The 55,639-nt window shown below is 66.2% G+C and carries 53 protein-coding genes, 3 tRNA genes and 1 other RNA gene (2 of these 57 only partly in view); 45 read left to right on the plus strand and 12 right to left on the minus strand.

The features are described from left to right. The 11 genes from C8261_RS04415 to C8261_RS04465 form a co-directional block, all read left to right on the plus strand. Positions 1–976: the 3' portion of a potassium/proton antiporter gene (locus tag C8261_RS04415; protein WP_107492465.1), read on the plus strand. The gene continues 770 nt to the left of window position 1, outside the view; 976 of the gene's 1,746 nt are visible here — the last part of the coding sequence; the start codon falls outside the window, past its left edge; it ends in the stop codon at positions 974–976. Between the two features lie 99 nt (positions 977–1,075). Next, entirely contained in the window at positions 1,076–2,941 is a 1,866-nt protein-coding gene (locus tag C8261_RS04420; RefSeq protein WP_107492466.1) for a thiamine pyrophosphate-dependent enzyme, read from the plus strand. A gap of 14 nt (positions 2,942–2,955) precedes the next feature. Next, complete coding sequence (locus C8261_RS04425) at positions 2,956–3,573, plus strand: indolepyruvate oxidoreductase subunit beta (protein ID WP_107492467.1); 618 nt, start codon at positions 2,956–2,958, stop codon at positions 3,571–3,573. Between the two features lie 203 nt (positions 3,574–3,776). Then, positions 3,777–4,652, plus strand: coding sequence for a bifunctional methylenetetrahydrofolate dehydrogenase/methenyltetrahydrofolate cyclohydrolase FolD (gene folD / locus C8261_RS04430; protein ID WP_107492468.1), 876 nt, complete (start codon positions 3,777–3,779; stop codon positions 4,650–4,652). A 14-nt stretch (positions 4,653–4,666) separates the two neighbouring features. Beyond that, positions 4,667–5,155, plus strand: coding sequence for a 5-(carboxyamino)imidazole ribonucleotide mutase (gene purE, locus C8261_RS04435; protein WP_107492469.1), 489 nt, complete (start codon positions 4,667–4,669; stop codon positions 5,153–5,155). Positions 5,156–5,165: 10 nt separating this feature from the next. Beyond that, positions 5,166–6,332, plus strand: coding sequence for a 5-(carboxyamino)imidazole ribonucleotide synthase (locus C8261_RS04440; protein WP_107492470.1), 1,167 nt, complete (start codon positions 5,166–5,168; stop codon positions 6,330–6,332). Between the two features lie 2 nt (positions 6,333–6,334). Continuing rightward, positions 6,335–7,369: an L-threonylcarbamoyladenylate synthase gene (locus C8261_RS04445; RefSeq protein ID WP_408003208.1), complete on the plus strand. Its 1,035-nt coding sequence runs from the start codon at positions 6,335–6,337 to the stop codon at positions 7,367–7,369. A 60-nt stretch (positions 7,370–7,429) separates the two neighbouring features. Beyond that, positions 7,430–7,505 (plus strand) — tRNA-Ala (locus tag C8261_RS04450). A gap of 322 nt (positions 7,506–7,827) precedes the next feature. After that, the gene (locus tag C8261_RS04455; protein ID WP_107492472.1) at positions 7,828–8,976 is read left to right on the plus strand and encodes a Fic family protein; all 1,149 of its coding nucleotides are present in this window, start codon (positions 7,828–7,830) and stop codon (positions 8,974–8,976) included. A 322-nt stretch (positions 8,977–9,298) separates the two neighbouring features. Continuing rightward, complete coding sequence (locus C8261_RS04460; RefSeq protein ID WP_107492473.1) at positions 9,299–10,195, plus strand: sulfurtransferase; 897 nt, start codon at positions 9,299–9,301, stop codon at positions 10,193–10,195. Between the two features lie 15 nt (positions 10,196–10,210). Continuing rightward, positions 10,211–12,619, plus strand: a complete 2,409-nt coding sequence (locus C8261_RS04465) for a putative bifunctional diguanylate cyclase/phosphodiesterase (protein WP_107492474.1) — start codon at positions 10,211–10,213, stop codon at positions 12,617–12,619. A gap of 14 nt (positions 12,620–12,633) precedes the next feature. Here C8261_RS04465 and C8261_RS04470 read toward each other — a convergent pair whose 3' ends face one another. Both C8261_RS04470 and C8261_RS04475 read right to left on the minus strand, forming a co-directional pair. Then, the gene (locus tag C8261_RS04470; RefSeq protein ID WP_107492475.1) at positions 12,634–12,849 is read right to left on the minus strand and encodes a hypothetical protein; all 216 of its coding nucleotides are present in this window, start codon (positions 12,847–12,849) and stop codon (positions 12,634–12,636) included. A gap of 13 nt (positions 12,850–12,862) precedes the next feature. Further along, the gene (locus tag C8261_RS04475) at positions 12,863–14,314 is read right to left on the minus strand and encodes a putative nucleotidyltransferase substrate binding domain-containing protein (RefSeq protein WP_235864836.1); all 1,452 of its coding nucleotides are present in this window, start codon (positions 14,312–14,314) and stop codon (positions 12,863–12,865) included. A gap of 82 nt (positions 14,315–14,396) precedes the next feature. Between C8261_RS04475 and C8261_RS04480 the strand changes: the two genes are divergently transcribed. Beyond that, the gene (locus C8261_RS04480; RefSeq protein ID WP_107492476.1) at positions 14,397–14,891 is read left to right on the plus strand and encodes a methylated-DNA--[protein]-cysteine S-methyltransferase; all 495 of its coding nucleotides are present in this window, start codon (positions 14,397–14,399) and stop codon (positions 14,889–14,891) included. Here the strand turns inward: C8261_RS04480 and C8261_RS04485 are convergent. The 3 genes from C8261_RS04485 to C8261_RS04495 form a co-directional block, all read right to left on the minus strand. Further along, the gene (locus tag C8261_RS04485; protein WP_146161642.1) at positions 14,885–15,328 is read right to left on the minus strand and encodes a roadblock/LC7 domain-containing protein; all 444 of its coding nucleotides are present in this window, start codon (positions 15,326–15,328) and stop codon (positions 14,885–14,887) included. The two genes, C8261_RS04480 and C8261_RS04485, sit on opposite strands and share 7 nt — an antisense overlap. A gap of 5 nt (positions 15,329–15,333) precedes the next feature. Next, complete coding sequence (locus tag C8261_RS04490) at positions 15,334–15,660, minus strand: roadblock/LC7 domain-containing protein (protein WP_107492478.1); 327 nt, start codon at positions 15,658–15,660, stop codon at positions 15,334–15,336. 205 nt (positions 15,661–15,865) lie between these two features. Next, positions 15,866–17,161 (minus strand): N-acyl amino acid synthase FeeM domain-containing protein, encoded by a 1,296-nt coding sequence (locus C8261_RS04495; RefSeq protein WP_107492479.1) that lies wholly within the window; start codon positions 17,159–17,161, stop codon positions 15,866–15,868. Between the two features lie 207 nt (positions 17,162–17,368). On the opposite strand from C8261_RS04495, the gene C8261_RS04500 reads away from it, so the two are divergent. Next, the gene (locus tag C8261_RS04500; RefSeq protein ID WP_107492480.1) at positions 17,369–20,071 is read left to right on the plus strand and encodes an HAD-IC family P-type ATPase; all 2,703 of its coding nucleotides are present in this window, start codon (positions 17,369–17,371) and stop codon (positions 20,069–20,071) included. 26 nt (positions 20,072–20,097) lie between these two features. On the opposite strand, the gene C8261_RS04505 is transcribed toward C8261_RS04500, so the two are convergent. Both C8261_RS04505 and C8261_RS04510 read right to left on the minus strand, forming a co-directional pair. Beyond that, the gene (locus tag C8261_RS04505) at positions 20,098–20,352 is read right to left on the minus strand and encodes a hypothetical protein (protein WP_107492481.1); all 255 of its coding nucleotides are present in this window, start codon (positions 20,350–20,352) and stop codon (positions 20,098–20,100) included. Further along, complete coding sequence (locus tag C8261_RS04510; RefSeq protein ID WP_107492482.1) at positions 20,349–22,181, minus strand: Na/Pi cotransporter family protein; 1,833 nt, start codon at positions 22,179–22,181, stop codon at positions 20,349–20,351. The genes C8261_RS04505 and C8261_RS04510 overlap by 4 nt, the downstream gene beginning before the upstream one ends. Before the next feature lie 51 nt (positions 22,182–22,232). On the opposite strand from C8261_RS04510, the gene C8261_RS04515 reads away from it, so the two are divergent. From C8261_RS04515 to C8261_RS04530, 4 genes are all read left to right on the plus strand, one after another. Next, complete coding sequence (locus tag C8261_RS04515) at positions 22,233–22,718, plus strand: type II toxin-antitoxin system YhaV family toxin (protein ID WP_219905141.1); 486 nt, start codon at positions 22,233–22,235, stop codon at positions 22,716–22,718. Between the two features lie 174 nt (positions 22,719–22,892). Next, on the plus strand, positions 22,893–24,029 hold the full coding sequence (locus C8261_RS04520; protein ID WP_107492483.1) for a Fic family protein: 1,137 nt from the start codon (positions 22,893–22,895) through the stop codon (positions 24,027–24,029). Further along, positions 24,026–24,226, plus strand: coding sequence for a type II toxin-antitoxin system PrlF family antitoxin (locus tag C8261_RS04525; protein ID WP_107492484.1), 201 nt, complete (start codon positions 24,026–24,028; stop codon positions 24,224–24,226). Before C8261_RS04520 ends, C8261_RS04525 begins: the two co-directional genes overlap by 4 nt. Before the next feature lie 85 nt (positions 24,227–24,311). Beyond that, positions 24,312–24,512 (plus strand): helix-turn-helix transcriptional regulator, encoded by a 201-nt coding sequence (locus C8261_RS04530; protein ID WP_107492669.1) that lies wholly within the window; start codon positions 24,312–24,314, stop codon positions 24,510–24,512. A gap of 197 nt (positions 24,513–24,709) precedes the next feature. On the opposite strand, the gene C8261_RS04535 is transcribed toward C8261_RS04530, so the two are convergent. The 5 genes from C8261_RS04535 to C8261_RS04555 form a co-directional block, all read right to left on the minus strand. After that, entirely contained in the window at positions 24,710–25,093 is a 384-nt protein-coding gene (locus C8261_RS04535) for a helix-turn-helix domain-containing protein (protein WP_107492485.1), read from the minus strand. A 152-nt stretch (positions 25,094–25,245) separates the two neighbouring features. After that, positions 25,246–25,623: a transfer-messenger RNA gene (gene ssrA, locus C8261_RS04540) on the minus strand. A gap of 79 nt (positions 25,624–25,702) precedes the next feature. Then, complete coding sequence (ubiG, locus tag C8261_RS04545) at positions 25,703–26,404, minus strand: bifunctional 2-polyprenyl-6-hydroxyphenol methylase/3-demethylubiquinol 3-O-methyltransferase UbiG (protein ID WP_107492486.1); 702 nt, start codon at positions 26,402–26,404, stop codon at positions 25,703–25,705. Between the two features lie 118 nt (positions 26,405–26,522). Next, positions 26,523–27,227 carry an OmpA family protein gene (locus C8261_RS04550; protein ID WP_107492487.1) on the minus strand — a complete coding sequence of 235 codons (705 nt, stop codon included), beginning with the start codon at positions 27,225–27,227 and terminating at the stop codon, positions 26,523–26,525. 112 nt (positions 27,228–27,339) lie between these two features. Then, on the minus strand, positions 27,340–28,659 hold the full coding sequence (locus tag C8261_RS04555; protein ID WP_107492488.1) for a TRZ/ATZ family hydrolase: 1,320 nt from the start codon (positions 28,657–28,659) through the stop codon (positions 27,340–27,342). Between the two features lie 194 nt (positions 28,660–28,853). Between C8261_RS04555 and gyrA the strand changes: the two genes are divergently transcribed. From gyrA to C8261_RS04695, 28 genes are all read left to right on the plus strand, one after another. After that, positions 28,854–31,454, plus strand: coding sequence for a DNA gyrase subunit A (gyrA, locus tag C8261_RS04560; RefSeq protein ID WP_107492489.1), 2,601 nt, complete (start codon positions 28,854–28,856; stop codon positions 31,452–31,454). Continuing rightward, the gene (serC, locus tag C8261_RS04565) at positions 31,451–32,548 is read left to right on the plus strand and encodes a 3-phosphoserine/phosphohydroxythreonine transaminase (protein ID WP_107492490.1); all 1,098 of its coding nucleotides are present in this window, start codon (positions 31,451–31,453) and stop codon (positions 32,546–32,548) included. Before gyrA ends, serC begins: the two co-directional genes overlap by 4 nt. Before the next feature lie 32 nt (positions 32,549–32,580). Next, positions 32,581–33,645, plus strand: a complete 1,065-nt coding sequence (gene pheA / locus C8261_RS04570; RefSeq protein WP_107492491.1) for a prephenate dehydratase — start codon at positions 32,581–32,583, stop codon at positions 33,643–33,645. A gap of 48 nt (positions 33,646–33,693) precedes the next feature. Then, positions 33,694–34,791: a histidinol-phosphate transaminase gene (hisC, locus tag C8261_RS04575; RefSeq protein WP_107492492.1), complete on the plus strand. Its 1,098-nt coding sequence runs from the start codon at positions 33,694–33,696 to the stop codon at positions 34,789–34,791. 19 nt (positions 34,792–34,810) lie between these two features. Next, the gene (locus C8261_RS04580) at positions 34,811–35,698 is read left to right on the plus strand and encodes a prephenate dehydrogenase (protein ID WP_107492493.1); all 888 of its coding nucleotides are present in this window, start codon (positions 34,811–34,813) and stop codon (positions 35,696–35,698) included. Between the two features lie 4 nt (positions 35,699–35,702). Further along, positions 35,703–37,640 (plus strand): bifunctional 3-phosphoshikimate 1-carboxyvinyltransferase/cytidylate kinase, encoded by a 1,938-nt coding sequence (locus C8261_RS04585; protein WP_107492494.1) that lies wholly within the window; start codon positions 35,703–35,705, stop codon positions 37,638–37,640. A 119-nt stretch (positions 37,641–37,759) separates the two neighbouring features. Beyond that, on the plus strand, positions 37,760–39,466 hold the full coding sequence (gene rpsA / locus C8261_RS04590) for a 30S ribosomal protein S1 (protein WP_107492495.1): 1,707 nt from the start codon (positions 37,760–37,762) through the stop codon (positions 39,464–39,466). 11 nt (positions 39,467–39,477) lie between these two features. Continuing rightward, a complete protein-coding gene (locus C8261_RS04595; protein ID WP_107492496.1) occupies positions 39,478–39,762 on the plus strand; it encodes an integration host factor subunit beta in 285 nt (94 codons plus the stop codon). 87 nt (positions 39,763–39,849) lie between these two features. Beyond that, positions 39,850–40,146, plus strand: coding sequence for a LapA family protein (locus tag C8261_RS04600; protein WP_107492497.1), 297 nt, complete (start codon positions 39,850–39,852; stop codon positions 40,144–40,146). Positions 40,147–40,151: 5 nt separating this feature from the next. Beyond that, positions 40,152–41,327, plus strand: coding sequence for a lipopolysaccharide assembly protein LapB (gene lapB, locus C8261_RS04605; protein ID WP_107492498.1), 1,176 nt, complete (start codon positions 40,152–40,154; stop codon positions 41,325–41,327). A 72-nt stretch (positions 41,328–41,399) separates the two neighbouring features. Then, positions 41,400–42,290: a cysteine synthase CysM gene (gene cysM / locus C8261_RS04610; RefSeq protein WP_107492499.1), complete on the plus strand. Its 891-nt coding sequence runs from the start codon at positions 41,400–41,402 to the stop codon at positions 42,288–42,290. Positions 42,291–42,306: 16 nt separating this feature from the next. Next, the gene (locus tag C8261_RS04615) at positions 42,307–44,268 is read left to right on the plus strand and encodes a hypothetical protein (RefSeq protein WP_235864837.1); all 1,962 of its coding nucleotides are present in this window, start codon (positions 42,307–42,309) and stop codon (positions 44,266–44,268) included. A 42-nt stretch (positions 44,269–44,310) separates the two neighbouring features. Continuing rightward, entirely contained in the window at positions 44,311–44,493 is a 183-nt protein-coding gene (locus C8261_RS04620; RefSeq protein WP_107492500.1) for a hypothetical protein, read from the plus strand. Next, positions 44,490–44,912 (plus strand): DUF1318 domain-containing protein, encoded by a 423-nt coding sequence (locus tag C8261_RS04625; protein WP_107492501.1) that lies wholly within the window; start codon positions 44,490–44,492, stop codon positions 44,910–44,912. The genes C8261_RS04620 and C8261_RS04625 overlap by 4 nt, the downstream gene beginning before the upstream one ends. Continuing rightward, positions 44,909–45,709 (plus strand): 3'-5' exonuclease, encoded by an 801-nt coding sequence (locus C8261_RS04630; protein WP_107492502.1) that lies wholly within the window; start codon positions 44,909–44,911, stop codon positions 45,707–45,709. The genes C8261_RS04625 and C8261_RS04630 overlap by 4 nt, the downstream gene beginning before the upstream one ends. A gap of 50 nt (positions 45,710–45,759) precedes the next feature. Further along, a tRNA-Val gene (locus tag C8261_RS04635) sits at positions 45,760–45,836 on the plus strand. A gap of 164 nt (positions 45,837–46,000) precedes the next feature. Further along, on the plus strand, positions 46,001–47,920 hold the full coding sequence (thrS, locus tag C8261_RS04640; RefSeq protein WP_107492503.1) for a threonine--tRNA ligase: 1,920 nt from the start codon (positions 46,001–46,003) through the stop codon (positions 47,918–47,920). Positions 47,921–47,947: 27 nt separating this feature from the next. Beyond that, complete coding sequence (infC, locus tag C8261_RS04645) at positions 47,948–48,469, plus strand: translation initiation factor IF-3 (protein WP_107492504.1); 522 nt, start codon at positions 47,948–47,950, stop codon at positions 48,467–48,469. A gap of 134 nt (positions 48,470–48,603) precedes the next feature. Further along, entirely contained in the window at positions 48,604–48,801 is a 198-nt protein-coding gene (gene rpmI, locus C8261_RS04650) for a 50S ribosomal protein L35 (RefSeq protein ID WP_076602261.1), read from the plus strand. Positions 48,802–48,813: 12 nt separating this feature from the next. Next, entirely contained in the window at positions 48,814–49,173 is a 360-nt protein-coding gene (rplT, locus tag C8261_RS04655; RefSeq protein WP_011764816.1) for a 50S ribosomal protein L20, read from the plus strand. Positions 49,174–49,239: 66 nt separating this feature from the next. Next, positions 49,240–50,271: a phenylalanine--tRNA ligase subunit alpha gene (gene pheS / locus C8261_RS04660; RefSeq protein ID WP_107492505.1), complete on the plus strand. Its 1,032-nt coding sequence runs from the start codon at positions 49,240–49,242 to the stop codon at positions 50,269–50,271. 7 nt (positions 50,272–50,278) lie between these two features. Beyond that, positions 50,279–52,660, plus strand: a complete 2,382-nt coding sequence (pheT, locus tag C8261_RS04665) for a phenylalanine--tRNA ligase subunit beta (RefSeq protein WP_107492506.1) — start codon at positions 50,279–50,281, stop codon at positions 52,658–52,660. Between the two features lie 10 nt (positions 52,661–52,670). After that, positions 52,671–52,979, plus strand: coding sequence for an integration host factor subunit alpha (locus tag C8261_RS04670; protein ID WP_107492507.1), 309 nt, complete (start codon positions 52,671–52,673; stop codon positions 52,977–52,979). Further along, positions 52,957–53,337 (plus strand): MerR family transcriptional regulator, encoded by a 381-nt coding sequence (locus C8261_RS04675; RefSeq protein ID WP_107492508.1) that lies wholly within the window; start codon positions 52,957–52,959, stop codon positions 53,335–53,337. The genes C8261_RS04670 and C8261_RS04675 overlap by 23 nt, the downstream gene beginning before the upstream one ends. 64 nt (positions 53,338–53,401) lie before the next feature. Further along, positions 53,402–53,478, plus strand: a tRNA-Pro gene (locus C8261_RS04680). A gap of 72 nt (positions 53,479–53,550) precedes the next feature. After that, positions 53,551–54,162, plus strand: a complete 612-nt coding sequence (locus tag C8261_RS04685) for a hypothetical protein (protein ID WP_107492509.1) — start codon at positions 53,551–53,553, stop codon at positions 54,160–54,162. Between the two features lie 108 nt (positions 54,163–54,270). After that, complete coding sequence (surE, locus tag C8261_RS04690) at positions 54,271–55,017, plus strand: 5'/3'-nucleotidase SurE (RefSeq protein ID WP_107492671.1); 747 nt, start codon at positions 54,271–54,273, stop codon at positions 55,015–55,017. Then, on the plus strand, positions 55,014–55,639 hold the 5' portion of the coding sequence (locus tag C8261_RS04695) for a protein-L-isoaspartate(D-aspartate) O-methyltransferase (protein ID WP_107492510.1). The gene runs 31 nt beyond the window's last position; the window shows 626 of its 657 coding nt (coding positions 1–626); the start codon lies at positions 55,014–55,016; its stop codon lies off the right edge, out of view. The genes surE and C8261_RS04695 overlap by 4 nt, the downstream gene beginning before the upstream one ends.

Here is a 55,639-nt window from a genome sequence, read left to right on the forward strand (position 1 = left end):
CAACAAGCGTTGCCATGCTACCGAGCACGTGCTGCGGGTGATGGACGGGCTGGCCTGGCTGGCACAGGCCGGCATGTTCCTCATCCTCGGGCTGCTGGTCACCCCTTCGCACCTGCTCGAACATGCCTGGTACGCGCTGGCGATGGCCTGCTTCCTGATGCTGGTGGCGCGTCCGCTGGCAGTGTGGCTGGGATTGCTGCCCTTTCACTTCGCCCGCAACGAGGTGCTCTACATCTCCTGGGTGGGCCTGCGCGGTGCGGTGCCCATCGTGCTGGCCATCTATCCCTTGATGATGGGGGTGCCCAACTCCCTGCTGCTCTTTGACGTGGCCTTTGCGGTGGTGATCGTCTCGCTGCTGGTGCAGGGCGCCACGGTGCCTACCGCGGCGCGCTGGCTGGGGGTGGTGGTGCCGCCGCGCGACGAACCGGTGGACCGCATGGAGGTGTGGGTGGGGCACAGCGCTGCGCTCGACCTGATGGAATACCGTGTCGCCGCCGGCGCGCGTGCCGAAGGCCGCCACCCCGACGAGCTGGTCGCCGATGAGGCAGGGGACAAGGCGCGCTGCGTGGCGGTGGTGCGCCACGGCAACCTGCTCCGCACCTCGGCGGCGACGCGCCTGGAAGTCGGCGATTCGGTGTGGCTGGCCGCCCCCGACGAGCTTGCCGAGCCGCTGGCGCGGGCCTTTGCCGGAGGTGCCGGCAACGAGCTGATCGCCCACGCCGGCTTCTTCGGCGAGTTTGTCGTCGATCCGCAGTGCCCGGCCGGCGAGCTCGCTGCGGCCTATGGCTTCGAGCTCGATCCGGATGAAAACGCGCTGGCGCTGGCGACGATGTTCCGCCGCCGCCTCGGGCGCCCGCCGGTGGAGGGCGACAAGCTCAGCATCGGCAGCTTCGTGCTGACCGTGCGTGCCATGGATCACGCCGGGCACATCACCCAGATGGGTCTCAAGTGCCCGACCCTGCCGCGCTTGCTGTGACTCCTGCCACTGGTTGCTGGTTGACCTCGATCAAACGGACATCATTGACCGACCGGTAAGTTAACGCTCTTTTTGTCCGACGACACCGGGAGTCCGTCCATGGGAGCACCTCTGCCTGCACCGGCCGCCAGCCGCCTGTTCCTTTCGGGTAATGACGCGGTTGCACGCGCGGTATGGGAGGCTGGCTGCAAGGTCGCTGCCGCCTATCCGGGGACGCCGTCCACCGAGATCCTCGAAGAGCTCGCGCACTACCCCGATCTCTACACCGAGTGGTCGGTCAACGAGAAAGTCTCGCTGGAGGTCGCGCTGGGCGCCTCGATGATGGGCGCGCGGGCCTTCTGTGCAATGAAGCATGTCGGCCTCAACGTCGCCTCCGACGCCCTGATGACCATGACCGTTACCGGTACCGAAGGCGGGCTGGTGATCGCCGTGGCCGACGACGTCGGCATGTCCTCGTCACAGAACGAGCAGGATTCGCGCTACTGGGGGCGCTTCGCCCACCTGCCGGTGCTGGAACCGGCCGACGCGCAGGAAGCCTATGCGATGACCAAGGCGGCCTTCGAGCTCTCCGAACGCCACCGCTGCCCGGTGATCGTGCGCATGACCACGCGCATCTGCCACGTCAAGGGCCGTGTCGAGGTCGGCGAACGCATGGCGGTGGAGCCCACCGGTTTCACCAAGGACCCACGTCGCTGGGTGATGGTGCCGGGCAATGCCAAACCGCGCCTGCCGCTGATGTTCGAGCGCGAGGCGGCGCTGGCGGTGGAAGCCGAGGTGTCCGCACTCAACCCGCTGGCGGACGGCAGCGATCTCACCGTCGGCTTCGTCGCCTCCGGGCCCGCCTTCATGCATGTGCGCGAAGCCTTCCCGGATGCGCCAGTGCTCAAGCTCGGCCTCTCCTGTCCGCTGCCGCTGCACAGGATCCGCGCGCTCGCCGCGCGGGTACGGCATCTGGTGGTGGTGGAAGAGACCGAACCGCTGGTGGAAACCGAGCTCAAGGCCGCCGGTGTCGCCTGCCACGGCAAGGACATCCTGCCGCGCCTCGGCGAACTGGCGCCGGACGTGCTGCGCCCGGCCATCGCCCGGCTGCTCGGCGGCGAGCCCGCAGTGGTCGCACACGTGCCGCAGCAGCAGGTCTTTCCCCGTCCGCCGACGATGTGCGTGGCCTGTCCGCACCTGGGCGTCTATTACACCCTGGCGCAGATGCGCAACGTCATCATCTCCGGCGACATCGGCTGCTACACGCTGGGCGCCGGCCATCCGTGGAACGCGCTCGATACCTGCATCTCCATGGGGGCCTCGATGGGCATGGCGCTGGGCATGGACAAGGGCAGGGGGGCGGCCGACGCCGGCAAGAAGGTTGTTGCGGTGATCGGCGATTCCACCTTCCTGCACATGGGCATGCAGGGTCTGCTCGACATCACCTACAACCGCGGCAACGTCACCATCCTGCTGCTCGACAATCGCACTGTCGGCATGACCGGCGGGCAGGACAACCCCGGCACCGGGCGCGACATCCACGGCGAAGAAGCACCGCGGGTGGATTTCGCCAAGCTCTGTGAAGCCCTGGGGGTGAAACGCGAGCGTATCCGCCCGGTGGATCCCTACCAGTTGCCGGTGCTGTTCAAGGCGCTGCGCGAGGAAACCAGGATCGACGAACCGTCGGTGATCATCACCGACCGCCCCTGCGTGCTGATCGACGACTACCGCCCGACCCAGCCCTATCAGGTCGTCGAAGAGCGCTGCACCGGTTGTGGCAACTGCGTCGATGTCGGCTGCCCGGCCATCCACGTCACCCGGCGGGCCACCGAGGTGAAGGCTTCGGGCAAGGAAGTGGAGCTGTCCTTCGTGCGCATCGAGACCGCCGCCTGCACCGGCTGCGGGCTGTGTGTACAGCCCTGCGCGCCCGAGGCCATCGTCCATGCCGAGGCGCTGCGCCCGGCCCACGTCATGCACAAGCACTGAAAGCGGGAGCAGCCATGAGTGCAAGCAACAAGACCACCAACATCCTCGTCTGCGGTACCGGCGGCCAGGGCGTCATGACCGCCACCGAGATCCTCGCCGAAGCCGCGCTGTCGCTCGGCTTCGACGCCAAGAAGACCGAGGTTGCCGGTATGAGCCAGCGCGGCGGCGTGGTGACCTCGCATCTGCGCTTCGGCGCGCAGGTCCTGTCGCCGCAGATTGTTGCCGGCGAGGCTGACCTGCTGGTCGGCTTCGAGGCCGCCGAGGCGCTGCGTTGGGTGCACATGCTGCGCCCCGGTGCGGCGGTGCTGATGAACGTCGGCCGTCTGGTGCCGCCGGTGGTGAACATCGGCCTGTTCGCCTACCCCGAGGACCCGGTCGCCCAGATCCGCGCGCTCGGGCTGGAAGTGCACGCCTTTGATGCCAGCGCGCTGGCCCAGCAACTGGGCAACATCCGTCTCGGCAACACCGTGATGCTGGGTGCCATGGCCGACCGTCTGCCCTTCCCCGCGGAAGTGCTGCGCGAAGCGGTGCTGGCACGCTTCGCCAGCCGCAAGCCGCAGTTGGTGGACGTGAACCGTCAGGCTTTCGAGCTGGGCCGGCGCGCGGTGGCGGAGGAAGCGCTGGCGGCGTGAGTGGCACGGGGCAGGGTGTCCTGCCTCCTCCCCCTTGAAGGGGGAGGAGCGCTCGGATCACGAGTGTGCCGGTCTCATTGCCCGTCGGTTCCTTCTCGCGTATCGCAGTGAGTGATCGCGGTCACTTAGATTCAGGGGGCGCCCCGTTCGCACAAGCCCCTGATACTGCGATAAAATCGCCGGTTTTTCCAAAGGCCATTCCCATGACGGCACGCATCATCGACGGCAAGGCCCTGGCGGAACAGGTGCGCGGCGAGATCGCCACCCGCGCGGCTGCGCTTGCGGCACGCGGCGAGCAGCCCTGTCTCGCGGTCCTGCTGATCGGCGCGGACCCCGCTTCCGCGGTCTATGTGCGCAACAAGGTGGCCGGCTGCGAGAAGGCCGGCATCCGTTCGCTGCGCTTCGACTATTCCGCCGACGTTGCCCCGGACGTGGTGATGGCCAAGCTCGCCGAGCTCAATGCCGACCCGGCGGTGCATGGCATCCTGGTGCAACTGCCGCTGCCGCCGCAGTTCGACGAAGCGGCGGTGCTGGAGGCGATCAGCGTGGAGAAGGACGTTGACGGCTTCCACGCCGAGAACGTCGGCCGCCTGTCGCAGAACCAGGAAGCCTTCATCCCCTGCACCCCGCACGGGGTGATGAAGATGCTCGAATCCACCGGCGTGCCGCTGGCCGGCGCGGAGGCGGTGGTGATCGGCCGTTCCAACATCGTCGGCAAGCCGATGGCGATGCTGCTCACCAACGCCGGCGCCACCGTCACCGTGTGCCACTCCAAGACCCGCGACCTGGCCTTCCATACCCGCCGCGCGGACATTCTGGTGGCGGCGGTGGGCAAGCCGCGCTTCGTCACCGGCGCGATGATCAAGCCGGGCGCGGTGGTCATCGACGTGGGCATCAATCGTCTCACCGACGGGCCGGACGCCGGCAAGCTGTGCGGCGACGTGGATTTCGATTCCGCTGCGCAGGTGGCCGGCGCCATCACCCCGGTGCCGGGCGGTGTGGGGCCGATGACCATCACCATGCTGCTGGAAAACACCGTGATTTCCGCCGAGCGCGCCGCGCGCCGGAGCGGACGGTGAGTGAGGACTTTGAAATGAGCGCTACCCCCATCGTCGGCATCATCATGGGCTCCAACTCCGACTGGCCCACGATGAAGGCGGCCGCCAAGGTGCTGGAAGAGTTCGGCGTGCCCTTCGAGGCGCGCGTGGTCTCCGCCCACCGCACCCCCGACCTGATGTTCGAATACGCCGAAAGCGCGCGCTCCCGCGGCCTGCAGGCCATCATCGCCGGTGCCGGCGGCGCGGCCCACCTGCCGGGCATGGTCGCCGCCAAGACCACCGTGCCGGTGCTCGGCGTGCCGGTGCAGTCGAAGGCGCTGTCCGGCCAGGATTCGCTGCTCTCCATCGTGCAGATGCCCAAGGGCATCCCGGTCGCCACCTTCGCCATCGGCGAGGCGGGTGCCGCCAATGCCGGCCTGTTCGCGGTGGCGCTGCTCGCCAACGCCGATGCGGCGCTGGCCGACAAGCTCGAAGCCTTCCGTGCCCGCCAGACCCAGGCGGTGCTGGACATGACCCTGGATTGATGGACGCGCAATGATCCTGCCCCCCGCCACCCTCGGCATGCTCGGAGGCGGCCAGCTTGGCCGCTTCTTCGTTTCCGCCGCCCACGAGATGGGCTACAAGGTCTGGGTGCTGGACCCGGACCCGCACAGCCCGGCCGGCCAGATCGCCGACCGCCATCTGGTGGCGGCCTACGAGGACTTCGCCGCGCTCGACCAGCTGGCCGCCGAATGTGCCGCGGTGACTACCGAATTCGAGAACGTGCCGGCCGGCACGCTGGACTATCTCGCCAAGTTCATCCCGGTGCACCCCTCGGCGTCTGCAGTCGGGGTGTGCCAGAACCGCATCGCCGAGAAGAGCTTCCTCGCCGACAACGGCCTGCCGCACGGTCCCTTCGCCGCGATCCGCAGCGACGAGGACATCGCCGAGGCCAACGCCGGCCTGTTTCCGGGCGTGCTCAAGGTGGCGCGCTTCGGCTACGACGGCAAGGGCCAGGCGCGCGTGGCCAGCCGCGAGGAAGCGCTCGCCGCCTTCCACGGCTTCAACCGCGAAGCCTGCGTGCTGGAGAAGCTGCTGCCGCTCGACTACGAAGTTTCCGTGGTGCTCGCGCGCAGTGCCGCCGGCGAGGTGCGCGCCTTTCCGAGCGGGGAGAACAGCCACCGCCACGGCATCCTGGATGTGACCATCGCCCCGGCGCGTGCTTCCGCCTGCCTGGCGGACACGGCACAACAAGTCGCCGAGCAGATCGCCGCCAGGCTCGGCTATGTCGGCACCCTGGGGGTGGAGTTCTTCGTCACCCGCGGCGAACTGGTGGTCAATGAAATGGCCCCGCGCCCGCACAACAGCGGCCACCACACCATCGACGCCTGCGTCACCAGCCAGTACGACCAGCAGGTTAGGGCGCTCTGCGGCCTGCCGCTGGGCGAACCGCGCCAGCACTCGGCCGCAGTGATGGTGAACCTGCTCGGCGAGCTGTGGTACGAGGGCGGCGCGCATGACGGCACTCAGTTGGGTAAATACCGCGAGCCCGACTGGTCCGCGCTGCACGCGGTGCCCGGCCTGCGCCTGCATCTGTACGGCAAGCACCACGCCCGCCCGGGCCGCAAGATGGGCCACTTCACGGTGATCGGCGACGATCCGGCGACCGTGCTGGAGCGCGCCATGGCCGCACGCGCGGCCATCGGCATCCGCGACGAATGAGCATGACCGGCCAGCCGGGCCGCATCGCCGTGCCCACGGCGGAGAACATTGCCCGCGCCGCGACCTTGCTGCGCGCCGGCAAGCTGGTCGCCCTGCCCACCGAAACGGTCTATGGCCTCGGTGCCGATGCGCTCGACCCGCAGGCCACGGCCGCCATCTTCGCCGCCAAGGGCCGTCCGGCCGACCACCCGCTGATCGTCCATCTGCCCTCGGCGGAGCACCTGCCGCGCTGGGCGCGCCGCATTCCCAAGGAAGCCATCGCGCTCGCGCGCGCCTTCTGGCCCGGCCCGCTCACCCTGATCCTCCCGCGCGATGCGGACGTGCCCGACGCGGTCACCGGCGGGCAGGACACCGTCGGCCTGCGCGTGCCGAATCATCCGGTGGCACTCGCGTTGCTGACCGCCTTCGATTCCGGCATCGCCGCGCCCAGCGCCAACCGCTTCGGCCGCATCAGCCCGACCACCGCCGCGCATGTCGAGCACGAGCTCGGTGAGCGCGTAGACCTGATTCTGGACGGCGGCCCCTGCCAGGTCGGCATCGAATCGACCATCCTGGATCTTTCGCGCGACGCGCCAGAAATCCTGCGCCCCGGCGCGATCACCGCCGAGGACATCGCCCGCGTCATCGGCCGCCGGCCGAAGGTGCGCGGCGAGGCTGCGGCGCCGGTCGAGGAGACCGTCGACACCCCGCGCGTCTCCGGTTCGCTCGCCGCCCACTACGCTCCGTCCACCCCGCTGCGCCTGCTGCCCGCCGAAATGCTGGTCGAGGAGGCCGCCGAACTCGCCGGCGAAGGCAGTCGCGTCGCGGTGCTTGCCCACGGCTGCGCGGATCCTGGCGACAGCCGCTTCACCTGGATTGCCGCCGGCGCCGATGCGGCCGTCTATGCCCACGACCTCTACGCCCACCTGCGCGCGCTCGACGCCCTGGGCGCCGACTTCATCCTCGTAGAAACCCCGCCCGTCCATCCCGCCTGGTCCGCCATCGCCGACCGCCTCGGCCGCGCCGCGGTGGGTTCAGGTGCCCGTGAGGCACCCTGAAGAACGCGCCGGGAGGTCTTCTCAAGGGGCGGGAGCAGAGCTATAATCCGCGCCTTGCATGGGCCGATAGCTCAGCTGGGAGAGCGCCGCGTTCGCAATGCGGAGGTCGGGAGTTCGATCCTCCTTCGGTCCACCATACACAAGGGCCCGGATAATCTCCGGGCCCTTTTTATTGCCCGAAATCCCCGCGCCGCGTGGGGTTCCGGCCACTTGCGCTGCGGGTGGCGACCTGCCGAAACGCCCGGTTTTCAGCGTTTCTGGCTCCAGTATTGGACCGGCGCCAACAGCCTGGTGATGTAGCGCCAAGCAAACTCACTGAGTCCATGCTTTCGGCAGAGGCACTTGCCCTAAAACGGGCGAAGTGATTCGCCGTGAGGCAATGAAAGCAGCCTTTAATCGTTGCTATTCACACTAAAGAAAGCTTTAATTTGATGGCGCTCTACTAAAGACAGCTTTCAATGACACGCACCACTGGGACCTACTCAATTTCCACGACACTGGGAGAGTCGGTGCGTGCCTTCGTGCCCCACGCCTTGCCGCCAGCTGAGCCAGCCCTGTCACCCGAGGTGTTCAATGACCTCAATCGGCAGGCAGAACTGGCGCTTGCGCGTTTAGCGGGTGTGTCAGGCTTGGTGCCGTCGGTAGATTGGTTGCTGTACAGCGCTATCCGCAAGGAAGCCTTGCTCACGTCACAGATCGAGGGCACGCAGGCCACGCTGACCGATCTATTCGACGAAGAAGCAGGATTCAAGGTCAACAATACCGACGACGTGGAGGAAGTGACCAACTACCTGCGTGCCTTCCGCTGGACACAGGAGCAACTACGCGATCCCAGAGGGCTGCCCATCAGTGTGCGGCTGTTGTGCGAGGCACATCGACGCCTGTTGGATGGGGCTCGCGGCGCAGGCAAACAGCCGGGCGAGTTGCGTCGGTCGCAAAACTGGATCGGTGGCACACGGCCCGGCAATGCGGTTTTCGTACCACCACCGCCGGAGCAAGTTTCAACCCTGCTGGCCGACATGGAGCGCTTCATCCACGACGAAGCGACGGACCTGCCAGCGATGGTCAAGGTGGCGCTCATCCACGCGCAGTTTGAAACCATCCATCCGTTTCTTGACGGCAACGGGCGCATTGGCCGCCTCCTGATCGCGGCGCTGTTTGAACACTGGGGGCTGCTGTCCGAACCTTTGATGTACCTCAGCGGCTACCTAAAGCAACACCAGACGGAGTATTACCGTCGCCTGTCGGCTATCCGCACAGATGGGGATTGGGAGTCTTGGGTGATCTTCTTTCTAGAAGGTGTCGCTACAGCCGCTGGTGATGCGGAAAGAAACATCATCGAGGTCGCCAGTCTGGTGGCTACAGATCGCAGGCGCTTGCTGCAATCCGCCAAGGCAGGCCAGGCCAGCTACCGGCTGTTCGAGATGTTGCCGATGATGCCGCGCTTCACCATTGAACGCGTGAGGCAGCAACTCGATACCAGCTTCCCTACGGCGACGGCGGCGGTCAAGGTGCTGGAAGAGTTGGGCATCGTGACGGAAATGACCGGGCAGAAAAAGAACCGGAGTTACAGCTACCAGGCCTATGTTGAACTGCTCTCTCAGTGAGAAACACCCGCAGGCCCGCAGCAACCCGCACCAGTGCTCATCAGCTCGGGAGTCGAGTCGGCACATGGTCAACCACCCGCCACCAAAATTCAGTGCCCAACTGTTCTCAGTTGGGCGTTTTCATTTGCTCGCCGATCCCGTCCGAGCCTGTGCTTGCACAGGTCGTCATGCCTTCGGGGTCGTGCAGGAATGTCAGCGTATTTCTTACTTCGCTGTTCCGCAGGTGGTTTTAAAGGGGTAAGCTAACGCCTTTATCCTTCTCTGCGTTTGGTGGTAGTGCTCCGGCGACCTGCCGGTGTGCGGCTGCCTCCTGGAGTGCAAGATGCTGATCGGCAGGACGGTGCGGCGGTGGTGTGCGGGCTTGGGCCTGTTCTGGGCGCTGAGCATTGCTGGCTGGAGTTCGGCGCATGCTGTCGAGCTGCCTGGAGCGATCGTCGGCGCCGACTGGCTGGCGCGCAACCTGGGGGCGCCGGGGCTGGTGGTGGTCGACGCCCGGCTTGCCGAGGACTATGAGCTTGGGCATATCGCCGGAGCGGTCAACATTCCCTACTCGAAGCTCTTCGCCGACGGCTACCTTATTCCCGGGCTGGGCGAGATCCGCGAACTGATCAGCGCCGCGGGCATCGGCAACCACAGCAAGGTGGTGGTCTATGACGATGGCGAGTTCATCTGGGCGGCGCGGGCCTATTGGCTGCTGGAGACCTTCGGGGTCGAGGACGTGGCCCTGCTCGACGTGGGCTTCGGCAACTGGGCGGCAGGCGTGTTGCCGGAGAGTTTCGATGCACCGGTGGTGAAGCGCAGCAGCTTCGTTCCGAGCATCGATCACCGCCGCCTGCAGACCAAGCTTGGCACCCTGGTGGCGATCGACGATCCGCGCCGGGTGATCATCGACGGCCGTTCGGCCGCCGAGTACCGCGGCGAGGAATCGCTTGCCAGCCGCTACGGGCACGTTCCGTCGGCGGTGCATTATTCGTGGAGCAACAATTACGTGCGCACGCCCAGCGGCAATCGCATGCGGCCGCTGAACGAGCTGGCGCCACTGTACGGCGCGCTGGAGCGCGACAAGCCGGTGATCGTGTACTGCAACGGCGGGGCCCATTCGGCACTCAATTACATCGTCCTGCAGGCGCTCGGTTATCAGGTCTCGGTGTACGACGGCTCATGGTTCGAGTGGGGCAACGACGGCACCTTGCCGATCGTCAATCCCTCGGCGCGCTGAGGCCACGCACAGGACATGGACCAGCCGCTCGCGGCACCTCCCCCGACACGCTTCGGGCGTTCCATCCGCGCCCGTCTGCTGCTGATGATGCTTGCCGTGGTCGCCACCGCGGCGCTGAGCGGCTATTCCGGCTTCGCCTACTGGCAGCTTGCCGCGCAGAAGGAGCGCCTGCTGGGTTTTGCCCATTCCCTGGCCGAGGTCCTCGGGCAGGAGTTCGTGCGCATTGCGCTGCTCAACGATCCGGCGGTGGGGGCAGACGCCTCGGCGCGCCTGAGCGCGTTTCCGCTGGTGCGCCATGTCGTCCTCTACGACAGTAACGGCACCGCGGTGTATCAGTACCGCCGGCACGCGCTGGCGGCCATCGAGGTGCCGCTGCCGCAGCCTGGCGCAGGGCCGCGCGATGACGGCGATGCGCTCCATCTGTTTCTCCCCGCAGCCTACAGCGGGGTCGATTTCGGCACCATCTACGTGCAGCTGGAGAGCGAGACGCTGTGGACCCTGCTGCGCCGCGACCTGGTGGTGCTGGGGCTGATCGGCATCCTGTCGCTGAGCCTGGCCTTGCTTCTGGCCGCACGCTTCGAGGCCCATTTCAATCGTCCGATCCGGCGCCTGGTGGGTTTTCTCGAACGCATCGGCCTCAGCCAGCAGCTCGACCAGCGCATCGCGGTCGATGGCAGCGACGAGTTCGCCCGCCTGTTCCATGAGGTGAACACCATGCTCGACCGCATCCAGTCCTCGCGCGATGCCTTGCGCGTGGCGGCGGTGGCTTTCGAGACTCCGGACGGCATGCTGATCGCCGATGCCGCGCAGCACATCCTGCAGGTCAACCAGGCGTTTACCCGCATCACCGGCTACAGCGCTGCCGAGGTCGTCGGCAAGACCCCGGCGCTGCTCCAGTCCGGACGTCATGGGCGCGAGTTCTTCGAAGCCATGTGGCGGGCCTTGCGCGAAGTGGGGCGCTGGGAAGGGGAGATCTGGAATCGCCGCAAGAATGGTGAGGTTTATCCCGAGCGGCTGACCATCCAGGCCGTCCATGACGAGAGCGGGGTGCTCAAGTACTACGTCGGCGCTTTTGTGGACATCTCCGTGCAGAAGGCCGCCGAAGCCCATATCGAGTATCTCGGCCACTATGATCCGCTTACCGGGCTGGCCAATCGCCGCCTCCTCGTCGATCGCCTTGGCGCCAGTCTGCAGCGCACCCGCCAGTCACGTGGACACGGCGCCGTGCTGTGCTTCGACGTCGACAATTTCAAGATGGTCAACGACAGCCTCGGCCACGCTGCCGGTGACCAGCTGCTGGTCGAGGTCGCCCGCCGCCTGCGTGAGGTCCTCGGCAGCGGTTCGCTGATCGCCCGCCTGGGCGCGGACGAGTTCATCGCCGTGCGCGAGATGCGCGACGGCGACCGCAATCAGGCCACCCTGCAGGTCAAGGAGCTGGTGGAGAGCGTGCTCGACGAGCTTGACCGTCCCTACCAGATCAACGGCAGCGAGGTGCGCTGTGCGAGCTGTGCGGGGGTGAGCATGTACCCCGGTGCCGGGGTGAGCGCCGAAGACCTGGTCAAGCAGGCCGATCTGGCCCTGCATCAGGCCAAGAGCGCAGCAGGACGCCGGCGCGTGCGCTTCTTCGAACCCCAGGCCCAGGAGGTGGTGCGGCGCTACCTCAACCTGCATGCCGACCTCCTGCGTGCGCTCGAACGCGGAGAGTTCGTCCTCCACTACCAGCCGCAGGTGGACGGCAGCGGCCGCGTGCGTGGTGCCGAGGCGCTGATCCGCTGGCAGCATCCGGAAGAGGGCCTGGTCGGTCCGGCAGAGTTCATCCCGGTGGCCGAGCGCAGCGGGCTCATCATCGGCGTCGGCGAGTGGGTGCTCGACAGCGCCTGCCGCCAGCTCGCACAGTGGGCGGCACTGCCGACCTCATGCGACTGGGTGGTGGCCCTCAATGTCAGTGCCCGCCAGTTTGCCCAGGCGGACTTCGTCGATCAGGTGCGCAATGCGCTGCTGCGCAGCGGCGCGCCGGCACGGCAACTGAAGCTTGAGCTCACCGAGGGCTTGCTGGTCGATGATATCGACGACGCGGTACTGCGCATGAATGCACTGCGCCAGATGGGCGTGGGGCTGGCACTCGACGACTTCGGCACCGGCTACTCCTCGCTGCGCTATCTCAAGCGCCTGCCGCTGTCGCAGGTGAAGATCGACCAGTCCTTCGTGCGCGACATGCTGAACAATGGCAACGACGTTGCCATCATCCGCAGCATTCTCTCGCTGGGCGAGAGCTTCGGTCTGGAAGTGATCGCCGAAGGAGTGGAAACCGCCGATCAGCACGCCTTCCTGCAGGAACTCGGCTGCGCGGCCTTCCAGGGTTATCTGTTCGGCCGCCCGCAGCCCGCGGCGGGGCTTACTTCGCTCAGCCCGAACGGTATTTGATTGCCGGTTAGTAGCTAGAAGTACAGCTTGCGCCGTGGCGGCGTGGCCTTGCCGGTGCGTGAGGTGGCGGGCGGGGTCGCCTTTACCGGTTTGCGTACCTGATTGAGCGCCTCATTGGCGAAGCGCACCTTGCCTTCCAGCACGCAGCCGCGCATGCCGGGTTCGCAGCGCGCGCCGTTGATGCGCTGGCAGACGCCGTCAAGATCGTGGGGACAGCTCCAGGCGGTCATTGCGGGGTTCTCCTCAACTGCCCATCTGGCTGAGCTGGAAGCGGCTGCGCAGGAAGCCCTGGAAGGTCTTGACCTCTTCCAGGGCGAGCTTCAGGCGGCCCTTCTCGATGCGGTTGAGATGGTCCAGGGGCAGGTAGTTGGTCGGGGTGCGGCCCTGCTCAAGGGCCAGCAGCTGCGCCTTGAGGCGCAGCGAGACGAGAAAGTCGAAGGCCGCGGCGACGTCCTCGGCCTGCTGCTGGCGCAGGATGCCGGCGGCGGCGAGGCCGAGGATGCGGTCGCGGGTGCCGCCATCGACGATTCCGGCTTCCAGCGCCATCGCCTTTACGCCTTCGGTGATGGCGAAGATGCCGGCTTTCTTCAGTTCGATGCAGCCACCGTGCTCGCCCTTGCGCTCGGCGACGATCTGCCCGAAGAAGCCCAGTGGCGGCTTGAAGCCGACGACGTTGGCGGCGCTGCGGGCGAGGAAGATCTTGTTGGCGCGCAGGCGCTCGGTGATGTGGCCTTTGAGCTCACGCTCGAAGGAGGGGTCGCCGTACAGGGTGCGCAGGTCGAAGAACATGCTGCCGGACAGGATGTTGTCCGGCGTCGGCGTGGTCAGCCACTTGTCGAGGACCTTCTTCCAGTCGCCGAGGCTGCGCCGCCAGATGTCGTTCTTGGCCATGATGCCACCCGAGCAGGGCGGCACGCCAATGCCGATGAGGGTGTCGATGAGGTCGATGCTGAAGGCTTTCAGACCCTCCAGCTCGCCGGCATCGAGGTCATCGGCGTGGATGATCGCATTGTCCTGGTCGGTGACCAGGGTCTGCTCCTGGCGCCCCTCGCTGCCGAGCACGACGAAGGCGAAACGCCCGGTGAGCCCGGGGTGGCGCGCGGCGCGCACGAGGTCGATGAGGCGGGCAACGATGCGGTCGTTGAGATGGGCGACGGTCTGCACCAGATCGCGGGTGGCCACGCCAGTGCCGACCAGATGCACGACGAGTTCCTCGACCTTGCGGTGCAGCGCCTTGAGCTCGTCGGCGCTGGCGGCCTCCTCGATCTCCTTCATCAACTGCTGTGGCGAGCGGCTCTGCAGGCGCAGTACGTCGGAGTCGGTGATGATGCCGCACAGCCGGCCATGGCCATCGACCACGCAGAGGCGGTGGATGCGCAGGCGGCTCATGCGGAACAGGGCCTCGAAGAGGTATTCGTCCTCGCCGATGGTGACCAGCGGCGCGTTCATGATGGCACCCACCTGCAGGCTGCCGGGATCCAGCCCGCCGGCGACGACCTTGTTGCGCAGGTCGCGGTCGGTGACGATGCCCACGGGTTCCTCGCCTTGGCACACGATGATGCTGGAGATGTTGCGTGTGCGCATCACTCCGGCGACTTCGACCAGGGGGCGGTCGGCGGTGCAGGTGACGACCTGACGCTGGCAGAGTTCGCGGACGGGGACGAAGAAGACGTTATCGACGGACATCGCGCGCATTCCCCGCTTGCTGTTATGGTCAAGCGCGACTATAGCGCACTGACGGAGCTTTTCGGCGCCTGCCGCAGAGGAGGAGGACGAGATGGTTGGTGAGATGTGCTGGTGTGCCTATGACAGCCCTCTGGGGCGCATGGTGGCGGTCAGTCGTGGCGGGTGCCTGGCGGGCCTGTACTTTGACGACCAGCGGGATCTGCCCGCCCTCGCAGCGTCTGCCGAGATGCCGGCAAACGGTCTGCTGGGCGAGGTCGGCGAGCAGCTGACGGACTACTTCGGCGGTCGCCGGCGGCGCTTCGAGCTGCCCTTGCTGGCGGCGCCGACGGCCTTTCAGCAACGTGTGCGCGAGGCCCTGCTGCAGGTCGGCGCGGGCGATACCTGCAGCTACGCCGCACTGGCTGCGGCTATCGGACAGCCCCGCGCGGCGCGCGCGGTGGCGCGTGCGCTGGCGGCCAATCCGCTGGTAGTGGTGGTGCCCTGCCACCGTGTGGTGACCAGCGCCGGAGGGCTGGGCGGATTTTCTGCCGGGCTGCCACGCAAGCGCGCGCTGCTGGCGCTTGAAGGCGGCGGCGCGGTTCAGTAGGCCTGCCCGCGATACATGCGCTGCGGCCGCGGGGCGGCGCCCGCTGCCGCAGTGGAGGGCGCGGTGGCTGCGCGCGGGGCATCCTCGAGGGTCGCCAGGGTGGCGGCGTCGAGGTGGCGCAGGGCGATGTTGGTGACCATCCGTGCCGATGCCTGGCTGGCGTCGTGGCGGGCAAGCAGCACCAGCACGAAGCCCGGGCCGCGGCGCAGCATCAGCCAGTGCTCTTCGTAGCGCAGCAGGATGTCGTCGCCACCGGGCAGTACGCTGTCCGCCTCGCCATACAGCGCGGCGAGGGTGATGCTGGCGGAGGCGAGGAGTTCGTCATCGAGGTAGGCGGGGAGACGGTTCAGATACAGTCGGCCGTCCTCGCCGATCAGGCACAGGCCTTCGATGCCGGGGAGTTCGAGAATGTTGTCGATCAGCTTGGCAATGTTCATCGGCATCACTCTCCGTCCATCGCCCGGCGCACGGTGAGCGCCACCTCAGCGAGGCGTGCGCGCGAATCGAGCACCACACCAAGGGCTCCGCCCTGCCAGGGCAGGCACAGCACGGTCAGCGGTTTGCCGTGGATCTGCGCCTCATGGAAGCTGTCGAGGCCAAAGCGCTGGCCGAACTGCCCGGCGACGCGGGTGAAGTGCACCAGCACCCCGGTCAGGGCGTCGGTCTCGCGGCCGTCGCGGGCCACCACCTGACCGTCGGCGCCGCACAGCACGTAGCCGAGGACGTTGGGGGTGTGCAGCACTTGCTGCAGGGCGTGTTGTGCGCTCATGGGGCTCTCCGTTGGGGTCTTATGCCGGGGAGCTATGCAGCAACCGTGCCAGCTGGCGGAACGCCGCTAACCCGCACTCTCACACTGGCACCCGCAGTAGGGACGGTGTGAGGAATGCGGGTCAATGGCGGGATGCGGGCAGGGTGCCTGCACCACGGGCGGGCATCGCTGCGTTGCCGTGCCGCGCAAGGGTGCATGGCGCTGCTCAGACGAAGCGGGTGGCCTCGTCCAGTTCGCTGTGGGTGCGCGCCTTGCCCAGGGCGCTGACGAACTTGCGCCAGGCCAGATCGGCCTGATCGATGCGCAGCAGGGCGATGTGGCGGTCCTGTGAGCCCAGGCGCAGCACGGTGACCTTCACCACACTGCGGTCGGCGTCGCCCAGTTCGATGGTGGCGGTGCCGGTGCTGTTGGTCGGCAGGGCGGTGGTGGTGCGCGCGCGGAAGCCCGACGCCGAACACTCGAAAACCGTCAGCGGGTAGTTGCGTGGCAGGCCCATGATGCGCATCGACAGCGTTGCCGGGCAGTTCACCGAGAAGCGGCGGTGGGTGCGCCGGCGCATCTCGGAGCGCGGGGCGTCGTCGGGCACCGGCGGCAGCACGCTCTTGAATTCCGCCAGATCGTAGATCGAATGCAGCAGCATCAGCTCGCGCAGGCGCAGGCGGGCAAAGGCCTGGGTGCGGTGGTTGAAGAAGTGATCGATGAGCGCGGGGGTCATCACCGGGTCGGTGGTGGTGTAGAAGCGCTTGTGGGGCAGCTGGATGTTGGGCAGATGGACGGCGGTGAAATAGCGGTAGAGATTCTTCTCCGGCGGCAGGCCGTCGTAGCGGCGGCGGAAGACGTTGAGGGCTTCGCCGAGATCGAGGTGGGCGCCGACCGCGGGAGCGCCATTGACGAAGTCGTAGTGGGCGACAGTGCGCTGGGTGAGGCGGCGAAAGCACAGGATGCTCTCGTAGAAGCCGATGTGCCGGGGGTTGACGCAGATCACCAGGTGGCGGGTGTCGAACAGCCGTGTGGCGTAGTCGTACATGAACTTCAGCAGCGGCAGCAGGATGCGCCCGCTGGCCGAGCGGAAGCGGGGGTCGATGGCCAGCGCGGAGACCTCGGCAACGTTGCCGCCGGCCTCGCGCACGCTGGCGAGGTCGAAGATGCGCTGCATGGGAAAGCCCATCGCGCTTTCGCGGATCAGCGATACCGTGCCGACGACGCGGTCGCCATAGCGGCACAGCAGCGTCGAGGTGGTGGGCAGGGCGTGATACACGGTGACCCGCAGCCCGGAAGGGTCGGGCTGCATGAAGCCCGCATCGACATAGGCGTCGTGGAGGAGGCGGAAGCAGGCGTCGAGCTCCTCGCGGGTTTCGGCGAGCTTGAAGACGAGCTTCTCCGACAGCCGCGATTCACAGCGGATGGCGCGGCTGTAGGCAGCAAAGCGCCAGCGTGCGGGGAGCAGGCTGAACAGGGGACGGAGTGCCGAGCGGCTCAGGCGTTGCAGCGTCTTCTTCATCGGGCGGCACGGCCGCAGGCGGTCGCACAATCAGCGGTAATGAATCATTGTATGACTCGGTGATGGCTTCGGATAGGCACTATGTCGCGGCCGCTCTTGAACGAGTGGCGCTTCATCCTGTCTTCAGCACAGTGAGGTATGCTGCAATGCGACATGTACCCGTCGCGGGGTGCAGTGCAAGGGAACCACCTGGAAAAAGCAATCAAAATGAGCAACGACGCCGACCGCAACCCTTACGACATCGTTCATCCCCATGCCCGCACGGCCGACGAAGTGCTCGCTGCGCTGCGCAGCAGCGCCGCCGGCCTGTCCGCCGAGGAGGCCGCTGCGCGACTCGCCGCGGTCGGGCCGAACCGCCTCCCGGAACCCCCGCGTGATGGCTTGTTGAAGCGCTTCTTCAAGCATTTCAATGACATCCTGATCTACATCCTCATCGCCGCAGCGGCCATCACCGCCGTGCTCGGACACTGGATCGACACCGGGGTGATCCTCGGCGTGGTGGTGATCAACGCCATCATCGGCTTCATCCAGGAGGGCAAGGCCGAAGAGGCCCTGGAGGGTATCCGCAAGATGCTCTCGCTGCATGCCCATGTGCGCCGTGGTGGTGAATGGAGCGAGGTGGACGCCGACAAACTGGTGCCGGGGGACGTCGTCCGTCTGCGCTCCGGTGACCGCGTACCGGCCGATCTGCGCCTGATCGAGGCGACCAACCTGCGCATCGAGGAGTCCGCGCTCACCGGCGAATCCGTGCCTGCCGACAAGCACTGCGCCGCGGTGGCCGCCGATGCCGGTGTCGGCGACCGTTTCGGCATGGCCTATTCGGGCACCATGGTGGCCGCCGGGCGCGGCGTCGGCGTGGTCACCGCCACCGGCGCGGCCACCGAGATCGGCCGCATCAACCGCATGATTGCCGAAGTGCAGACCCTGCAGACCCCGCTGACGCGCCAGATGGCCGAGTTCAGCAAGATCCTCTCGGTGGTCATCGTCGGCCTCGCCGTGCTGATGGTCGTGGTGGGCACCTTACTGCACGACTTTCCCCTCGGCGAGGTCTTCCTTGCCGCCATCGGCTTTGCGGTGGCCGCGATTCCCGAAGGGCTGCCGGCCATCCTCACCATCACCCTGGCGCTCGGCGTGCAGCGCATGGCCGCGCGCAACGCCATCACCCGCAAGCTCACCGCGGTGGAGACCCTGGGTTCGGTGACGGTGATCTGCTCCGACAAGACCGGTACCCTGACCCGCAACGAGATGACCGCCCGCCACGTCGTCACCCGTGGTGGAGAGTACGAGGTGACCGGCACCGGTTATCAGCCCGAAGGACACATTACCCTGCTTGGCGAGCGCATCGTCATGCACGAGCATGCCCACCTGCAGGCCCTCATCGAGGTGGTGGCAGTGGCCAACGACACCCATGTGGCCCACGAGGACGGCCAGTGGAAGGTCACCGGCGAACCCACCGAAGGTGCCCTGCGCACGCTGGCGGGCAAGGCCGGCTTTGACGCCGCGGCCCACGAACGCCATGCCGCCATTCCCTTCGAATCGGCCAACAAGTTCATGGCCACGCTCAACACTGCCCCCGGCGGCACCCGCCGCATCCTGCTCAAGGGCGCCCCGGACCGCCTGCTTGACCGCTGTGCGGAGGAGTTGGGTGAGGATGGCAGTGCGGTACCGCTCGATCGCGCCTACTGGGAAGAACAGATCGAGCGCCTCAGTAGTGAGGGCCTGCGCGTGCTGGCGGCTGCGGCACGCGACGTTGGCGATGACAAGCACGAGCTGGAGATTGCCGATCTTGATCAGGGCATGGTCTTCCTCGGCGTCATCGGCATCATTGACCCGCCGCGCCCGGAGGCAATCGAGGCTATCCGCTCCTGCCACCAGGCCGGCATCCGCGTAAAGATGATTACCGGCGACCATGCCGGCACCGCGCGCGCCATTGGCATCGAGATGGGGCTGGGCAGCGCCGAGAGCCTGAAGGTGATCAGTGGCCACGATATCGAAGCGGCCAGCGACGAGGAACTGCAGGCCATCGCCCAGGACTGCGACATCTTTGCGCGCACCAGCCCGGAGCACAAGCTGCGCCTGGTTAAGGCCCTGCAGGCGCGCGGCGAGGTGGTGGCGATGACCGGCGATGGCGTCAATGACGCCCCCGCGCTGAAGCGCGCCGATGTCGGCGTGGCAATGGGCATCAAGGGTACCGAAGCGACCAAGGAAGCCGCCGAGATCGTGCTCGCCGACGACAACTTCTCCTCCATCGAGCGTGCGGTGGAGGAAGGGCGCACCATCTACGACAACCTGCGCAAGGCCATCCTCTTCATCCTCCCCACCAACGGCGCGCAGGGCCTGGTGATGCTGGCGGCGGTGGTGTTCGGCCTCACCCTGCCGCTGACCCCGGTGCAGATCCTCTGGGTGAACATGGTGGTGGCGGTCACCCTGGCGCTGGCGCTGGCCTTCGAGCCGGCCGAACCCGGGGTCATGCAGCGCCCGCCGCGCAAGCCCGGTACGCCCATCCTTGGACGCATCTTCCTGTGGCGGGTGGCACTGGTGTCGGTGCTTATCGGTGGCGCCACCATCGTCATGTTCGAGATCGAGCTGTACCTCGGCATGCCCCTCGACGTTGCCCGCAGCATGGCGGTCAATACCCTGGTGGTGGCGCAGGCCTTCTACCTCTTCAACAGCCGCTTTCTGGAAGCCTCCAGCCTGCGTGCCGGCCTGCTGTTCGGCAATCGTGCGGCCTGGATCGCGGTGGGCGTGCTGGTGCTGCTGCAACTGGCCTTCATCTACCTGCCGGTGATGAACCTGTGGTTCGGTACCGCCGCGCTCGAACTGCGCCACTGGCTGGCGCCGCTGCTCATCGGCGGCGGAGTGTTTCTCGCCATCGAGGCCGAGAAGGCCTGGCTGCGCCGCCGGCGCTGAACTGGGGCGGGGCTTAGCGGTCCAGCTCAGCGCTCGCCGTTCTTGAGCGCCTTGCGCAAGGCCACGCCCTTGCGGCGCTGTTCGGTGAGAATCTGCAGGCGCAGGGTGAGATTGTCGCGGGTCAGGGCGTCGTCGCAGGCCTTGATGCGTGCGGCGAGCTCGCGCTGTTCGGCCTTCATCTTGCGCAACAGGGCCTTGAGCTGCTTCTTCTTGGCCTCCTGCTTGCGCCGTCTGGCCGACAGCAGGGTGGCCAGGCGGCCGATCATGCGGATGAGTTTCATGGCGACGGACGCTCCTGCGCGGCGGTGTCCTGCGCTTGCGCGCTGACGATGGCGGTGAGCTCCTGCTTGTCCAGCTGCAGGGCGCTGTCGATTTCATGGTGGACCGCCTCGAAGGGCTGGAACACCGCCTGCGCCATTGCCAGCAGGTTGCGCGAGATGTTGTAGGTATAGGCGCTGTCGTTCATCAGCGAAGTGGCTACTTCGGGGCTGATGCGGCGTTCGCGGATGAGGCGGTCGAGGGTGCCGTTGCCGACGATGTCGTGGGCCTCCGTGGCCGCACGGAGCACATCCAGCACCAGGGTGACATTGGCCTCGGGGTCGCTGGCGAGCTGTTGCAGCTCGTGCAGCAGCAGCGCCAGATGCTGGCGGATGTTCACATACTCCTGGCGCAGGTAGGGGTTGGGTGAGGCCAGGTAACGCACCAGGTTCTTCTGCAGGTGCTTGAGATCCTTCAGCGCCTCGATCAGCTGCTGGGTGGAGGCCCGCAGCACGAAAGCCTGACGCGACTGAGTGCCGCGGGTGGGCAGGCGGGCGATGAAGTCGAGGATGTCGCCATGCAGCGGTTTCACCCGCCGCAGGTAATAGTCGTCGACATCGATCGCGTGCACGCGCTCCGGCGCATTGGCCAGCAAGTCCAGGGATTCGCCCTTGCGCAGGCGGATGGGATCGGTGTGCAGGACCAGCGCCATGATGTCGAAGACGTTGCCGAAGAGGTGGATGACCTCCTGGCGCACAGCGCCCAGCGCGGCGTCCGGCATCTCGATCATGGTGTCGTTGATGAACTTCGGGCTGCTCACTGTACGCGGCTGGGGTTTCAGCCAGGTTTCAAGCGCGCGCACGAGCTGGCCGAGCAGGGGCAGCATCAGCACGATGCCGGTGAGGTTGAAAAGCGAGTGGAACAGCGCCAGCTTGAGGGTGTGGTTGTCGGCGGCGATGCCCAGCCAGACGCTGCCGGTCTCCACCGCGCTGACGAAGCCGCCGATGAAGATCAGTGCCACCGCGCCGGTGACCATGTTGAACACCAGATGCGCCACCGCCAGCCGGCGCCCTTCGATGTTGGCGCTGATCGAGCCGATGATGGCGGTGATGGTGGTGCCGACGTTGGCACCGATCGACAGCGCCAGTGCGTTCTCGTAGGTGATCTGGCCAGCGCCCAGCGCAGTGATGATCAGCACCAGGGTGGCATGGCTGGACTGCATCACCACGGTGGCAACGATGCCCAGCAGGGTGAACAGCAGCAGGCCGGCAAGGCCGGGCACGGCGTACTCGGCCAGGTCGATGCTCTGACCGACGGTCTCGAAGCCCGTCTTCATGAAATGGATGCCGAGGAAAAGGAAGCCCAGCCCGGTCAGCACATGCCCCAGTCCCTTCAGCGTACGTGAGCGGTTGAAGCTCAGCACCACGCCGAACACCAGCATCGGCATGGCGTAGGCGGCAATGTCCACCTTCAGACCGAAGCCGGCGATCAGCCACGCCCCGGTAGTGGTGCCAAGGTTGGCGCCGAAGATGATCCCCACCCCCTGCGCCAGTCCCAGCAGGCCGGCACTCAGGAAGGAGATGGTGAGCACCGACACCAGCGAACTCGACTGCGTCACAGTGGTGGCCACCAGCCCGAACAGCAGGCTCTTCCACAGCCGGTCGGTGGTCCGCTGCAGCAGCTTCTCCAGCGTGCCGCCGGTGAATACCTTGAAGCCCTCTTCGAGCGCGATCATGCCGAGCAGGAAGATCGCCACCCCGGCGGCGATCTCGGAGAACGCTGCACTGACCCACAGCGCATAGCCCAGCACGGCGAATACGGAGCCCAGCAGAAGGTGGCGCGATGCCGGCATCGAAGTTGTCTCCCTTGTTGTACCCCGGCGGGTCGGTGAAATGCCCGCTGCGTGTCATCCTGCCACAGTCGCCGGAGAGGGCAAAGCGAGGCGGGGGGGGGGGAGCCCGCGGCGCCCGCACCTGAGCGGGTTTTCACTGGGTCAATACAGAAGGACCCAGTTGGGTACGTAAAAAAGAACGCCAGCAAACGGCTGGTCGCGATCACCAAACTGGCATTCGATGTCATCCCGCAAGATCCGACGCGACCGGAGTACCGCCAGGGTGCGACGCTCGGTGAAGATCACAAGCACTGGTTTCGGGCCAAGTTCTTCCAGCAGTACCGACTATTCTTCCGCTACCACGCCCCAAGCAAAGTGATCGTCTACGCCTGGGTGAACGACGAAGACACAAAACGTGCTTATGAAAGCAGCGACGACGCCTACCGGGTGTTCCGCAAGATGCTGGAAAGCGGGCATCCGCCTGATGACTGGGATCAGCTCCTGGCTGAGGCGCGGAAAGAATCACAGCGGATGCAGGAATCATTGAAAGGGCGGTAGCAGCGCAGTGATTGGCGCCGCTTGCGTCTACTCATACCCCACCTTGAGCGATTGGCCCATTTACACCCATGCCGGCACCAGGCAGCCCGTCGTGCGGCGAATACCGCTCTCCATCACCGCACAATCTGCGGTGAATAACTTGCGCATGCGGAGATTGCGGCCCATAATCTCCGCATGAAAAGCGGCGATTACAAGTACATCTGGCAGGCCAGCGACTGGCCGAACTGGCACTTCGACCTCGCAGGGCTGGCCGGCCCCATGGCCGAAGTCAGTCGTGCCCAGGGGCTGTTGATGGGCCGTCTGGCCGACGTCGGCATGGCGCTGCGCGATCAGGCGAGCCTTGCAGCGCTGACTGAGGACGTAGTCAAGACCAGCGAGATCGAGGGCGAGCAACTCAACGTCGAATCCGTGCGCTCGTCCATCGCCCGCAGGCTGGGCGTGGACATCGGCGCACTTGCGCCGGTCGACCGCCATGTCGAGGGCGTGGTCGATATGGTGCTGGATGCCACGGCCAACTGCCAGGCACCGGTAACGCGGGAGCGTCTGTTCGGCTGGCATGCCGCACTGTTTCCCACCGGCTACTCCGGCCTTTCCAGGATCAAGGTCGGCGGCTGGCGTGACGATACCATCGGGCCGATGCAGGTGGTGTCCGGACCCATCGGCCGCCAGCGTGTGCATTTCGAGGCGCCCTCGGCTGACCGTCTGGAGGATGAAAACAGGCGCTTCCTTGACTGGCTCAATGGCGCATCAAACGAGCCGCCACTGATCAAAGCCGGTCTCGGCCACCTATGGTTCGTCACGTTGCACCCGTTCGACGACGGCAATGGCCGTATTGCGCGGGCCATCGGCGATCTGCTCCTGGCACGCGCCGATGGCAGTCCACAGCGGTTTTACAGTATGTCGGCGCAGATCCAGCGCGAACGCAAAGCCTATTACGACATCCTGGAGCGGACCCAGAAGCGGTCGATGGACGTCACCGAGTGGCTTGCCTGGTTCCTCGACACGCTCCATCGCGCCGTCGATCAGGCGCAGCACACACTCGACGCCGTGCTGACCAAGGCGCGATTTTGGCAGCGCTGGGCAACCACGCCACTGAACGAGCGGCAGGTGAAGTTGCTGAACAAGCTGCTCGACGGCTTCGAAGGCAAGCTCACCAGCAGCAAGTGGGCGGCCATTGCCAAGTGCTCGCCGGACACCGCCCTGCGTGACATCAACGATCTGCTTGCGCGTGGCGCCCTGCGGAAATCGGATGCGGGTGGGCGCAGTACAAGCTATGTACTGGATCATGCGCCAACGGGGGAGCGTGCATGAAGAAAGATGGAGACGACGCGGAAACTGCCATCATCAGTTCATCCGAGAAGGTCATTTTGGATTTGCTTGAGCGGGACATCGCCGTGCACCCGGAACGGTTGCAGCCTGTCACTGCCGATCAGGTGCGACGCGTTCAATCGCTGCTTGGAGACGTCTCGGTAGAGTTCGACACTCCACTGCCGCCAGGCGACGCATAACTCAGATCCGCAGAAGAATCGCTTGGCTCGTCGGCCGAACAGCGCCTTCATGGACTCCTGCCAACTCATTCGGACGGAGACCAAGATGGACGTCGTACACCTCAATCAAAAACAACTGGCCGCCTGCTGGAGCATCAGCGAGGCCACCCTGGAGCGCTGGCGCAGCGTCGGGATCGGACCAAAATTCCTGAAGCTATCTGGGCGGGTGGCTGACCGCCAAGTCGACATCGAAGCCTACGAAGAATCGTGCTTGCAGATATGGACGTATCGAGGTTTCGGCCGCTGAACCCGCGTAGCGAATCAGCGGCCTTTGTTTTTTTCTGTGCTTCCATCACGGGCTGCCTCTTGGCAAGCGATGGCACGCCACTGGACTGCACTGGGTTCGGCCTTGTGGCTATCGACCATGCCGCACCTGCGGTGATCGATACAAGGCGTTGATTTATTAGGTCTGCGCTGGCGTATCGCCCATTTTCTATCGCCCGGCTATTGCCGATAGGGCGCAGTTTGTCCGATAGCCCATTCATGACACCGCCCAGTAGCGCGCCGCCAGCGCTTGTCGCCCTCAAAGCGCACCTCGCCCTTGTCGACCAGGCCATCCAGTGCACGTTTGACCTGCCTGGGGGGGATCTCGCTGCCGATGCGCTGGCGGATATCGCCGATCGCCGATTCGGGGTAGCGCTTGAGGTCTTCCAGAATCAGGGCAGCGAGCCGGTGCGGCTCGATCCGTTTGAGGGTCGTTTCCCCGGCAAAATCGAGATGGCGCAGCAGCCCCGGGTCGACGAAATAGCGCGTGGATTTCTCATCCGGCAGCTTGCGGGCCTTGTCGCCCGGCTTGGCCTGGCGGACGGCGGTATCGGTAAGGGGCATGACGGGTATACCTCGCGTCGGGTGTCGGTATACCGTCAAGAATGACGGTATGGCATGCTTCTTGGTGCTACTGGGTGACACAAGAAAAAACCCGCGAAGCCTTGAGCTACGCGGGTTTCTGAGCCTTCTTGCTACTTGATGCTACTGGGTACTGGTGGAGCCGGGGGGAATCGAACCCCCGTCCGCAAGCCCTCTACAGGCAGATCTACATACTTAGCCCGGCTATTTGGATTTAACCCCTGACTTAGCCGCCAGACAGGCCGGCCAGGAGCGAGCTACCTTACCTTTAGCTGCGGAGCCAAGTAACCCGGCCCTGCTCGCGATTCTCTGTAAATGACACTGCAGCGGCCCAGCTTACGCTGGAGCCACCCGGCCCAGAGACCTGCCGGTGCAGCGCCCGCCGGGATTAAGCGGCGAGAGCGAAACGCTCGTCGTTGGCGTTTGTAGTTTTCCAGATGGATTTACGAGGTGACTGGTCCTCGGTATGCACTGCTCTGCGTCGCGACCCACGTCGAAGCCAGGTCGGCCCCAGTGATCGTTGTGACAGATATGGTGATGTTTGGTTCGTATTTCAAGTGCCAGTCTAGCACTTTGCCGGCACGCTGTCGCTCAGGCTTCGCGGCGGGTGCTGAGCAGGTAGTTGACGTCGGTGTCCCGCCCCAGCGAGTACACGCGGGTGAAGGGGTTGTAGCTCAGGCCGATGAGTTCTGCGCTGTCGAGGTGGGCGGCGCGGGCGTAGCGGGCAAGCTCCGCGGGGCGGATGAACTTGGCGTAGTCGTGGGTACCGCGCGGCAGCAGCTTGAGCACGTACTCGGCACCGATGACGGCGAACAGGTAGGCCTTGGGGTTGCGGTTGATGGTGGAGAAGAAAACCATGCCGCCGGGTTTGACCAGGCGGGCGCAGGCGGCCACGGTGCTGGCCGGGTCGGGGACGTGTTCGAGCATTTCGAGGCAGGTGACGACGTCGAAGGCGCCTGCGTGGCGCTCGGCGAAGTCTTCCGCGCTGCTGTGCTGGTAGTCGATCTTGAGGCCGCTTTCGAACAGGTGCAGGCGGGCGACGCCAAGGGCTTTTTCGGAGAGATCGATGCCGGTGACGGTGGCGCCGCGCGCCGCCATGCCTTCGGAAAGCAGGCCGCCGCCGCAGCCGACGTCGAGCACCTGCTTGCCGGCGAGGGGGGTCTGGGTTTCGATCCAGTCCAGGCGCAGTGGATTGATCTCGTGCAGGGGGCGGAATTCCGAAGCGGGATCCCACCAGCGGTGGGCGAGGTCGCTGAATTTCTGCACTTCGGCGGGGTCGGCGTTGACGCGCATGGGGCGGTAGTTGAAGGCTGTTTGGGCAAGGGGCGATGGTACCGGAAAAGTCCGGCGGTGCGCCCCTGAAAAGCAAAGGGCCCCGCCGGGGCGGGGCCCTTGGTGAAGCGCGGCGGAATTACTTGGTGCCGATCACTTCGACTTCAACGCGGCGATCAGGCTGCAGGCAGTCGATCAGTGCAGCGCGCGGGCGGACGTTGTCGCAGCTGTTGCCGGTAGCCGGCTGACGCTCGCCCTTGCCTTCGGTGTAAACGCGGTTGGCTTCGATGCCCTTGCTGACCAGATAGGTCTTCACGGCGGCGGCGCGGCGCTCGGACAGAGCCTGGTTGTAGGCGTCGGAGCCGATGCGGTCGGTGTGGCCGACGGCAAGAATCACTTCCAGCTTGAGCTGCTGGGCCTGGGCGGCGAGCTCGTCAAGGCGGGCCATGCCTTCGGGCTTCAGGACGGCCTTGTCGAAGTCGAACAGGGCGTCGGCGGAGAGCTTGATCTTGTCGGCGGTCGGGCGCACGGCCGGGGCGGCAGCAGGCGCGGCGGCCGGGGCGGCGGCCGGGGCGGCACACTGGTCGGCGGGGACGATGTCGCTGTCACACGCGCAGCCTACCGGGAACTGGCCGGCCATCGCCGAAGCGGCGGCGGCGGGGCTCCAGTAGCCGGTACGCCAGCACAGGCCGGTACCGCTGCGGGCGACGACGTTGCGGGCGTCGATGACGTAAGGGATGACGCCGGTGCCGTCGACCTTGACATCCTGGGCGAAGGCGGCGGGGGCGGCCATGCCGAGCGCGGCAACGGCGGCCAGCATCAGCGTCTTGGTTTGTTTGATCATGTTATTCCTCGTCGTGGTCAGGGTGTTGTAGGCCGGGCCGGCAGCAAGCATGCGTGGTCCCGGTGTTGCGCAAAAACGTCGATACAACAATGTTGGATGCAACGTATCTGATTCAATTTACAAGTTTAGTTTGCCACACTGCAGCAAGGCGGAGCAATTCGTTGTCGTGCCCGTGCAACAAGGGTTTACCTTTATCGAGCACGCACCTGCCTCCGACCCACACGTGGGAAACATGTTCCCTGCCCACAGCATAGACCAGATGGGAGACGGGGTCGAAACAGGGTTGAGTTTCGAGCGTGGCAAGGTTCACCGCACACAGGTCGGCAAGCTTGCCGGCGCCGATCGAACCGATGCGCTCACCCAACCCGAGGGCGCGGGCGCCGTCGAGGGTTGCCATGCGCAATGCAACGTGGGCGGGCACCGCAGTGGCGTCGCCGCTGGCGACCTTGGCGAGGAGGGCGGCCTGGCGCATCTCGGCGAACATGTCGAGGCGGTTGTTGCTGGCCGCGCCGTCGGTCCCGAGGCCGGTGTTGATGCCGGCGGCGAGCAGGCGTTCGACCGGTGCGATGCCGCTGGCCAGCTTCATGTTGGAGGTCGGGCAGTGGGCGACGCTGCAGCCGTGGCGGGCGAGGAGGTCGATGTCGGTGGCGTCCGCATGGACGGCATGCACGGCGATGAAGCCGGGGCCGAGCAGGCCGAGGCGCTGCAGGCGCAGGAGGGGGCGCACGCCATGGCGGGCGAGTGCGTCGCTGATCTCGCCGGCCGTCTCGTGTACATGCATGTGCACCGGGACGTCGATTTCGTCAGCCAGGGCGGCGATGCGCGCAAGGGCGTCGTCGGAGACGGTGTAGGGGGCGTGGGGGGCGAGGGTGAAGCCGATGCGCGGGTGGTCGCGCCAGCGGTCGCGCACCGCCAGTCCCTTGCGCAGATAGTCGTCGGCGTCGTGGGCGTAGGGGGTGGGGAAGTCGAGCACCACCATGCCCAGCATGGCCCGCATGCCGGCCTGATCGTAGGCGTCGGCGGCGGCCTCGGGGTGGAAGTACATGTCGTTGCAGGTGGTGATGCCGCCGCGCAGCATCTCGGTGGCGGCGAGCAGGGTGCCGTCGCGCACGAAGGCGGCGCTGACGTGGCGGCTTTCTGCCGGCCAGACGGCTTCCTGCAGCCAGCGCATCAGGGGCAGGTCGTCGGCGATGCCGCGCATCAGCGTCATCGCCGCATGGGTGTGCAGATTGACCAGGCCGGGAATCAGCGCATGCCCGGGGAGCTCCACTGCAGGGACGTTGGGGTAGCGCCGGCGTGCATCGTCCTGCGGCAGCACGGCGGCGATGCGTTCGCCGCAGAGGGCCACGGTGTGGCGTTCGAGGGTGAGCCCGGCGGGCTCCACGGGAATCACCCAGCGGGCATGAATCAGCAGGTCGACGGCATCGCTCACGTATCGGGCTCCGGACAGTCCAAGGCCGCCCCGGAGTGCGGCCGTGATGGCGTGCCGTCGATTTAAGCACATTCGTCCGGGGGCGCCAAACGGCGCCGCGGCGCGCTGCGGCAGCAGGTGCGGGCGCGGAAGGAAGGCGTCGGCGTGGTAATATTCCACGCTTTTGATGATGCGGATAATTCCGCCGCCGGGACATGACCCAGTTCGCCAAGGAAACACTGCCGATCAGCCTTGAGGAGGAGATGCGCCACTCCTACCTCGACTACGCGATGAGCGTGATTGTGGGGCGGGCGTTGCCCGATGCACGCGATGGCCTGAAGCCGGTGCACAGGCGCGTGCTGTTCGCCATGCACGAACTGTCCAACGACTGGAATCGCGCCTACAAGAAGTCGGCGCGTATCGTCGGCGATGTGATCGGTAAGTACCACCCGCACGGCGACTCGGCGGTGTACGACACCATCGTGCGCATGGCGCAGGACTTTTCGCTGCGCTACATGCTGGTCGACGGCCAGGGCAACTTCGGCTCGGTCGACGGCGACAACGCCGCGGCGATGCGTTACACCGAAATCCGCATGGCGCGCATCGGCCACGAACTGCTCGCCGACATCGACAAGGAAACGGTGGACTTCGGGCCGAACTACGACGGCTCGGAGAAGGAACCGCTGATCCTGCCGGCGAAGATCCCCAACCTGCTGATCAACGGTTCGTCGGGCATCGCGGTGGGCATGGCGACCAACATTCCGCCGCACAACCTCGGTGAGGTGGTCGATGCGTGCCTGAAGCTGCTGGAGGCGCCGGATACCGACATCGAGGAACTGATCGCCATCGTCAAGGCGCCGGACTTCCCCACCGCGGCGCTGATCTACGGCCTCCACGGCGTGCATGAAGGCTACCGCACCGGGCGCGGGCGGGTGATCATGCGCGCGCGCACCCACTTCGAGGACATCGGCAAGGGCGACCGCCAGGCCATCATCGTCGACGAGCTGCCCTACCAGGTAAACAAGCGCACCCTGCTGGAGCGCATCGCCGAGCTGGTCAACGACAAGAAGGTCGAGGGCATCAGCGAGATCCGCGACGAGTCCGACAAGTCCGGCATGCGCGTGGTGATCGAACTGAAGCGCGGCGAGATGCCCGAGGTGGTGCTCAACAACCTGTTCAAGCACACCCAGCTGCAGGACACCTTCGGCATGAACATGGTGGCCCTGGTCGATGGCCGCCCGCGCCTGCTCAACCTCAAGCAGATGCTGGTGTGCTTCCTGGAGCACCGCCGCGAGGTCATCACCCGCCGCACCGTTTTCGAACTGCGCAAGGCGCGCGACCGCGGCCACGTGCTGGAAGGCCTGGCGGTGGCGCTGTCCAACGTGGACGAAATCATCGCCCTGATCAAGGCCGCACCCACCCCGGCCGATGCCAAGCGCGAACTGCTGGCGCGCACCTGGCGCAGCGCGCTGGTGGAAGAGATGCTGTCGCGCGCGGCGGCCGATTCCTACCGGCCGGAAGGGCTGCTGCCGGAGTTCGGCCTGTCGGCGCAGGGCTACCGCCTGTCCGAAGTGCAGGCCCAGGCCATCCTCGAACTGCGTCTGCAGCGCCTCACCGGCCTGGAGCAGGACAAGATCGTCGGCGAGTACCGCGAGGTGATGGACATCATCACCGATCTCCTCGACATCCTTGCCCGCCCCGAGCGCATCACCGCGATCATCGTCGAGGAGCTCGCCGCGATCCGCAACCAGTTCGGCGACCCGCGGCGTTCCGAGATCGTCATGAGCACCGCCGAGATCAACATCGAGGACCTGATCACCCCGGAAGACATGGTGGTCACGCTCTCGCACGGCGGCTACTTCAAGCGCCAGCCGCTTGCCGACTACCGCGCGCAGCGCCGCGGCGGGCGCGGCAAGCAGGCCACCTCGATGAAGGACGAAGACTTCATCGACCGCCTCTTCGTCGCCAACACCCACGACTACGTGCTGTGCTTCTCCAGCCGCGGGCGGGTGTACTGGCTCAAGGTGTATGAGGTGCCGGAAGGTACGCGCAACTCGCGCGGCAAGCCCATCGTCAACCTCTTCCCGCTCATCGAGGGCGAGAAGATCACCGCGGTGCTGCCGGTCAAGGAATTCGACGACGGCCACTTCGTGTTCATGGCCACCTCCGAGGGTACGGTCAAGAAGACCGCGCTGTCGGCCTTTGCCAACCCGCGCAAGGCCGGCATCATCGCCGCCAGCCTGGACGACGGCGACCGCCTGATCGGCGTCGCGATCACCGACGGCGAATGCGACGTGATGCTGTTCTCCGACGCCGGCAAGGCGGTGCGCTTCGCCGAGGGCGATGTGCGTCCGATGGGCCGCGAGGCGCGCGGCGTGCGCGGCATGACCCTGGAAGACGGCCAGCAGGTGATCGCCATGCTGGTGGCCAAGGGCGAGGAGCAGTCGGTGCTCACCGCCACCGAGAACGGCTATGGCAAGCGCACCCCGGTGGGTGAGTACACCCGCCACGGGCGTGGCACCAAGGGCATGATCGCCATCCAGACCTCGGACCGCAACGGCAAGCTGGTGGCGGCCGTGCTGGTCGAGCCGGCCGACGAGGTGATGCTCATTTCCACCGGCGGCGTGCTGATCCGCACCAAGGTGCGCGACATCCGCGAACTGGGCCGCGCCACCCAGGGGGTGACGCTGATCAACCTGGATGAAGGCACCTTCCTCGCCGGCCTGGAGAAGGTGGCCGAGTCCGAGGACGATGGACTCGATGCCGTGGCCGATGAAGACGGCGGTGTCAGCGGCGAGGGCGAGGGCGAAGCATGAGCCGGGTATGGAACTTCAGCGCCGGTCCGGCGGCGCTGCCCGAAGAGGTGCTGCGTCAGGCTGCGGAGGAGATGCTCGACTGGCACGGTGCCGGCATGGGCGTGATGGAGATGAGCCATCGCGGCAAGGAGTTCGTCGCCATTGCCGAAGCTGCTGAAGCCGACCTGCGCGAATTGCTCGCGGTGCCGGCCAACTACCGCATCCTTTTCATGCAGGGCGGGGCCATTGCAGAGAACGCCATCATCCCGATGAATCTCCTCGGCGACAAGGTTGTGGCCGACTACGTGCTGACCGGCAGCTGGTCGGTGAAGTCGTACAAGGAGGCACGCAAGTACGGCCAGATGAACGTTGCCGCGAGTGCCGAGGCCACCGGCTTCACCGCAGTGCCGGCGATGTGCGACTGGCAGCTGTCGGCCGACCCCGCCTACGTGTTCACCTGCACCAACGAGACCATCGGCGGCGTGGAGTACCCCTTCGAGCCCGATCTGGCGCAGATCGGCCGTGGTGAAGTGCCGGTGGTCGCCGACATGTCCTCGCACATCCTCTCGCGCGTCATCGACGTCTCCAAGTACGGCCTGATCTTCGGTGGCGCGCAGAAGAACATCGGCCCTGCGGGGCTCACCATCGTCATCGTGCGCGAGGACCTCCTCGGCCGCGCCATGGCGCTGTGCCCGTCGGCCTTTGACTACAGGACAGTGGCCGAGGCCGGCTCGATGTACAACACCCCGCCCACCTACGCGATCTACATCGCCGGGCTGGTGTTCCAGTGGCTCAAGCGCCAGGGCGGCGTGGCGGCGATGGAGGCGCGCAATGTCGCCAAGGCACGCCTGCTCTACGATTACCTGGACGGCTCCGGTTTCTACGAGAGCCGTGTCGATCCGGCCTGCCGCTCGCGCATGAACGTGCCTTTCTTCCTCAAGGACGAGTCCCTCAACGACGCCTTCCTGAGTGGGGCGAAAGAGGCCGGACTGGTGCAGCTGAAGGGGCACAAGTCGGTCGGCGGCATGCGCGCGTCGATCTACAACGCGATGCCGATCGAGGGTGTGGCCGCCCTGGTCGATTACATGAAGGCCTTTGCCGCACGCCACGGCTGAATACCGGCGAGCAACACTGAGACGAGCGGAAGATGAGCGACGAACTGCTGAACCTGCGCAACCAGATCGACAGCCTCGACGAGGAGATCCTCGCCCGCCTCGCGCAACGCGCGCAGTGCGCGCAGCGGATCGGGGTGATCAAGCAAGGCAACCTCTATCGTCCGGAGCGCGAGGCCCAGGTGCTGCGCCGCCTGGCCGATGCCAACCCCGGGCCGTTGCCCGACGAAGCGGTGCAGAAGATCTTCCGCGAGATCATGTCTGCCTGTCTGGCGCTCGAACAGCCGCTCAAGGTGGCCTACTTGGGGCCGGCGGGCACCTTTTCGGAGAGCGCCGCGCGCAAGCATTTCGGCAGCGCGCCCAATTTCGTGCCGACGGCCTCCATCGACGAGGTCTTCCGCGCCGTCGAGGCCGGCAATGCCGATTACGGCGTGGTGCCGGTGGAGAATTCCACCGAGGGCGCGGTGGGCGGCACACTCGATCTGCTGCTCGCCAATCCGCTGAAGATCTGCGGCGAGGTCAAGCTGCGCATCCACCAGCATCTGCTCTCTCGCGCCGAAGGCATCGGCGCGGCCAAGCGCCTGTATTCCCATGCCCAGTCGCTGGCACAGTGTCACGAGTGGCTCAACCGCAACCTCGCCAGCCTGCCGCGCGTGCCGGTGGCCAGCAATGCCGAGGCGGCGCGTCTGGCGGCGGAGGATCCGGAGTCCTGCGCCATCGCCGGCGAGGCCGCAGCCGAGCTGTACGGCCTCAACCGTCTGGCCTCGAACATCGAGGACGATCCCAACAACAGCACGCGCTTCCTGGTCATCGCCCATCACGATGCCGGGCCGTCGGGGCAGGACAAGACCTCCATCGTCTTTTCCGCGCCCAACCGTCCGGGCGCCATGCACAACCTGCTCGAACCTCTCGCGCGCCATGGCGTCGACATGACCAAGCTGCAGTCGCGCCCGGCGCGCGGTGGTCTGTGGGAGTATGTTTTCTACGTCGACTTCAAGGGCCATCAGCAGGACGCCCAGGTTGCCGGTGCGCTCGCCGAGCTGAATCAGTGCGCGGCCTTCGTGAAGGTGCTGGGATCCTATCCGGTCGCCGCCATCTGAACGCCCCCGCGCCAGCGGACAACAGAAGAACAGGACAGGAGACGAATCATGAGCGTTGCCAGTCAGGCCCCTGATTACATCCGTGCCATCTCGCCCTACCAGCCCGGTAAGCCGATCACCGAGCTCGCCCGTGAGATGGCCATCCCCGAGGCCAGCATCGTCAAGCTCGCCTCCAACGAGAACCCGCTCGGCATGAGCCCGCTGGCGCGCGATGCCGCCCTCGGCGCGCTGGGCAGCATCGAACGCTATCCCGATGGCAACGGCTTTGCGCTCAAGCAGGCGCTGAGCGCGCGCCTGGGTGTGAAGGCTGATCAGCTGGTGCTCGGCAACGGCTCCAACGACGTCCTCGAGCTGGTCGCCCGCGCCTTCCTCGCTCCCGGCCACTCGGCGGTCTTTTCGCGCTACGCCTTTGCCGTCTATCCGCTTGCCGTGAATGCAGTGGGCGCGCGCGGCATCGAGGTGCCGGCGCGCCGTTACGGTCACGATCTCGACGCCATGCTGGCGGCGATCCGTACCGACACCCGGGTGGTGTTCATCGCCAACCCCAACAACCCCACCGGTACTTTCATTGGCGGCGACGAGCTGGAAGCCTTCCTCACCCGCGTGCCGGCCGATGTGCTGGTGGTGCTCGACGAGGCCTACACCGAGTACCTCAATCCCGCACAGCGCTACGACAGCATCGCCTGGCTGGCGCGTTTCCCCAATCTGCTGGTGTCGCGCACCTTCTCCAAGGCCTACGGGCTCGCCGGCCTGCGCGTCGGTTACGGCATCGCCCACCCCGAGGTCGCCGACCTCATGAACCGTGTGCGCCAGCCCTTCAATGTCTCCAGCGTGGCGCTGGCGGCCGCTACCGCTGCACTCGGTGACGAGGAGTTCCTCGCCCAGAGCGCGCGCATCAATGAACGCGGCATGGCGCAGATCACCGAGGCGCTGGCCGAACTGGGGCTGGAGTGGATTCCTTCGGCGGGCAACTTCGTCACCTTCAAGGTCGGCGATTCCGCCACCATCAATGCCGCGCTGCTGCGCCAGGGCGTGATCGTGCGTCCGATCGGTGGCTATGGCATGCCCGAGTGGCTGCGCGTGTCGATCGGGCTGCCGGAGGAGAACAACCGCTTCATCGCTGCGCTGCGCCAGGCGCTGGCCTGAGGGCAGGGTGGAGGCGCGCATGAAGCCTTTCGGCAAGGTGGTGGTCTGCGGAGTCGGCCTGATCGGCGGCTCCTTCGCACTGGCGTTGCGCCAGGCCGGCATGGCGCAGCGCCTGGTCGGCGTCGGCCGTCGTCCGGCAAGCCTGGAGCGCGCCCGTGTGCTGGGGGTGATCGACGAGGCCTGCGATGACTGGGCGACGGCGCTGGCCGGCGCCGAGCTGGTCTTGCTGGCCATGCCGGTCGGGCAGATGGCAGCGGTGATGGCGGCGATGGCGCCACACCTGGAGCCCGGCACGGTGGTCACCGATGCCGGCAGCACCAAGCGCGACGTCATCGAAGCGGCCTACAGCCACCTTGATGCCCGCCTCACTCATGTGGTCCCCGCGCACCCCATCGCCGGTGCCGAGAGCAGCGGCGTGGATGCTGCCTTCCCGGCCCTGTACAGCGGCAAGAAGGTGGTGGTGACGCCCCTGCCGGAGAACGACGAAGGCGCGGTGCAGCGCGTGTGCGACGCCTGGGAGGCCTGCGGCGCGGTGATCCACCGCATGTCGCCGCGCGAGCACGACCGCGTCTTTGCCGCGGTCAGCCACCTGCCGCACCTGCTCGCCTTCGGACTCGTCCATGATCTTGCCGGGCGTGCCAATGCCGAGCAGCTGTTCAGCTATGCGGCGAGCGGCTTCCGCGACTTCACCCGCATTGCCGGCAGTCATCCGGAGATGTGGCGCGACATCTGCATCGCCAACCGCCAGGCCCTGCTCGGCGAGCTCGACCAGTACCTTGCCGAGCTGGCCTATCTGCGTGCGTTGTTGCTGGCCGGCGACGGCACCCGCCTCGAACACCTGTTCGACGAGGCGCGCCGCGCGCGCAACGCCTGGGCCGAACAGCAGACCAACCCCGTCAGCGAGTAAAACCATGGAATTCATCGATCTTGCCCCGCTGCTGGGTGCCCGCGGGCGCGTGCGCCTGCCCGGCTCGAAGAGCATCTCCAACCGCGTGCTGCTGCTCGCCGCACTCGCCGAGGGTGATACCGAGATCCGCGACCTGCTTGCCTCCGATGACGTCGATCGCATGCTGGAGGCCTTGCGCACCCTTGGCGTGCGCTGGCAGCGCGGTACGGGTGACGACTACCTCGTGCAGGGTGTCGGCGGCGTCTTCCCGGTGAAGGCCGCGGAGCTCTTCCTCGGCAACGCCGGCACCGCCTTCCGTCCGCTCACCGCGGCGCTTGCACTGGCCGGCGGCGAGTACCGCCTGTCGGGCGTCGCGCGCATGCACGAGCGGCCGATCGGCGACCTGGTCGACGCCTTGCGTGAAGCCGGTGCGGCAATCGACTATCTCGGCAACGAGGGCTATCCGCCGCTCGCCATCCATGCGGCGAGCCTGCGCACGGGCGGCGCGCTGCGCGTGCGCGGCGACGTTTCCAGCCAGTTCCTCACCGCCCTGCTGATGGCCCTGCCGCTGACCGGCGCGGAGACGGTGGTCGAGGTGGTCGGCGAGCTGATCTCCAAGCCCTACATCGCCATCACCCTTGAGTTGATGGCGCGTTTCGGCGTCGAGGTGCGGCGCGAGGGCTGGCAGCGTTTCATCGTCCCCGCGGGGGCGCGCTACCGCAGCCCGGGGACGGTATACGTCGAGGGCGACGCCTCGTCGGCGTCCTATTTTCTTGCCGCCGGGGCGATCGGCGGAGGTCCGCTGCGGGTGGAAGGTGTCGGGCGCGACAGCATTCAGGGCGACGTGCGCTTTGCCGAAGCCCTCGCCAGCATGGGCGCGCGCATCGACATGGGCGACAACTGGATCGAGGCGCGCGCACCGGCATCCGGGCGACTGCGTGCCTTTGACATGGATCTCAACCACATTCCCGATGCGGCGATGACCCTGGCGGTGGCCGCGCTGTTTGCCGACGGCCCGTGTACGCTGCGCAACATCGCCAGCTGGCGGGTCAAGGAAACCGACCGCATCGCCGCAATGGCCTGCGAACTGCGCAAGGTCGGGGCGACGGTCGAGGAGGGCGCCGACTATCTCGTCGTGACCCCGCCGGCCGCCCTGCAGGTGGCCGCCATCGATACCTACGACGACCACCGCATGGCGATGTGCTTCTCGCTGGTCAGTCTGGGTGGGCTGCGGGTGCGCATCAACGATCCGAAGTGCGTCAACAAGACCTTCCCGACCTACTTCGAGCGCTTTGCCGAGGTCGCGCGCACGGTACCGGTGATCGCCATCGATGGTCCGTCGGCTTCCGGCAAGGGCACGGTGGCGGCGCGGGTGGCGGCGGCGCTCGGCTGGCATTGCCTGGATAGCGGTTCGCTGTACCGCATCGTTGCGCTGGCCGGCATGCGTGCCGGTGTCGCGCTCGACGATGAGGCCGCCCTGGCGGCGCTCGCCGCAGCGCTGCCGGCGAGCTTTGCCGACGGCCGGGTGTTGCTCGACGGCGTCGATGTCAGTGCCGAGATCCGCAGCGAGGCGTGTTCGGTGGGGGCCTCGAAGGTCGCCGTGCTGCCCGCGGTGCGCGCTGCACTGCTCGATCGCCAGCGTGACTACCGCGCCGCGCCCGGGCTGGTGGCCGAGGGGCGCGACATCGGCTCGGTGATTTTCCCCGACGCCACGCTGAAGATCTTTCTCACCGCCTCTGCCGAGTCGCGCGCGCAGCGCCGCTATAAGCAGTTGATGGAAAAGGGAATGGCTGCTAACATGGAAAGTCTTCTGCAGGATCTGCAGGAGCGGGATGCGCGCGATGCCGCCCGCCCTGTGGCGCCGCTCAAGCAACTGCCGGACGCAGTGCTCCTCGATACCACCACCATGGACGTGGAGCAGGCAGTGAGCTTCGTGCTCGAACGCGTCCCCGCAGACCGGTAGCGCCGGCGCGGGGGCGTTGCGTCATTTGTCGTGGCGGCAACACGGGCAGGCGCCCGTGGCCGTATCTGTCCAACCAACAATCTGGCCGCTTCGCGGCGGCCGTGGGTCCTTTTCCATCCATGTCTACTGCCTCCTCCGTTTCCGAACAGGAAAGTTTTGCCGCTCTTTTCGAAGAAAGCCTGGCCCTTCAGGAAATGCGCATCGGTGAAGTCATCACCGCCGAAGTCGTGCGCATCGACCAGAATTTCGTGGTCGTCAATGCCGGCCTGAAGTCCGAGAGCTATGTGCCCATCGACGAGTTCCGCAACGACCACGGCGAACTCGAAGCCAATATCGGCGATTTCGTCCACGTGGCCATCGATGCCCTGGAAGACGGCTATGGCGAGACCCGCCTGAGCCGCGACAAGGCCAAGCGCATCTCCGCCTGGAACGATCTCGAGAAGGCGCTCAACGAAGGTGCGCTGGTCAAGGGTGTGATCACCGGCCGCGTCAAGGGCGGCCTGACCGTCATGACCAACAGCATCCGCGCCTTCCTGCCGGGTTCGCTGGTGGACATGCGTCCGGTCAAGGACACCACCCCGTACGAAGGCAAGGAATACGAATTCAAGGTCATCAAGCTCGACCGCAAGCGCAACAACGTGGTGGTCTCCCGCCGCGCCGTGCTGGAAGAGTCGATGGGCGAAGAGCGCGAGAAGCTGCTCTCCAACCTCAAGGAAGGCGCCATCATCAAGGGTATCGTCAAGAACATCACCGACTACGGTGCGTTCGTCGACCTCGGTGGCATCGATGGCCTGCTGCACATCACCGACCTGGCCTGGCGCCGTGTCCGTCACCCGTCCGAAGTGCTCAATGTCGGTGACGAGATCGAAGCCAAGGTGCTCAAGTTCGACCAGGACAAGAACCGTGTCTCGCTGGGCCTCAAGCAGCTCGGCGAAGATCCGTGGGTCGGCATCGCCCGCCGCTACCCGCAGGGTACCCGCCTGTTCGGCAAGGTCACCAACATCACCGACTACGGCGCCTTCGTGGAAGTCGAGCAGGGCATCGAAGGCCTGGTGCACGTCTCCGAGATGGACTGGACCAACAAGAACATCCACCCGACCAAGGTCGTCCAGCTGGGCGATGAGGTCGAAGTGATGATCCTCGACATCGACGAAGACCGCCGCCGTATCTCCCTGGGCATGAAGCAGTGCGCTGCCAACCCGTGGGAAGAGTTCAACATGAACCACAAGAAGGGCGACAAGGTCAGCGGCCAGATCAAGTCGATCACCGACTTCGGCGTGTTCATTGGCCTGGACGGCGGTATCGACGGTCTGGTGCACCTGTCCGACCTGTCGTGGAGCGAGACCGGCGAAGATGCCGTGCGCCGCTTCAAGAAGGGCGACGAGGTCGAGGCCGTGGTGCTGGCCATCGACGTTGAGCGCGAGCGCATCTCCCTGGGCGTCAAGCAGCTCGAAGGCGACCCCTTCACCAACTTCATCGCCACCCACGAGAAGAACTCGCTGGTGCAGGGCACCGTGAAGTCGGTCGAAGCCCGTGGTGCGGTGATCGCCCTCAACGATGACGTGGAAGGCTACCTGCGTGCTTCCGAGGCTGCCGCCCACCGCGTCGACGACCTCACCACCGTGCTGAAGGTCGGTGACGAAGTCGAGGCCGTGATCATCAACGTCGATCGCAAGACCCGTTCGATCAGCCTGTCGATCCGTGCCAAGGATCAGGCCGAGCAGAGCGAGGCCATGCAGAAGCTGGCTTCCGAAAGCTCCGCTGCCACCGGTACGACCAATCTGGGTGCGCTGCTGAAGGCCAAGCTGAACGAGCAGAAGCAGTAAGCTGACCAGTCATGACCAAATCGGAGCTGATTGCGCAGTTGGCGGCACGCTTTCCGCAGCTGATTGCAAAAGACGCCGATTACGCGGTCAAGATGATTCTCGACGCGATGACCGACGCGCTTGCGCGCGGTGATCGCATCGAGATCCGCGGCTTCGGGAGCTTCGCGCTCAACTACCGCCCGCCCCGCGTGGGCCGCAATCCCAAGTCCGGTGAGAAGGTGCACGTACCGGAAAAGTACGTGCCCCATTTCAAGGCCGGCAAGGAGTTGCGTGAGCGTGTGGATATGGCGGGCTGACTGCCAGGGTTGTGAAAATCCGGGAAAAGTGGGGAAGGCGGCGCAAGCCGCCTTCTTTTTTGTCCGGTGCTCGGAGATAATGAGCGGATGCGACTGTTGATGTGGGTCCTCCGCCTCCTGCTGTTCTTCCTCCTGTTCGGCTTTGCGGTCAAGAACGACCATCTGGTCCGCCTGTACTTCTATTTCGGTGCCGAGTGGGAGCTGCCGCTGGTGTTCGTGATCCTGGTCATGTTCACCGCTGGTGCACTGCTGGGTGTCACCGCCACCTTTGGCGCCTTGCTGCGCCAGCGCCGCGAGATCGGCCGCCTGCGGCGCCAGATCGCCCGCAGCGAGCGCGAACGCCCCGCCACCGCGGCTGACGGACAGGCCCCTGAGGCCTACTGAACGGAATGGAAATCGAATTCTGGTGGCTGCTCGCCCTGCCGCTGTTCTTCGGGCTCGGCTGGCTGGCCGCGCGCATCGACATCCGTCAGGTCGTCCATGAATCGCGCGCGTTGCCGCGCTCCTACCTGAACGGCATCAACTTCCTGCTCAACGAGCAGCAGGACAAGGCCATCGACGCCTTCATCGAGGCGGTCAAGATCGACCCCCACACCATCGAGCTGCACTTCGCCCTCGGCAGCCTGTTCCGCCGCCGCGGCGAGACCGATCGTGCCATCCGCATGCACCAGAATCTCGTCGATCGCGAGGATCTCAGCGAGGAGCAGCGCCTGCAGGCGCTCGGCGAACTGGGGCAGGACTTCCTCAAGGCCGGCCTCCTGGATCGCGCCGAGGCGGTTTTCGTCAAGCTGCGCGGCACCCGTCTGAACGACGTTGCGCTGCGTTACCTGCTGGAGATCTATCAGCAAGAGAAGGAGTGGGCGCGCGCCATCGAGGTGGCCCGTGCGCTCCCCGACCACGAGAGTGTGCTGTGGCGCACCGAAGTGGCCAACTTCCATTGCGAGCTGGCTACCGCCGCGCTTGCCGATTCGCGTCACGAGGAGGCCCGCAGGGCGGTCGATGAGGCGCTGGCGATCAATCGCGGCTGCGTGCGCGCCAGTCTCATCCTCGGCGACATCCATGCTGCCGAGGGTCGCGACGAGGATGCCCTTGATGCATGGAAGCGGGTGGAGAGCCAGAACCCGGTCTATCTTGCCCTGGCCGCCGAGCGTGCCATGGATGCCTACCGCCGTCTTGGCCGCGTCGAACAGGGCAACGTGCTGCTGCGTTCGTGGCTGCAGCGCCATGCCTCGCTGGATCTGCTCGACCGTGTTTTCCAGTGGGAGCTGGAGTCGCGCGGGGCAAAGGCGGCCTATGACCTGGTGCGCGAGGAGCTGCGCCGCAACCCCACCCTGCTCGGGCTTGACAAGCTGCTCGAGGCGGCGCTGATCAACGCTCCCAGCGAGCAGCGCGGCGACATCGAGCTGGTCAAGCAGCTCATCCACGGCCACACCCGCAAGGTTGCGCGCTACCGTTGCGATGCCTGCGGCTTCAAGGCCCGCCAGTTCCACTGGCGCTGCCCGGCCTGCGGTGGCTGGGAAACCTACCCGCCGCGGCGCACCGAGGAATTCGATCTGGCGCCGTGAGTGCCCTCCGGCGCTCGCCGCGGCGGCCGTCCGGGGGTAAGATCGGGCGCATTGCCCGAACACGGAAGCGACATGGAATTCAAGACCCTCGAAGACTACGTCGGCCACACGCCGCTGGTCCGTCTCAAGCGCATCAACGCGGGGCGCAACAACGTCATCCTCGCCAAGCTCGAAGGCAACAACCCCGCCGGGTCGGTCAAGGACCGCCCGGCGCTGTCGATGATCATGCGCGCCGAGGCGCGCGGCGACATCCGTCCGGGTGACACCCTCATCGAGGCTACCAGCGGCAACACCGGCATTGCGCTGGCAATGGCCGCCGCGATGCGCGGCTACCGCATGATCCTGGTGATGCCGGAGAACCAGAGCGTCGAGCGCCGCCAGAGCATGCGTGCCTTCGGTGCCGAGCTGGTGCTGACCGCCCGCGAGGGCGGCATGGAAATGGCCCGCGACGTAGCCGAACAGATGCGTGACGAGGGGCAGGGCATCATCCTCGATCAGTTCGCCAATCCCGACAATCCACTCGCCCACTACGAAGGTACCGGCCCCGAGCTGTGGGAGCAGACCGGCGGCACGATCACCCACTTCGTCAGCAGCATGGGTACCACCGGAACCATCATGGGTACCTCGCGTTTCCTCAAGGAGCGCAATCCGGCAGTGCAGATCATCGGCTGCCAGCCGGAGGAGGGTGCGCAGATTCCAGGTATCCGCAAGTGGCCGGAGGCCTACCTGCCGAAGATCTACGAGAAGCCGCGGGTCGACCGCCTGGAGTACGTCAGCCAGGCCGACGCCGAGGAGATGACGCGCCGGCTGGCGCGCGAGGAGGGCATCTTCGCCGGCATCTCCTCCGGGGGGGCGATCCACGTCGCCCTGCGCCTGGCCACCGAAGTGGAAGACGCGGTGATTGTCACCATCGTCTGCGACCGTGGTGACCGTTACCTGTCCACCGGCGTCTTCCCCGGCTGAGCGCATGGTGGCGGCTGTGCGTGCGGCCGCCGTCGCCATCTTTCTCGCCTGCGCCTGGGGCAGCGCTGCCGAGGCGCGCAGCCTGACGGTCGACATCGGCCGTCTCACCCATCCGCAGTTGCGCGCCGAAGAGCTGCAGATGCGCCTCGACGGCGCTGGCGGTGCGCAACTGCGCGCCGCACGCCTCGCCGTGGAGGCGCAGGCGGTCGATGCCGTGGCGCTGGAGTGCGCACACCTGAGTCTGGTCGATGACCGCCTGCGCTGTGTCGACGGCCGCCTGGAAGCGGCCGGCATGCTGCTTGGCGATGCGCTGCAGCTGGCTGCCGATCTGGCCCGCCAGGATCTGCGTGTCGATGCACGCCTCGCTGGCGGTGGCCAGTTGACCGTCGAGGTGGCGGAGGCGGCACGGCTGCGCGCGCGCCTGGAGGCGCTGCCGCTGGCCGCCGTGCACGCCTATTGGCCGCAACTGGCGCAATGGCAGGTGAGTGGCAGCGTCGATGGCGGCCTTGAGCTGTCCGCCGCTGCGGCGCAGTGGTCGGTGCAGGTGCGTGAACTCGCCTTCGGCTCCGCCGACGGCCTGCAGGCCGCAGAAGGGGTCGCACTCAGCCTGCAGGGCGGGGGCGAGGCCGCCGCGCAGGGCTGGCATTGGCGTGGGGCGCTGGCATGGACGGCGGGCGAGGCCTACCTGCATCCGCTCTATCTCACTGCCGGTGCCCGCAGCAGCGCCAACGGCCGCATGGTCGACGGCGTGCTGCATGTCGATGCACTGTCCGCGCACCTGGAGGGCGTGGAGCGGATCGATGCGCGGGGGCGTTACGACCTGCGTGCGCAGGTACTGGAGGAGCTTGCGCTGAGCGTGTCGATGGCCGACCTGGCGGTCATCGGGCCGCGTTACCTTGCCCCCGTATTGCTGCCGGCACAGGCCGACGGGCTGATCTTTGCCGGGCACGCCAGCGGCGGGGTGGTGATCGAGCACGGGGAGCTGCAGGCCATCGATCTCGCCGTCGACGCGGCCGGCCTGAGCCTGGCCGACGGCGCGCTGGCCTTCGGACCGGTGAGCGGTGCGCTGCCCTGGCGTGCGGCGTTGCCGACGCGCATCGTGCTCGATGTGGGCGGCGGGCGCTGGCAGAAGCTTGCTCTCGGGGCCTTTACGGTTGATGCCCGGGCCCATGGTGGCGAGGTGGTGCTGGAGGCCCTGCGCATCCCGCTGCTCGACGGCGCCCTGGCGTTTTCGGATCTGCGCCTGCAGCGTCGCGAGGATGGCTGGCATGGTGGCGGCAGCGTGGTCGTCGAGCCGATTGCCATGCCCCTGCTGAGCGTTGCCCTGGGGATGCCGGAAATGGCCGGCGTGCTGTCCGCGTCATTGCCCGGGCTGCGCGTCGATCCCGGCGAGATCGTCCTCGACGGGGCACTGGTGGTGTCGGTGTTCGATGGCTACCTGATGGTCACCGGCCTGCGCGTGCGCGAGCCTTTCGGCGTGGCCTCGCATCTGGTCGCCGACATTGATGCGCGCAACATCGATCTTGCCCAGCTCACCGAAACCTTCTCCTTCGGCAGCGTCAGCGGCCATGTCGATGCGCACCTGCTCGGCCTCGAGCTGGTGCGCTGGCGCCCGGTGCGCTTCGATGCGCGGGTGGCCAGCAGCCCCGGGCGCTATCCACGGCGGATCAGCCAGCGCGCCGTGCAGAACATCGGCGCGCTTGGCGGCGCAGGGGCGATGGCAGCCATCCAGCGCAGCCTGCTGGGCTTCTTCGATTCCTTCGGCTACCGCGAGATCGGCCTGTCCTGCGTCCTGCGCGCCGGCGTATGCGTGATGGGCGGGCTCGATCAGCGTCCCGGCGGCGGCTATGCGCTGGTGCGTGGCGGCGGCATCCCGGCGCTCAATGTCATCGGCTACAATCGGCGCGTGGACTGGCACGAGCTGGTCGACCGGCTGCAGCGCGTGATTGCTTCCAACGCCGCACCGGAGATCCGCTAGCGCCACGGTCCCGTCCGTCCTTCCGACAGCCGAGGTGTATCCATGCGTCACACCCTGCGCCTGAGCCTGCTTGCCGCCATGCTGGCGGTGAGTACTGCCTGCGTCACCATCAACATCTATTTCCCCGCTGCCGCCGCCGAGAAGGCCGCTGACCGCATCATCGACGAGGTCTGGCAACTGCGCGAAGGCGCCGCTGCCCAGCCTGCCAACGGAGAGCGCCAATGAAGATCCACGCCATGCTGCGCGCGGCGCTTGCCGCACTGTTCCTCGCCTTTGCCGGTGTCGCCGCGGCGCAGGGCAATCTGGAGATCAATACGCCGGCGATCACCGCCCTGCAGCAATCGATGCAGCAGCGCCATGCCCAGCTCGCGCCGCTGTATGCCTCCGGTGCGGTGGGGCTGGCCCGCGATGGCACCGTGGCGCTGCGCGACGCCTCCAGCGTGCCGCTCGCCCAGCGTGGCCAGATCAATGGCCTGATCGCTGCGGAGAATGCCGACCGTGCCGCGCTGTATCGTGAGATCGCCCGCGCCAACGGCCATCCGGAGTGGGAGGCCGACGTGCGTGCCACCTTCGCCCAGCGCTGGATCGATCGTGCCCAGCCGGGCTGGTGGGTGCAGGGCGGCGGTGGCTGGGTGAAGAAGTGACGCCTGTCCTGGTCTTCGACATCGAGACCATCCCCGATGTCGCCGGGGTGCGTGCCCTCAACGGGCTGCCGGCCGAGCTCTCCGACTACGAGGTCGCCGAGTTTGCCTTCCAGCAGCGCCGCGCGAGCAACGGCAGCGATTTCCTCCAGCACCACCTGCATCGCGTGGTCACCATTTCCTGTGTGCTGCGCGATGCCAGCCAGTTCCGCGTGTTCTCGCTGTCGGAACCCGATGCCGCCGAAGGGCAGATCATCCAGCGCTTCTTCGACGGCATCGAGCGCTACACCCCGCAGATCATTTCCTGGAACGGCGGCGGCTTCGACCTGCCGGTGCTGCACTACCGCGGCCTCATCCACGGGGTCAGCGCGCCGCGCTACTGGGACATGGGCGAGGGTGACTACCATGACTCGCGCGACTTCAAGTGGAACAACTACATCAGTCGCTACCACCAGCGCCATCTCGACCTGATGGACCTGCTGGCGCTGTACCAGCCGCGTGCCAATGCGCCGCTCGACGAGATCGCCAAGCTGATGGGCTATCCCGGCAAGCTGGGGATGGACGGCGGTGCGGTATGGCAGGCCTGGCAGGACGGCAAGGCCGCCGAGATTCGCGACTACTGCGAGACCGACGTGGTCAATACCTATCTCGTGTACCTCGGTTTCCAGCGCATGCGGGGACACCTCGATGCGGCGGCGTGGGCGGCGGAAGTGGCCGTGGTGCGCGAAGCGCTGGCGCGCATCGATGCGCCGCACTGGCGCGAATACCTGACGGCGTGGGGGCAATCGCCGGGGCAGTGAAAAAGTGCTTTACAGCAGCCGTGGAGTCTTTATAATGCGCGGCTCTTAGCAGGCGCGTAGCTCAGTTGGTTAGAGCACCACCTTGACATGGTGGGGGTCGTTGGTTCGAGTCCAATCGCGCCTACCAGACATCTGGAGCCGGAAACAATGTTCCGAACTACTACTACCGAATCCTGAAATTGATACGTCGGGTTCCGCTGTAGTGCTCCATGAAAAAAGTGCGGTCTCGACCGCACTTTTTTTTCGTCTGTACATCCCCGCTTGAGCCGGGGTCAGCCTGAGGTCTGTACGATGCCGAACATCACGCTCCCGGACGGTTCCGTCCGCAGTTTCGAACAGCCCGTCACGGTGGGCGAGGTTGCCGCCTCCATCGGCGCAGGCCTGGCAAAGGCCGCGCTGGCCGGCCGGGTGGGCGGCCGCCTGGTCGACCTGTCGCATCGCATCGACAGCGACGCGGAGCTGGCGATCATCACCGACAAGGCTCCGGAAGGGATCGATGTCATCCGCCATTCGACGGCGCACCTGTTGGCTCATGCGGTGAAGGAGCTCTTCCCGGACGCCCAGGTCACCATCGGTCCGGTCATCGAGAACGGCTTCTACTACGACTTCGCCTACAAGCGTCCGTTCACCCCGGAAGACCTGGAGAAGATCGAGCAGCGCATGGCGGAACTCGCCAGGCGCGACATCCCGGTGGCGCGCGAGGTGTGGGCGCGCGACCGGGCGGTGGCCTTCTTCAAGGAGCAGGGCGAGCACTACAAGGCCGAGATCATCGCCTCGATCCCCTCCGATGAGGATGTGTCGCTGTACCGCCAGGGCGACTTCATCGACCTGTGCCGCGGCCCGCACGTGCCGAGCACGGCCAAGCTCAAGGTCTTCAAGCTGATGAAGGTGGCCGGTGCCTACTGGCGCGGCGACTCGAAGAACGAGATGCTGCAGCGCATCTACGGCACCGCCTGGGCGAAGAAGGACGAGCTCGACGGCTACCTGCACATGCTCGAGGAGGCCGAGAAGCGCGACCACCGCAAGCTCGGTCAACAACTCGACTTCTTCCATTTCCAGGACGAGGCGCCGGGCTCGGTGTTCTGGCATCCCAAGGGCTGGCGCCTGTTCCAGAGCCTGATCAACTACATGCGCGACCAGCAGGAGGCCGCCGGTTACGTCGAGGTGAATACGCCCGACGTCATGGATCGCGGCCTGTGGGAAACCTCCGGGCACTGGCAGAACTACCGCCAGAACATGTTCACCACGCAGACCGAGGACGAGCGCGTGTTCGCGCTCAAGCCGATGAACTGTCCGGGTGCGGTGTCGATGTTCGCCCAGGGGCTGAAGAGCTACCGCGACCTGCCGCTGCGCATGGCCGAGTTCGGCAAGGTCCACCGCTACGAACCCTCCGGCGCGCTGCACGGCCTGCTGCGCGTGCGCCACTTCACCCAGGATGACGCACACATCTTCTGTACCGAAGAGCAGATGGAGCAGGAGTGCAAGGACGTCGTCGCGCTGATCCTCGACATCTACAAGGACTTCGGCTTCGACAACGTGCGCATCAAGCTGTCCACCCGGCCGGACAACCGCATCGGCACGGACGAGACCTGGGACAAGCTGGAAGGCGCGCTGGCCGCCGCACTCGACCACATGGGCATGGCCTACGAGCTGTTCCCGGGCGAAGGGGCGTTCTACGGTCCCAAACTCGAGTTCGTGCTGCGCGACACCATCGGCCGCGACTGGCAGTGCGGTACCCTGCAGGTGGACATGAACCTGCCGGAGCGTTTCGACATCAATTACGTGGCCGAGGACAACTCGCGCCGCCGCCCGGTCATGCTGCACCGCGCGCTGTTCGGTTCGCTGGAGCGCTTCACCGGCATCCTCATCGAGCACTACGCCGGCGCGCTGCCGCTGTGGCTGGCGCCGCAGCATGCGGTGGTGATGAATATCTCGGACGGCCAGGCCGGTTACGTGAAGGAAGTCGTCGGGCAGTTGCGCCAGGCGGGTTTCCGCGTCGATGCCGATTTGCGCAACGAGAAGATTAACTATAAAATCCGCGAACATAGCGTGCACAAGCTGCCTTATCTGCTGGTCGTCGGCGAAAAGGAAAAGGCCGAAGGCATGGTTGCGGTGCGCGCACGGGGTGGCCAGGATCTTGGCCAGATGACCCTCGAATCGCTGATCGGACGCTGGCGTCGCGAAGTTGAAGCGAAAGCCGCGCCGGTCTGATTTTTTTGTAACGTCTGGAGAGGAACCATCGCTCAAGAGAAGAAGCAGCGCGTCAATGGTGAGATCAACGCGCTTGAGGTCCGGCTGGTCGGTGAAGAGGGCGAGCAGCTCGGCATCGTGTCCCTGAATGCAGCCCTGGCTGCAGCCGAAGAGGCTGGACTGGATCTGGTCGAAATCGCGCCGATGGCCAAGCCGCCGGTGTGCAAGATCATGGATTTCGGCAAGTTCAAGTACCAGGAGCAGAAGAAGGCCCACGAGGCGCGCCTGAAGCAGAAGCAGGTGCAGATCAAGGAGGTCAAGCTGCGCCCCGGTACCGACGAGAACGACTACCAGATCAAGCTGCGCAATCTGAAGCGGTTCCTCGAGGAAGGCGACAAGTGCAAGGTCACCCTGCGCTTCCGTGGCCGGGAAATGGCGCACCAGGAGTTCGGTCTGCGTCAGCTGGAAAGAGTCAAGGCCGATCTGGAGGAGCATGGCCAGGTCGAGCAGATGCCCAAGATGGAAGGGCGTCAGATGATCATGGTGATCGCGCCGGTCAAGAAACGTTGACCGGGCTTTTGCCCTGAAGGGCCCCGCAAGGGGCAGCGCGGCGGGCGTGAGCCCGCTGCACGACAAGTGGTGTCAGGTTTGCAAAGCGACCGGTGACGGCGCTACCTGACGGCATTCATAAACAGGAGTCAGCAATGCCCAAGATGAAGACCAAGAGCGGCGCCGCGAAGCGCTTCAAGGTCCGCTCCAGCGGTGGGATCAAGCGGTCCCAGGCGTTCAAGCGCCACATCCTTACCAAGAAGACCACCAAGAGCAAGCGCCAGCTGCGCGGCATGACGGAAGTCCATGCTGCCGACGAGAAGCTGATCCGCGCCATGCTGCCTTACGCTTGATAGGAGACCGCCATGCCCAGAGTTAAACGTGGTGTAACCGCCCGCGCCCGCCACAAGAAAGTCCTCGATCAGGCCAAGGGTTACCGCGGCCGTCGCAAGAATGTATACCGCATCGCCAAGCAGGCGGTGATGAAGGCTGGTCAGTATGCCTATCGTGACCGCCGTCAGCGCAAGCGCCAGTTCCGTGCCCTGTGGATCGCCCGTATCAACGCCGCTGCGCGTGAGCTGGGCCTGACCTACTCCACCTTCATGAACGGCCTGAAGAAGGCTGCGGTGGAAGTGGATCGCAAGGTGCTGGCCGACCTGGCCGTGTTCGACAAGCCGGCTTTTGCCGCCCTTGCCGAACAAGCCCGGGCCAAACTCGCTGCGTGATCTGACGCAGCACCGAAAAAGGAGGCCTGGCCTCCTTTTTTTTTCTGAATTCCTTCACGGCTTCACATGGACACCCTGGATCAACTGGTTCACCAAGCCGCCGCCGATTTTGCCGCCGCGGCCGACAGCGCCCAGCTCGAACAGGCCAAGGCGCGTTATCTGGGCAAGAGCGGATCGCTTACCGAGCGCCTGAAGGGGCTCGGCAAGCTCGATCCCGAGGCGCGCAAGAGCGCCGGGGCGGAGATCAACCGCGCCAAGGAAGCCATCGAGGGTGCGCTCGAAGCGCGCCGCGTGGCCCTGCGCGAAGCCGCCCTGCTGGCGCAGCTGGCCGCAGAGGCCCTTGACGTGACCTTGCCCGGCCGTGGCAATGCCGGTGGGGGGCTGCATCCCACCAGCCGCACCCTGGAGCGCATCGAGAAGCTCTTCCGTTCGATCGGCTTCGTCGTCGCCGATGGCCCCGAAATCGAGACCGACTGGCACAACTTCACCGCGCTCAACACCCCGGAGAACCATCCGGCGCGTTCGATGCACGACACCTTCTATCTCGAAGGGCACGACGACGTGCTGCTGCGCACCCACACCAGCCCGGTGCAGATCCGCAGCATGCTCGCCCATGTCGCGCGCCACGCCGAGCTGGAGACGATGCCGGAAATCCGCGTGATCTGCCCGGGGCGGGTGTATCGCGTCGATTCGGATGCCACCCACTCGCCGATGTTCCACCAGGTCGAAGGCCTGTGGGTTGGCGAGAACGTCAGCTTTGCCGATCTCAAGGGTGTCATTGCCGACTTTCTGCGCAAGTTCTTCGAGACCGACGACCTGCAGGTGCGTTTCCGTCCGTCCTTCTTCCCGTTCACCGAGCCGAGTGCGGAGATCGACGTCGCCTTCATGAGCGGTGCGTTGAAGGGGCGCTGGCTGGAGATCGCCGGCTGCGGCATGGTGCATCCCAACGTGCTGCGCTTTGGCGGCATCGATCCCGAGCGCTATACCGGCTTCGCCTTCGGCATGGGGCCCGACCGCCTCACCATGCTGCGCTACGGAGTCAATGACCTGCGCCTGTTCTTCGATGGCGATCTGCGCTTCTTGAGCCAATTCAGGTAATCGAATCATGCAATTCTCGGAAAACTGGCTGCGGAGCCTCGTCAATCCGCCGATCGACAGCGAAGCCCTCGGTCACCTGCTGACCATGGCCGGTCTGGAGGTCGAAGAGGCCGATGCGGTCGCGCCGCCGTTCACCGCGGTGGTGGTGGCGCGCATCGTCGATACGGAGAAGCACCCCAACGCCGACAAGCTCAAGGTCTGCAAGGTCGATGCAGGGCAGGGCGAGTTGCTGCAGATCGTCTGCGGCGCCCCCAATGCCGCTGCCGGCATGCTGGTGCCCTGCGCTGTGGTGGGGGCCGTGCTGCCGGGCGAGTTCACCATCAAGGCGGCCAAACTGCGCGGTGTCGAATCCTTCGGCATGCTGTGTTCGGCGCGCGAACTGGGGCTCTCCGAAGATCACGGCGGGCTGCTCGAACTGCCGGCGGATTTCGTCGTCGGGCAGGACATCCGCAGCGCGCTGGCGCTCGATGACATCCGCTACACCATCAAGCTCACCCCCAATCGCGCGGACTGCCTGAGTCTGGCCGGCATCGCCCGCGAGGTCGCCGCACTCACCGGCGAGGCCCTCGCCCTGCCGGCGATCGAGCCGGTGGCGGCGACGATCCCGGCGCGCCGCGCCATCGTCCTCGATGCCCCGCAGGCCTGCCCGCGCTACTGCGGGCGGGTGATCAGCGGTGTCGACGCGCGCGCTCCCACGCCCGAATGGATGAAGCAGCGCCTGCAGCACAGTGGCGTGCGTGCCATCAGTGCGCTGGTGGACATCACCAACTATGTGATGCTCGAACTCGGCCAGCCTCTGCACGCCTTCGACAACGCCCGTCTCAGCGGCGCCATCCATGTGCGTTATCCGCGTGCCGGCGAAACCGTGCTGCTGCTCAACGAGCAGACCGTAACTCCCGCGGCCGACACCCTGCTGATTGCCGACGAGTCCCGTGCGCTGGCGCTCGCCGGCATCATGGGGGGTGAGGATAGTGGCATCACCCTGGATACCGCCGAGGTTTTCCTGGAGAGCGCCTTCTTTGCTCCCGCGGCGATCGCCGGACGGGCACGCAGCTACGGATTCTCCTCCGACGCCTCGCACCGCTTCGAGCGCGGCGTCGATTTCGCTCTCGCCCGCCTCGCCATCGAGCGCGCCACGGCGCTGATCCTGCAGGTCTGTGGCGGTCAGGCCGGCGCTGTCGAGGAGGCGGTCTCCCCCCAGCATCTGCCGGTCCGTGCGGAGGTGCGCCTGCGTCCCGCCCGCGTTCGCCGCCTGCTGGGCATCGACATCGACGACGAGGCCATCGCCGCGCTGCTCTCCCGCATCCATCTGGTGGTGCGTCGCGAGGGCGACGAACTGCGCGTGACCCCGCCTTCGGCGCGTTTCGACATCGAGATCGAAGAGGATCTGGTCGAGGAGATCGCCCGTCTGTACGGTTATGACAACATTCCCGCAGTGCCGCCGCAGGGCGCCCTGCAGATGCTCGATGCCAGCGAAAGCGGGCGCAGTGCGTGGGATGTACGCCACCTCGTGGCGGCGCGCGATTATCAGGAAGTGGTCAACTACGCCTTCGTCGATGAGGCCTGGGAGCGTGACTTCTGCGCCAACCCCGACGCCATTCGGCTGGCCAACCCGATCGCCAGCCAGATGAGCGTGATGCGCTCTTCGCTGATCCCCGGGTTGGCTGCCAATGTCGTCACCAACCGCAATCGTCAGCAGGAACGCGTACGCGTGTTCGAGATCGGGCGCTGCTTCGAGCGCAAGGCCGACGGTGAGCCGGTGACCGGTTTCCACCAGCCGCTGCGCCTGGCTGCGCTTGCTGCAGGGCCTGTGCATGGCGAGCAGTGGGGGGTGCCGGCGCGCAACGTCGACTTCTACGACGTCAAGGGCGATCTGGAAGCCTTGTTCGCGCCCGCGCAACTGAGCTTCGAAACCCTTTCCCATCCCGCCCTGCATCCCGGACGGGCGGCTACCGTGCTGTTCCAGGGGCGCCGCATCGGCATCCTCGGCGAACTGCACCCGGTGTGGGTGCAGCGCTACGACCTGGGGCCCGCGCCGGTGGTGTTCGAGGTCGATCTGGAGGCCGCGCTGAGTTCCACGCTGCCCGTCTACCGGGAGATTTCGCGACTGCCTGCGGTGGTGCGTGATCTCGCCCTGGTGGTTGGCCAGGAGGTCAGCGCGGCGCGCGTCAGCGAGGTTCTGCAGGCCGCGGCGCCGGCCATCGTGCGCAGCATTGCGCTGTTCGACGTCTACCATGGCAAGGGCATCGAGGCGGAGAAAAAGAGCCTTGCTTTCAGGGTTTTGATGCAAGATACTCAGCGCACACTTGAAGATGCCGAGGTGGACAGGGCTGTGGATGCGCTGGTGCGCAACGCAGAAACCACACTCGGTGCGCGCTTGCGCGGCTAGGGAGAACAAGGTGACCTTGACCAAGGCGGAACTGGCCGACCTGCTCTTCGAGCGCGTCGGTCTCAACAAGCGCGAAGCCAAGGATATGGTGGAGGGCTTCTTCGAAGAGATTCGTGTTGCACTTGAACGGGGAGATTGCGTTAAGCTTTCGGGCTTCGGCAACTTCCAGCTGCGCGACAAGCCGCAGCGCCCCGGACGCAACCCGAAGACCGGCGAGGAAATCCCCATCACCGCGCGGCGGGTGGTGACCTTCCATGCCAGCCAGAAGCTCAAGGCCGCGGTGGAGCAACTCAGCGATGCAAGCAAGCAGCCCCAGTGACGACGACCAGCCCTTGCCGCCGATCCCGGCAAAGCGCTACTTCACCATCGGTGAGGTCAGTGAACTGTGCGCGGTGAAACCGCATGTGCTGCGTTACTGGGAGCAGGAGTTCACCCAGCTCAAGCCGGTCAAGCGGCGCGGTAACCGGCGCTACTACCAGCACCATGAAGTCCTGCTGGTGCGCCGCATCAGGCAGCTGCTCTACGACGAAGGCTTCACCATCTCGGGGGCGCGCAACCGCCTCGGAGAAAGCGCCATCCACGAGCAGGAGGTCGTTGAGGAAAGTGACCGCCTGCGCACCGTGCTTGACGACGTTCGTGAGGAGCTGCAGGCGGTGCTTGAGGTGCTGAAGCGCTGAAGCAGGACCTGCTGCAAGTTGTGCTGGAAAGTTTTGGATTAGATGCTATAATTTTTGTCTGTGTCGGGGCGTAGCGCAGCCTGGTAGCGCACTTGCATGGGGTGCAAGGGGTCGCGAGTTCGAATCCCGCCGCCCCGACCAAAGTAATCCAGGAAAAAGGCCGAGCCGCGTGGTTCGGCCTTTTTCTTTTTCTTCCGCTGAAAGGGAGCGAGGATGATCCGACTTCTGCTGTCTGCCGCCAGCGCCCTTCTGCTGGCGGCGTGCACCACCTATCCGCTGGGCATTCCGGAGCGCGAGTGGGTGGCAATGGATGCCGAGCAGCGTCTGGCGGCGCGTCTGCAGCAGGCGGAACTCGACCGCGCGCTGGCACAGCGGCGCGCTGCCGAGGCGCAGGCGCGGGAGGCGAGCGCGGCACAGCAGGCCGCGGAACTTGCCGCCCGGCGTGCGGAGGCGGCGCCCGGCGAGCGCATCCAGTGCGTGCTGCGCGAGGTGCAGGCGCGTCTGCAGCGCCGGTGGCGGCCAGCCATGGATGTCGCCCTCGATCTGGTCGATGGTCATGCCCAGTCCTTCATCATCGAGGAAGGTGGTGAGCGGCGCGGGCGCTACCGCAGCACGGCACATGCCCGGGTAGACGGCCAGACCCTGTGGCTGTGCCGCAATCCGCCCGGGGTTCAGCCATCGGCTCGTGAGTGCGCGTCCGTGGTGGCCACCTTCGAGGAGTATCGGCGGGGTGTCGTGCAGTCCGTGGAGGCGCCGGATGTGCTGCGCGCGCGTGTGCGCTGCGACCTCGTCGCCGATTCACGGCGCGCACTCCGCCGGCATTGACCGGGGCCTGCCCGGAAGCGCCTCCGGCGGCATGGGGCGGGGTGCTGTTGTGCTAACATGCCCGGGCCCTCTGCCGCTTGCGCGGGTGGTTTTCCGAACGGATTCATGATGCGTATTCTGGTCAGTAACGACGACGGCTACTTTGCCCCTGGCATTGCTGCGCTGGCAGAGGCCCTGGCGGCCGTTGGCGAGGTCACGGTGGTGGCGCCCGAGCGAGATCGCAGCGGTGCCAGCAACTCGCTTACCCTCGACCGGCCGCTGTCGCTGCGGCGTGCGGGGAATGGCTTTCACTATGTCAATGGCACGCCCACGGACTGCGTCCACCTGGCGGTGACCGGCATGCTCGACCACCTTCCGGACATGGTCGTGTCGGGGGTCAATCATGGCGCCAACATGGGCGACGACACCATCTACTCGGGCACTGTCGCAGCCGCCACCGAGGGCTACCTGCTGGGGGTGCCATCGATCGCGGTGTCGCTGGTGAGCAAGGAACCGAAGGATTTCAGCGCTGCTGCACGGGTGGCGCGTGACCTTGCCGAGCGCTTCCTGCACCGCCCCTTGCGGCGCCCGATGCTGCTCAACGTCAATGTGCCGGATCTGCCCTACGGCGATCTGCGCGGTACCCGGGTGACCCGGCTGGGCAAGCGCCACAAGGCCGAACCGGTGATCAAGGGGCTGACGCCGCGCAATGAGACGGTGTACTGGGTCGGCGCGGCCGGCGCCGCCGCCGATGCCGGCGAGGGGACGGATTTTCACGCCGTGGCCAATGGCCTGGTGTCGGTGACGCCGCTGCAGATCGATCTCACCCACACCGGTGAGATTGCTACGGTGGCCGACTGGCTGCGCGATCGATGACGGGCCAGGCAGAGTCCTTGCGCAGCGCTGCGCGCGCTCGTGCGCGCATGGTGGAGCGCCTGCGCAGCCAGGGGGTGCGCGACGAGAAGGTGCTGGCGGCGATGATGCAGGTGCCCCGCCACCAGTTCGTCGAGGAGGGGCTGGCCTACAGCGCTTATGACGATACTGCGTTGCCGATCGGTTTCCAGCAGACCATCTCGCAGCCTTTCGTGGTGGCGCGGATGATCGAATTGCTGCGCAGCGGTCGGGAACTCGGGCGCACGCTTGAGGTCGGGGCAGGGTGTGGCTATCAGGCGGCGGTGCTCGGGCTGGTGGCGTCCGAGGTCTATGCGGTGGAGCGCATCCGCCCCCTGCTTGACCGTGCGCGCGCCAACCTGCGCCCCTTGCGACTGCCCAATGTGCGTCTGAAGCATGCCGACGGCACCATGGGTTTGCCGGAGGCCGCGCCCTTCGACACCATCATCGTCGCTGCCGCGGCGGGGTCGGTGCCGCAGGCACTGAAGGAGCAGCTCGCCCCCGGCGGGCGTTTGATGATTCCGGTCGGCGGGGGCGGGGAGCAGCGCCTTCTGCTGATTGAGCGACAGGGCAACCTGTTCAAGGAGAGCCGGCTCGAGGCGGTGCG

It is taken from the genome of Pseudothauera lacus (genome assembly GCF_003034845.1).
Classification (GTDB): domain Bacteria; phylum Pseudomonadota; class Gammaproteobacteria; order Burkholderiales; family Rhodocyclaceae; genus Pseudothauera; species Pseudothauera lacus.

What these genes read in the sequence shown, in the direction of transcription:
- C8261_RS04480 (WP_107492476.1), top strand. Translation starts at nt 14,397, where the DNA reads ATGGTTGGTGAGATGTGCTGGTGTGCCTATGACAGCCCTCTGGGGCGC.
- C8261_RS04465 (WP_107492474.1), top strand. Translation starts at nt 10,211, where the DNA reads ATGGACCAGCCGCTCGCGGCACCTCCCCCGACACGCTTCGGGCGTTCC.
- C8261_RS04500 (WP_107492480.1), top strand. Translation starts at nt 17,369, where the DNA reads ATGAGCAACGACGCCGACCGCAACCCTTACGACATCGTTCATCCCCAT.
- purE (WP_107492469.1), top strand. Translation starts at nt 4,667, where the DNA reads ATGAGCGCTACCCCCATCGTCGGCATCATCATGGGCTCCAACTCCGAC.
- lapB (WP_107492498.1), top strand. Translation starts at nt 40,152, where the DNA reads ATGGAAATCGAATTCTGGTGGCTGCTCGCCCTGCCGCTGTTCTTCGGG.
- C8261_RS04455 (WP_107492472.1), top strand. Translation starts at nt 7,828, where the DNA reads ATGACACGCACCACTGGGACCTACTCAATTTCCACGACACTGGGAGAG.
- rpmI (WP_076602261.1), top strand. Translation starts at nt 48,604, where the DNA reads ATGCCCAAGATGAAGACCAAGAGCGGCGCCGCGAAGCGCTTCAAGGTC.
- surE (WP_107492671.1), top strand. Translation starts at nt 54,271, where the DNA reads ATGCGTATTCTGGTCAGTAACGACGACGGCTACTTTGCCCCTGGCATT.
- C8261_RS04440 (WP_107492470.1), top strand. Translation starts at nt 5,166, where the DNA reads ATGATCCTGCCCCCCGCCACCCTCGGCATGCTCGGAGGCGGCCAGCTT.
- C8261_RS04475 (WP_235864836.1), bottom strand. Translation starts at nt 14,314, where the DNA reads ATGCGCGCGATGTCCGTCGATAACGTCTTCTTCGTCCCCGTCCGCGAA.
- C8261_RS04620 (WP_107492500.1), top strand. Translation starts at nt 44,311, where the DNA reads ATGCGTCACACCCTGCGCCTGAGCCTGCTTGCCGCCATGCTGGCGGTG.
- C8261_RS04675 (WP_107492508.1), top strand. Translation starts at nt 52,957, where the DNA reads ATGCAAGCAAGCAGCCCCAGTGACGACGACCAGCCCTTGCCGCCGATC.
- C8261_RS04530 (WP_107492669.1), top strand. Translation starts at nt 24,312, where the DNA reads ATGGACGTCGTACACCTCAATCAAAAACAACTGGCCGCCTGCTGGAGC.
- folD (WP_107492468.1), top strand. Translation starts at nt 3,777, where the DNA reads ATGACGGCACGCATCATCGACGGCAAGGCCCTGGCGGAACAGGTGCGC.
- C8261_RS04420 (WP_107492466.1), top strand. Translation starts at nt 1,076, where the DNA reads ATGGGAGCACCTCTGCCTGCACCGGCCGCCAGCCGCCTGTTCCTTTCG.
- thrS (WP_107492503.1), top strand. Translation starts at nt 46,001, where the DNA reads ATGCCGAACATCACGCTCCCGGACGGTTCCGTCCGCAGTTTCGAACAG.
- rplT (WP_011764816.1), top strand. Translation starts at nt 48,814, where the DNA reads ATGCCCAGAGTTAAACGTGGTGTAACCGCCCGCGCCCGCCACAAGAAA.
- C8261_RS04445 (WP_408003208.1), top strand. Translation starts at nt 6,335, where the DNA reads ATGACCGGCCAGCCGGGCCGCATCGCCGTGCCCACGGCGGAGAACATT.
- C8261_RS04490 (WP_107492478.1), bottom strand. Translation starts at nt 15,660, where the DNA reads ATGAGCGCACAACACGCCCTGCAGCAAGTGCTGCACACCCCCAACGTC.
- cysM (WP_107492499.1), top strand. Translation starts at nt 41,400, where the DNA reads ATGGAATTCAAGACCCTCGAAGACTACGTCGGCCACACGCCGCTGGTC.
- C8261_RS04520 (WP_107492483.1), top strand. Translation starts at nt 22,893, where the DNA reads ATGAAAAGCGGCGATTACAAGTACATCTGGCAGGCCAGCGACTGGCCG.
- pheT (WP_107492506.1), top strand. Translation starts at nt 50,279, where the DNA reads ATGCAATTCTCGGAAAACTGGCTGCGGAGCCTCGTCAATCCGCCGATC.
- pheS (WP_107492505.1), top strand. Translation starts at nt 49,240, where the DNA reads ATGGACACCCTGGATCAACTGGTTCACCAAGCCGCCGCCGATTTTGCC.
- C8261_RS04585 (WP_107492494.1), top strand. Translation starts at nt 35,703, where the DNA reads ATGGAATTCATCGATCTTGCCCCGCTGCTGGGTGCCCGCGGGCGCGTG.
- C8261_RS04510 (WP_107492482.1), bottom strand. Translation starts at nt 22,181, where the DNA reads ATGCCGGCATCGCGCCACCTTCTGCTGGGCTCCGTATTCGCCGTGCTG.
- gyrA (WP_107492489.1), top strand. Translation starts at nt 28,854, where the DNA reads ATGACCCAGTTCGCCAAGGAAACACTGCCGATCAGCCTTGAGGAGGAG.
- C8261_RS04505 (WP_107492481.1), bottom strand. Translation starts at nt 20,352, where the DNA reads ATGAAACTCATCCGCATGATCGGCCGCCTGGCCACCCTGCTGTCGGCC.
- rpsA (WP_107492495.1), top strand. Translation starts at nt 37,760, where the DNA reads ATGTCTACTGCCTCCTCCGTTTCCGAACAGGAAAGTTTTGCCGCTCTT.
- C8261_RS04535 (WP_107492485.1), bottom strand. Translation starts at nt 25,093, where the DNA reads ATGCCCCTTACCGATACCGCCGTCCGCCAGGCCAAGCCGGGCGACAAG.
- C8261_RS04625 (WP_107492501.1), top strand. Translation starts at nt 44,490, where the DNA reads ATGAAGATCCACGCCATGCTGCGCGCGGCGCTTGCCGCACTGTTCCTC.
- C8261_RS04425 (WP_107492467.1), top strand. Translation starts at nt 2,956, where the DNA reads ATGAGTGCAAGCAACAAGACCACCAACATCCTCGTCTGCGGTACCGGC.
- pheA (WP_107492491.1), top strand. Translation starts at nt 32,581, where the DNA reads ATGAGCGACGAACTGCTGAACCTGCGCAACCAGATCGACAGCCTCGAC.
- C8261_RS04495 (WP_107492479.1), bottom strand. Translation starts at nt 17,161, where the DNA reads ATGAAGAAGACGCTGCAACGCCTGAGCCGCTCGGCACTCCGTCCCCTG.
- serC (WP_107492490.1), top strand. Translation starts at nt 31,451, where the DNA reads ATGAGCCGGGTATGGAACTTCAGCGCCGGTCCGGCGGCGCTGCCCGAA.
- C8261_RS04595 (WP_107492496.1), top strand. Translation starts at nt 39,478, where the DNA reads ATGACCAAATCGGAGCTGATTGCGCAGTTGGCGGCACGCTTTCCGCAG.
- C8261_RS04460 (WP_107492473.1), top strand. Translation starts at nt 9,299, where the DNA reads ATGCTGATCGGCAGGACGGTGCGGCGGTGGTGTGCGGGCTTGGGCCTG.
- C8261_RS04580 (WP_107492493.1), top strand. Translation starts at nt 34,811, where the DNA reads ATGAAGCCTTTCGGCAAGGTGGTGGTCTGCGGAGTCGGCCTGATCGGC.
- C8261_RS04470 (WP_107492475.1), bottom strand. Translation starts at nt 12,849, where the DNA reads ATGACCGCCTGGAGCTGTCCCCACGATCTTGACGGCGTCTGCCAGCGC.
- ubiG (WP_107492486.1), bottom strand. Translation starts at nt 26,404, where the DNA reads ATGCGCGTCAACGCCGACCCCGCCGAAGTGCAGAAATTCAGCGACCTC.
- C8261_RS04485 (WP_146161642.1), bottom strand. Translation starts at nt 15,328, where the DNA reads ATGAACATTGCCAAGCTGATCGACAACATTCTCGAACTCCCCGGCATC.
- C8261_RS04525 (WP_107492484.1), top strand. Translation starts at nt 24,026, where the DNA reads ATGAAGAAAGATGGAGACGACGCGGAAACTGCCATCATCAGTTCATCC.
- C8261_RS04600 (WP_107492497.1), top strand. Translation starts at nt 39,850, where the DNA reads ATGCGACTGTTGATGTGGGTCCTCCGCCTCCTGCTGTTCTTCCTCCTG.
- C8261_RS04685 (WP_107492509.1), top strand. Translation starts at nt 53,551, where the DNA reads ATGATCCGACTTCTGCTGTCTGCCGCCAGCGCCCTTCTGCTGGCGGCG.
- C8261_RS04550 (WP_107492487.1), bottom strand. Translation starts at nt 27,227, where the DNA reads ATGATCAAACAAACCAAGACGCTGATGCTGGCCGCCGTTGCCGCGCTC.
- hisC (WP_107492492.1), top strand. Translation starts at nt 33,694, where the DNA reads ATGAGCGTTGCCAGTCAGGCCCCTGATTACATCCGTGCCATCTCGCCC.